The organism is Frigoribacterium sp. CFBP 13729, from assembly GCF_014841875.1.
Classification (GTDB): domain Bacteria; phylum Actinomycetota; class Actinomycetes; order Actinomycetales; family Microbacteriaceae; genus Frigoribacterium.
The window spans coordinates 1,346,610-1,399,681 of record NZ_JACYUR010000001.1 but is presented as its reverse complement, the minus strand read 5'-3'; the positions used below and the strand labels follow the sequence as shown (position 1 = coordinate 1,399,681).

At 72.1% G+C, this 53,072-nt stretch carries 60 protein-coding genes and 1 pseudogene (2 of these 61 cut by a window edge); 32 read left to right on the top strand and 29 right to left on the bottom strand.

Annotation, left to right across the window (positions count from 1 at the left end; translation table 11 throughout):
* On the bottom strand, positions 1 to 811 hold the 5' portion of the coding sequence (locus tag IFT77_RS06435) for a helix-turn-helix transcriptional regulator (protein WP_192042609.1). 47 nt of this gene lie to the left of the window's left edge; the window shows 811 of its 858 coding nt (coding positions 1–811); the start codon lies at positions 809 to 811; the stop codon falls past the left edge of the window.
* 85 nt (positions 812 to 896) lie between these two features.
* Here IFT77_RS06435 and IFT77_RS06430 point away from each other — a divergent pair, with 85 nt between their 5' ends.
* Positions 897 to 1,682, top strand: a complete 786-nt coding sequence (locus tag IFT77_RS06430) for an SDR family NAD(P)-dependent oxidoreductase (protein WP_192042610.1) — start codon at positions 897 to 899, stop codon at positions 1,680 to 1,682.
* 83 nt (positions 1,683 to 1,765) lie between these two features.
* Here the strand turns inward: IFT77_RS06430 and IFT77_RS06425 are convergent, their stop codons facing one another.
* A complete protein-coding gene (locus IFT77_RS06425; protein WP_192042611.1) occupies positions 1,766 to 2,500 on the bottom strand; it encodes an SDR family NAD(P)-dependent oxidoreductase in 735 nt (244 codons plus the stop codon).
* A gap of 59 nt (positions 2,501 to 2,559) precedes the next feature.
* On the opposite strand from IFT77_RS06425, the gene IFT77_RS06420 reads away from it, so the two are divergent.
* On the top strand, positions 2,560 to 3,006 hold the full coding sequence (locus tag IFT77_RS06420) for a MarR family winged helix-turn-helix transcriptional regulator (RefSeq protein ID WP_192042612.1): 447 nt from the start codon (positions 2,560 to 2,562) through the stop codon (positions 3,004 to 3,006).
* A gap of 90 nt (positions 3,007 to 3,096) precedes the next feature.
* Here the strand turns inward: IFT77_RS06420 and IFT77_RS06415 are convergent, their stop codons facing one another.
* Complete coding sequence (locus tag IFT77_RS06415; RefSeq protein ID WP_192042613.1) at positions 3,097 to 3,462, bottom strand: hypothetical protein; 366 nt, start codon at positions 3,460 to 3,462, stop codon at positions 3,097 to 3,099.
* 184 nt (positions 3,463 to 3,646) lie between these two features.
* Between IFT77_RS06415 and IFT77_RS06410 the strand changes: the two genes are divergently transcribed.
* Both IFT77_RS06410 and IFT77_RS06405 read left to right on the top strand, forming a co-directional pair.
* The gene (locus IFT77_RS06410) at positions 3,647 to 4,066 is read left to right on the top strand and encodes an ATP-dependent DNA ligase (protein WP_192042614.1); all 420 of its coding nucleotides are present in this window, start codon (positions 3,647 to 3,649) and stop codon (positions 4,064 to 4,066) included.
* 260 nt (positions 4,067 to 4,326) lie between these two features.
* Positions 4,327 to 4,668: an ASCH domain-containing protein gene (locus IFT77_RS06405; RefSeq protein ID WP_192169452.1), complete on the top strand. Its 342-nt coding sequence runs from the start codon at positions 4,327 to 4,329 to the stop codon at positions 4,666 to 4,668.
* A gap of 57 nt (positions 4,669 to 4,725) precedes the next feature.
* Here the strand turns inward: IFT77_RS06405 and IFT77_RS06400 are convergent, their stop codons facing one another.
* Complete coding sequence (locus IFT77_RS06400) at positions 4,726 to 5,223, bottom strand: DUF2231 domain-containing protein (protein ID WP_192042616.1); 498 nt, start codon at positions 5,221 to 5,223, stop codon at positions 4,726 to 4,728.
* Positions 5,224 to 5,271: 48 nt separating this feature from the next.
* Positions 5,272 to 6,069, bottom strand: a complete 798-nt coding sequence (locus IFT77_RS06395; RefSeq protein WP_192042617.1) for a hypothetical protein — start codon at positions 6,067 to 6,069, stop codon at positions 5,272 to 5,274.
* A 140-nt stretch (positions 6,070 to 6,209) separates the two neighbouring features.
* Between IFT77_RS06395 and IFT77_RS06390 the strand changes: the two genes are divergently transcribed.
* The 4 genes from IFT77_RS06390 to IFT77_RS06375 are packed head-to-tail and all read left to right on the top strand — an operon-like array spanning position 6,210 to position 9,451.
* Positions 6,210 to 7,010, top strand: coding sequence for a phosphatase PAP2 family protein (locus IFT77_RS06390; RefSeq protein WP_192042618.1), 801 nt, complete (start codon positions 6,210 to 6,212; stop codon positions 7,008 to 7,010).
* Complete coding sequence (locus IFT77_RS06385; RefSeq protein ID WP_371740958.1) at positions 7,007 to 7,666, top strand: DedA family protein; 660 nt, start codon at positions 7,007 to 7,009, stop codon at positions 7,664 to 7,666. The genes IFT77_RS06390 and IFT77_RS06385 overlap by 4 nt, the downstream gene beginning before the upstream one ends.
* Positions 7,653 to 8,324, top strand: a complete 672-nt coding sequence (locus tag IFT77_RS06380; RefSeq protein ID WP_192169451.1) for a response regulator — start codon at positions 7,653 to 7,655, stop codon at positions 8,322 to 8,324. Before IFT77_RS06385 ends, IFT77_RS06380 begins: the two co-directional genes overlap by 14 nt.
* A complete protein-coding gene (locus IFT77_RS06375) occupies positions 8,321 to 9,451 on the top strand; it encodes a HAMP domain-containing sensor histidine kinase (RefSeq protein WP_192042620.1) in 1,131 nt (376 codons plus the stop codon). The genes IFT77_RS06380 and IFT77_RS06375 overlap by 4 nt, the downstream gene beginning before the upstream one ends.
* Positions 9,452 to 9,496: 45 nt before the next feature.
* Here IFT77_RS06375 and IFT77_RS06370 read toward each other — a convergent pair whose 3' ends face one another.
* Positions 9,497 to 10,354 (bottom strand): NAD(P)H-binding protein, encoded by an 858-nt coding sequence (locus tag IFT77_RS06370; protein ID WP_192042621.1) that lies wholly within the window; start codon positions 10,352 to 10,354, stop codon positions 9,497 to 9,499.
* 102 nt (positions 10,355 to 10,456) lie between these two features.
* On the opposite strand from IFT77_RS06370, the gene IFT77_RS06365 reads away from it, so the two are divergent.
* Complete coding sequence (locus IFT77_RS06365; protein ID WP_192042622.1) at positions 10,457 to 11,164, top strand: TetR family transcriptional regulator; 708 nt, start codon at positions 10,457 to 10,459, stop codon at positions 11,162 to 11,164.
* A gap of 30 nt (positions 11,165 to 11,194) precedes the next feature.
* Here IFT77_RS06365 and IFT77_RS06360 read toward each other — a convergent pair whose 3' ends face one another.
* Positions 11,195 to 12,076 carry an SDR family oxidoreductase gene (locus IFT77_RS06360; RefSeq protein WP_192042623.1) on the bottom strand — a complete coding sequence of 294 codons (882 nt, stop codon included), beginning with the start codon at positions 12,074 to 12,076 and terminating at the stop codon, positions 11,195 to 11,197.
* A gap of 97 nt (positions 12,077 to 12,173) precedes the next feature.
* On the opposite strand from IFT77_RS06360, the gene IFT77_RS06355 reads away from it, so the two are divergent.
* A complete protein-coding gene (locus IFT77_RS06355) occupies positions 12,174 to 12,752 on the top strand; it encodes a TetR/AcrR family transcriptional regulator (protein WP_192042624.1) in 579 nt (192 codons plus the stop codon).
* Between the two features lie 30 nt (positions 12,753 to 12,782).
* On the opposite strand, the pseudogene IFT77_RS06350 reads toward IFT77_RS06355, so the two are convergent.
* The 6 genes and pseudogenes from IFT77_RS06350 to IFT77_RS06325 all read right to left on the bottom strand — a co-directional run.
* Positions 12,783 to 13,025, bottom strand: a pseudogene (locus IFT77_RS06350) (VOC family protein); the annotation flags it as partial.
* Between the two features lie 59 nt (positions 13,026 to 13,084).
* Positions 13,085 to 14,812: a CBM35 domain-containing protein gene (locus IFT77_RS06345; protein WP_244638394.1), complete on the bottom strand. Its 1,728-nt coding sequence runs from the start codon at positions 14,810 to 14,812 to the stop codon at positions 13,085 to 13,087.
* 151 nt (positions 14,813 to 14,963) lie between these two features.
* On the bottom strand, positions 14,964 to 16,931 hold the full coding sequence (locus IFT77_RS06340) for a beta-L-arabinofuranosidase domain-containing protein (protein ID WP_192042625.1): 1,968 nt from the start codon (positions 16,929 to 16,931) through the stop codon (positions 14,964 to 14,966).
* A 59-nt stretch (positions 16,932 to 16,990) separates the two neighbouring features.
* Entirely contained in the window at positions 16,991 to 17,752 is a 762-nt protein-coding gene (locus IFT77_RS06335; RefSeq protein ID WP_192042741.1) for a carbohydrate ABC transporter permease, read from the bottom strand.
* A gap of 116 nt (positions 17,753 to 17,868) precedes the next feature.
* The gene (locus IFT77_RS06330; RefSeq protein ID WP_192169450.1) at positions 17,869 to 18,852 is read right to left on the bottom strand and encodes a carbohydrate ABC transporter permease; all 984 of its coding nucleotides are present in this window, start codon (positions 18,850 to 18,852) and stop codon (positions 17,869 to 17,871) included.
* 87 nt (positions 18,853 to 18,939) lie between these two features.
* Entirely contained in the window at positions 18,940 to 20,196 is a 1,257-nt protein-coding gene (locus IFT77_RS06325; RefSeq protein WP_192169449.1) for an extracellular solute-binding protein, read from the bottom strand.
* A gap of 163 nt (positions 20,197 to 20,359) precedes the next feature.
* Between IFT77_RS06325 and IFT77_RS06320 the strand changes: the two genes are divergently transcribed.
* The 3 genes from IFT77_RS06320 to IFT77_RS06310 all read left to right on the top strand — a co-directional run bounded on the left by IFT77_RS06320 (position 20,360) and on the right by IFT77_RS06310 (position 23,749).
* Positions 20,360 to 21,382 (top strand): LacI family DNA-binding transcriptional regulator, encoded by a 1,023-nt coding sequence (locus tag IFT77_RS06320; protein WP_192042627.1) that lies wholly within the window; start codon positions 20,360 to 20,362, stop codon positions 21,380 to 21,382.
* Positions 21,383 to 21,459: 77 nt separating this feature from the next.
* Positions 21,460 to 22,461 (top strand): NAD-dependent epimerase/dehydratase family protein, encoded by a 1,002-nt coding sequence (locus tag IFT77_RS06315; protein ID WP_192169448.1) that lies wholly within the window; start codon positions 21,460 to 21,462, stop codon positions 22,459 to 22,461.
* Positions 22,462 to 22,648: 187 nt separating this feature from the next.
* Positions 22,649 to 23,749, top strand: coding sequence for a VanZ family protein (locus IFT77_RS06310; RefSeq protein WP_192169447.1), 1,101 nt, complete (start codon positions 22,649 to 22,651; stop codon positions 23,747 to 23,749).
* A gap of 57 nt (positions 23,750 to 23,806) precedes the next feature.
* Here IFT77_RS06310 and IFT77_RS06305 read toward each other — a convergent pair whose 3' ends face one another.
* The 3 genes from IFT77_RS06305 to IFT77_RS06295 form a co-directional block, all read right to left on the bottom strand.
* Positions 23,807 to 24,487 (bottom strand): cation transporter, encoded by a 681-nt coding sequence (locus IFT77_RS06305; RefSeq protein ID WP_192169446.1) that lies wholly within the window; start codon positions 24,485 to 24,487, stop codon positions 23,807 to 23,809.
* Entirely contained in the window at positions 24,484 to 24,837 is a 354-nt protein-coding gene (locus IFT77_RS06300; RefSeq protein WP_192042631.1) for a helix-turn-helix transcriptional regulator, read from the bottom strand. Before IFT77_RS06300 ends, IFT77_RS06305 begins: the two co-directional genes overlap by 4 nt.
* Before the next feature lie 62 nt (positions 24,838 to 24,899).
* Positions 24,900 to 25,844 (bottom strand): chlorophyllase, encoded by a 945-nt coding sequence (locus tag IFT77_RS06295; RefSeq protein WP_192169445.1) that lies wholly within the window; start codon positions 25,842 to 25,844, stop codon positions 24,900 to 24,902.
* 117 nt (positions 25,845 to 25,961) lie between these two features.
* On the opposite strand from IFT77_RS06295, the gene IFT77_RS06290 reads away from it, so the two are divergent.
* Positions 25,962 to 26,576 (top strand): TetR/AcrR family transcriptional regulator, encoded by a 615-nt coding sequence (locus IFT77_RS06290; RefSeq protein ID WP_192169444.1) that lies wholly within the window; start codon positions 25,962 to 25,964, stop codon positions 26,574 to 26,576.
* A gap of 16 nt (positions 26,577 to 26,592) precedes the next feature.
* Here the strand turns inward: IFT77_RS06290 and IFT77_RS06285 are convergent, their stop codons facing one another.
* The gene (locus IFT77_RS06285) at positions 26,593 to 27,240 is read right to left on the bottom strand and encodes an NAD(P)-dependent oxidoreductase (RefSeq protein WP_192169443.1); all 648 of its coding nucleotides are present in this window, start codon (positions 27,238 to 27,240) and stop codon (positions 26,593 to 26,595) included.
* 62 nt (positions 27,241 to 27,302) lie between these two features.
* Here IFT77_RS06285 and IFT77_RS06280 point away from each other — a divergent pair, with 62 nt between their 5' ends.
* The gene (locus IFT77_RS06280) at positions 27,303 to 27,905 is read left to right on the top strand and encodes a TetR/AcrR family transcriptional regulator (RefSeq protein WP_192042635.1); all 603 of its coding nucleotides are present in this window, start codon (positions 27,303 to 27,305) and stop codon (positions 27,903 to 27,905) included.
* A gap of 30 nt (positions 27,906 to 27,935) precedes the next feature.
* Here IFT77_RS06280 and IFT77_RS06275 read toward each other — a convergent pair whose 3' ends face one another.
* Positions 27,936 to 29,168 carry an FAD-dependent monooxygenase gene (locus tag IFT77_RS06275; protein WP_244638393.1) on the bottom strand — a complete coding sequence of 411 codons (1,233 nt, stop codon included), beginning with the start codon at positions 29,166 to 29,168 and terminating at the stop codon, positions 27,936 to 27,938.
* A 45-nt stretch (positions 29,169 to 29,213) separates the two neighbouring features.
* On the opposite strand from IFT77_RS06275, the gene IFT77_RS06270 reads away from it, so the two are divergent.
* The 10 genes from IFT77_RS06270 (at position 29,214) to IFT77_RS06225 (ending at position 38,988) form a co-directional block, all read left to right on the top strand.
* Entirely contained in the window at positions 29,214 to 29,753 is a 540-nt protein-coding gene (locus IFT77_RS06270) for a MarR family winged helix-turn-helix transcriptional regulator (RefSeq protein WP_192042636.1), read from the top strand.
* Positions 29,754 to 30,036: 283 nt separating this feature from the next.
* On the top strand, positions 30,037 to 31,002 hold the full coding sequence (locus IFT77_RS06265) for a tripartite tricarboxylate transporter substrate binding protein (RefSeq protein ID WP_192169442.1): 966 nt from the start codon (positions 30,037 to 30,039) through the stop codon (positions 31,000 to 31,002).
* Positions 30,999 to 31,616, top strand: coding sequence for a tripartite tricarboxylate transporter TctB family protein (locus IFT77_RS06260; RefSeq protein WP_192042638.1), 618 nt, complete (start codon positions 30,999 to 31,001; stop codon positions 31,614 to 31,616). Before IFT77_RS06265 ends, IFT77_RS06260 begins: the two co-directional genes overlap by 4 nt.
* A gap of 12 nt (positions 31,617 to 31,628) precedes the next feature.
* The gene (locus tag IFT77_RS06255; protein ID WP_192042639.1) at positions 31,629 to 33,179 is read left to right on the top strand and encodes a tripartite tricarboxylate transporter permease; all 1,551 of its coding nucleotides are present in this window, start codon (positions 31,629 to 31,631) and stop codon (positions 33,177 to 33,179) included.
* Positions 33,176 to 34,180, top strand: coding sequence for a sugar phosphate isomerase/epimerase (locus IFT77_RS06250; RefSeq protein ID WP_192042640.1), 1,005 nt, complete (start codon positions 33,176 to 33,178; stop codon positions 34,178 to 34,180). The genes IFT77_RS06255 and IFT77_RS06250 overlap by 4 nt, the downstream gene beginning before the upstream one ends.
* Complete coding sequence (locus tag IFT77_RS06245) at positions 34,177 to 35,970, top strand: dihydroxyacetone kinase family protein (protein ID WP_192042641.1); 1,794 nt, start codon at positions 34,177 to 34,179, stop codon at positions 35,968 to 35,970. Before IFT77_RS06250 ends, IFT77_RS06245 begins: the two co-directional genes overlap by 4 nt.
* Positions 35,971 to 35,973: 3 nt before the next feature.
* Positions 35,974 to 36,453 carry a ribose-5-phosphate isomerase gene (locus IFT77_RS06240; RefSeq protein WP_192042642.1) on the top strand — a complete coding sequence of 160 codons (480 nt, stop codon included), beginning with the start codon at positions 35,974 to 35,976 and terminating at the stop codon, positions 36,451 to 36,453.
* The gene (locus IFT77_RS06235) at positions 36,450 to 37,496 is read left to right on the top strand and encodes a 4-hydroxythreonine-4-phosphate dehydrogenase PdxA (RefSeq protein WP_192042643.1); all 1,047 of its coding nucleotides are present in this window, start codon (positions 36,450 to 36,452) and stop codon (positions 37,494 to 37,496) included. The genes IFT77_RS06240 and IFT77_RS06235 overlap by 4 nt, the downstream gene beginning before the upstream one ends.
* Before the next feature lie 2 nt (positions 37,497 to 37,498).
* Complete coding sequence (locus IFT77_RS06230) at positions 37,499 to 38,263, top strand: triose-phosphate isomerase (protein ID WP_371740957.1); 765 nt, start codon at positions 37,499 to 37,501, stop codon at positions 38,261 to 38,263.
* 50 nt (positions 38,264 to 38,313) lie between these two features.
* Positions 38,314 to 38,988: a GntR family transcriptional regulator gene (locus tag IFT77_RS06225; protein WP_192042644.1), complete on the top strand. Its 675-nt coding sequence runs from the start codon at positions 38,314 to 38,316 to the stop codon at positions 38,986 to 38,988.
* A 19-nt stretch (positions 38,989 to 39,007) separates the two neighbouring features.
* On the opposite strand, the gene IFT77_RS06220 is transcribed toward IFT77_RS06225, so the two are convergent.
* Genes IFT77_RS06220 through IFT77_RS06195 form a run of 6 tightly spaced genes read right to left on the bottom strand, consistent with a single transcriptional unit; the run spans position 39,008 to position 45,226 of the window.
* Positions 39,008 to 39,922 (bottom strand): phosphogluconate dehydrogenase C-terminal domain-containing protein, encoded by a 915-nt coding sequence (locus IFT77_RS06220; protein ID WP_192042645.1) that lies wholly within the window; start codon positions 39,920 to 39,922, stop codon positions 39,008 to 39,010.
* Complete coding sequence (locus IFT77_RS06215) at positions 39,915 to 40,724, bottom strand: sugar phosphate isomerase/epimerase family protein (protein WP_371740956.1); 810 nt, start codon at positions 40,722 to 40,724, stop codon at positions 39,915 to 39,917. The genes IFT77_RS06220 and IFT77_RS06215 overlap by 8 nt, the downstream gene beginning before the upstream one ends.
* Entirely contained in the window at positions 40,721 to 41,566 is an 846-nt protein-coding gene (locus tag IFT77_RS06210; RefSeq protein WP_371740955.1) for a triose-phosphate isomerase, read from the bottom strand. The genes IFT77_RS06215 and IFT77_RS06210 overlap by 4 nt, the downstream gene beginning before the upstream one ends.
* Positions 41,563 to 42,054, bottom strand: coding sequence for a ribose-5-phosphate isomerase (locus IFT77_RS06205; protein ID WP_192042646.1), 492 nt, complete (start codon positions 42,052 to 42,054; stop codon positions 41,563 to 41,565). Before IFT77_RS06205 ends, IFT77_RS06210 begins: the two co-directional genes overlap by 4 nt.
* A gap of 38 nt (positions 42,055 to 42,092) precedes the next feature.
* Positions 42,093 to 43,829, bottom strand: a complete 1,737-nt coding sequence (locus tag IFT77_RS06200; protein WP_192042647.1) for a dihydroxyacetone kinase family protein — start codon at positions 43,827 to 43,829, stop codon at positions 42,093 to 42,095.
* Positions 43,830 to 43,831: 2 nt separating this feature from the next.
* On the bottom strand, positions 43,832 to 45,226 hold the full coding sequence (locus IFT77_RS06195) for an MFS transporter (protein WP_371740954.1): 1,395 nt from the start codon (positions 45,224 to 45,226) through the stop codon (positions 43,832 to 43,834).
* 173 nt (positions 45,227 to 45,399) lie between these two features.
* Between IFT77_RS06195 and IFT77_RS06190 the strand changes: the two genes are divergently transcribed.
* Complete coding sequence (locus IFT77_RS06190; RefSeq protein ID WP_371740953.1) at positions 45,400 to 46,137, top strand: FadR/GntR family transcriptional regulator; 738 nt, start codon at positions 45,400 to 45,402, stop codon at positions 46,135 to 46,137.
* A 9-nt stretch (positions 46,138 to 46,146) separates the two neighbouring features.
* On the opposite strand, the gene IFT77_RS16800 is transcribed toward IFT77_RS06190, so the two are convergent.
* The 4 genes from IFT77_RS16800 to IFT77_RS06170 are packed head-to-tail and all read right to left on the bottom strand — an operon-like array spanning position 46,147 to position 48,106.
* Complete coding sequence (locus tag IFT77_RS16800; RefSeq protein ID WP_192042649.1) at positions 46,147 to 46,446, bottom strand: transcriptional regulator; 300 nt, start codon at positions 46,444 to 46,446, stop codon at positions 46,147 to 46,149.
* Complete coding sequence (locus IFT77_RS16795) at positions 46,443 to 46,931, bottom strand: hypothetical protein (protein WP_192042650.1); 489 nt, start codon at positions 46,929 to 46,931, stop codon at positions 46,443 to 46,445. The genes IFT77_RS16800 and IFT77_RS16795 overlap by 4 nt, the downstream gene beginning before the upstream one ends.
* A 33-nt stretch (positions 46,932 to 46,964) precedes the next feature.
* Complete coding sequence (locus tag IFT77_RS06175; RefSeq protein WP_192042651.1) at positions 46,965 to 47,522, bottom strand: TetR/AcrR family transcriptional regulator; 558 nt, start codon at positions 47,520 to 47,522, stop codon at positions 46,965 to 46,967.
* Positions 47,519 to 48,106, bottom strand: coding sequence for a sugar O-acetyltransferase (locus IFT77_RS06170; protein WP_192042652.1), 588 nt, complete (start codon positions 48,104 to 48,106; stop codon positions 47,519 to 47,521). Before IFT77_RS06170 ends, IFT77_RS06175 begins: the two co-directional genes overlap by 4 nt.
* A 24-nt stretch (positions 48,107 to 48,130) precedes the next feature.
* Here IFT77_RS06170 and IFT77_RS06165 point away from each other — a divergent pair, with 24 nt between their 5' ends.
* From IFT77_RS06165 to IFT77_RS06155, 3 genes are all read left to right on the top strand, one after another.
* The gene (locus tag IFT77_RS06165) at positions 48,131 to 48,718 is read left to right on the top strand and encodes a DUF1349 domain-containing protein (protein WP_192042653.1); all 588 of its coding nucleotides are present in this window, start codon (positions 48,131 to 48,133) and stop codon (positions 48,716 to 48,718) included.
* A gap of 73 nt (positions 48,719 to 48,791) precedes the next feature.
* Positions 48,792 to 49,154 carry a hypothetical protein gene (locus IFT77_RS06160; RefSeq protein WP_192042654.1) on the top strand — a complete coding sequence of 121 codons (363 nt, stop codon included), beginning with the start codon at positions 48,792 to 48,794 and terminating at the stop codon, positions 49,152 to 49,154.
* Positions 49,155 to 49,241: 87 nt separating this feature from the next.
* On the top strand, positions 49,242 to 50,246 hold the full coding sequence (locus IFT77_RS06155) for a MerR family DNA-binding transcriptional regulator (protein ID WP_192042655.1): 1,005 nt from the start codon (positions 49,242 to 49,244) through the stop codon (positions 50,244 to 50,246).
* Positions 50,247 to 50,301: 55 nt separating this feature from the next.
* Here the strand turns inward: IFT77_RS06155 and IFT77_RS06150 are convergent, their stop codons facing one another.
* The gene (locus IFT77_RS06150; RefSeq protein WP_192042656.1) at positions 50,302 to 51,093 is read right to left on the bottom strand and encodes an SDR family NAD(P)-dependent oxidoreductase; all 792 of its coding nucleotides are present in this window, start codon (positions 51,091 to 51,093) and stop codon (positions 50,302 to 50,304) included.
* Positions 51,094 to 51,201: 108 nt separating this feature from the next.
* Here IFT77_RS06150 and IFT77_RS06145 point away from each other — a divergent pair, with 108 nt between their 5' ends.
* From IFT77_RS06145 to IFT77_RS06135, 3 genes are all read left to right on the top strand, one after another.
* Positions 51,202 to 51,687, top strand: a complete 486-nt coding sequence (locus IFT77_RS06145; RefSeq protein ID WP_192042657.1) for a MarR family winged helix-turn-helix transcriptional regulator — start codon at positions 51,202 to 51,204, stop codon at positions 51,685 to 51,687.
* Positions 51,688 to 51,959: 272 nt separating this feature from the next.
* On the top strand, positions 51,960 to 52,898 hold the full coding sequence (locus IFT77_RS06140) for a helix-turn-helix transcriptional regulator (RefSeq protein ID WP_192042658.1): 939 nt from the start codon (positions 51,960 to 51,962) through the stop codon (positions 52,896 to 52,898).
* On the top strand, positions 52,895 to 53,072 hold the 5' portion of the coding sequence (locus IFT77_RS06135; protein ID WP_192042659.1) for an aldo/keto reductase. 791 nt of this gene lie beyond the right edge of the window; the window shows 178 of its 969 coding nt (coding positions 1–178); its start codon is at positions 52,895 to 52,897; its stop codon lies beyond the right edge, outside the window. Before IFT77_RS06140 ends, IFT77_RS06135 begins: the two co-directional genes overlap by 4 nt.

Sequence of the window (53,072 nt, the reverse complement as noted above, 5' to 3'; positions counted from 1 at the left end):
ATAGGGCGAGGTTCTCAGCGTCTCGGGAGCCCGCTGGTGCGGTGTAGAGCACGAGGTGTTGGTCCCGCTCGGTGATGGCTAGGGAGTCGCAGTTGACCGTGATCGGCCCGGCCGCTGTGTGGTGGAAGGTCTTCTGCAGGGGCGGTGGTGTCTGGACGTCGTGCCGCTCCCAGAGCTGTGCGAACACAGCGCTGCCGGAATGGAGGTCGTCGATGAGATCGCGGACGCTCGGGTCAGATGGGTAGACAGCCTGGGCGCTACGGAGTCGGGTCACGACACCTTCCCGGAATGCGGCCTCGTCGGAGATCCCGTAGATCGCCTCCGGCGGCTGCCCACCCTCGAGGAAGGTCTTCCTCGCGAGGTTGCGATCGCGGGGAACGAGCAGGGAGAAGTCCTCCATGAGAGCTGCCGCCAGGTCGTTCCAGGCGAGCACCTCGAACGTGGCCGAGAGGACGATCCCGGCGGTGTGGGGGAGCCGTTCGAGCAGGGTCAGGATGCTCGGCCGTACGTCGCGACTGTGCAGTCCCGTCGGAGTGGGGGCGGTGCCAGCCAGCCGGTGCAGGTGGTCGGACTCTTCGGGGGTGAGACGCAGTGCGCCCGCGATGCCTGCGAGGACGACGGCTGAGGGCCGAGGCGCGCGGCCCTGTTCGAGTCGGGCGTAGTACTCGGTCGAGACGTGAGCGAGGACGGCGACCTCCTCGCGCCGAAGACCTGGAGTCCTTCGCCGAGACCCGGACGAGAGGCCGACGTCTTCGGGGCGGAGACGCTCGCGGCGACTCCGGAGAAAAGCTGCGAGCTCACCCTTGTCCATGTCACGAGTCTCCGCCCTGAGAGGCGGTGGACCCGCGTACCGTTTGTGCCTGGATGCAGATTCCCAGGGCGCAGACGCTCTTTACATGACGAACAACACTGAGTCCACGCCGGTCGGCCTTCTGACCGGGAAGGTCATCTTCATCACCGGAGCCAGCCGCGGCATCGGCGCCGCGGCCAGCCGTCTCTTCGCTCGAGAGGGCGCATCCGTCGTGCTCGCTGCCCGCGGCACGGGGGCGCTCGACGCCCTCGTCGACGAGATCCGCACCCAAGGCGGCACGGCTGACGCCGTCGCGATGGACCTCGCCGACCGGGCCAGCATCCGTGCGGCCGTCGAGCGAGTCGAGGAACGCCACGGGCGCCTCGACGGGGCATTCAACAACGGAGGAATCAACCAGCAAGGAATCGGCCCACTCGACACCACGTCCGATGACGACATCGACGAGCAGTTCGCCGTGAACTTCCGTGCACACTGGGTCGCGATGGTCGCCGAAGCAGCCCTCATGCGGAAGACCGGCGGCGGCGCGATCGTCAACACGTCCAGCATCGGCAGTCGCCGTGGCGTGCCGCCGCTGCCGGCGTACGGGGCCATGAAGAGGGCGTTGAACAGCATCACGGAGACGGCGGCGGTCACCTGGGCTGCCGAGGGCATCCGTGTGAACGGGCTCATGCCCGGCGGAACGGCGACGGAGATGATGGACGAGTGGGAGAAGAAGGCCCCGGGGATCATCGACGCCAACAACGCGGCCAGCCCGATGGGCCGCATGGCGACCGCCCTCGAAGTCGCCGAGGTAGCCGCATTCTTCCTGAGCGATCGTGCATCGGCCGTGACGGGTGCCATCGTGCCCGTCGACGGCGGCGCCGGCGCCTGAGGCCGGGGCCGCTCACGTGTCAGACGCGCCTTCGGTCGTCACCGACAGGAGACACGTCGGCCAGGCGATCGGTCATCGGCCGTTCACCACGCGAGCTGCTGATCGTCCTCGAAGACCGCGCCGGTCGGGCCGGCCGTGGGGAGGGTGGCCAGGCGGATGGCGGCGGCGGCGCCTTCGTCGGGCGTCCGGGTGCCACGGAAGTCGTTGAAGTCGGTGGCGACGTGTCCTGGGGCGGCGCCGTTGATCTTCAACGACGTGTCGGCGAACTGCCGGGCGTAGTGCACCGTCAGGGCGTTGAGGGCTGTCTTCGAACTCGAGTACGCCATCGACGGCTGCCCCGCCCAAGCGCCCTCCTCGCCGATGGACCCGCGCTTGCTCGTGACGTTGACCACCCGCGGTGCGTCCGCCTTCGTGAGGAGCGGCAGGAACGCGGTCATCATCCGGACGACGCCGAACACGTTGACCTCGTACACGTTCCTGATGTCGTCGACCGTCTCCTCGGTCGGCCTGGGCAGGTGGTCCATGGGGTGGAAGGTGAGGGTGCTGACGCCGGCGTTGTTCACCAGCACGTCGAGGTGCCCGAACTCGTCCGAGACATCCGCGGCGAGAGCGTCGACCTGATCCTGCTGGGTGACGTCGAGGACGACGGGGCGAACGTCACCGTCCAGTGATGCCGCTGCTTCCTCGCCGGCGCCGATGCTCCTCGCGCCTAGCAGGACGATGAAGCCTTTCGAGGCGAGGCCCCGCACGATCGCGATGCCGATGCCTCTGTTTCCGCCGGAGACGAGAGCGACCTTCTTCATGCTGTGTGTTGTCATGTCAACAGCATGGACCTACCGCGTTGACGCGTCAACACCACGGCCGGTAGGTTCGACGCATGACCGCACCCCTCACGGAACAGGAACAGGATCTGTGGCATGCGTGGAAGGTCGCCGCCGACATGGTGCGGCAGCGTGTGGCCGAGGACATCAAGGCGGGCTCGGGGTTGTCCGATCAAGACTTCGGCATCCTGACCCGACTGGTCGAGATGGGTGGCGGGGAGCTTCGCCAGAACGATCTCGGCGGTCTGTTGCAGTGGGATCGCAGTCGCCTCTCTCACCAGCTCACGCGCATGGAGAGCCGTGGACTCGTCAGTCGCAGCGCGGTCGACGGTGGCGTTCTCGTCAGAGTCCTGGACGAGGGAGCGAACCTGGTCCGGATCGCGCGACCGATCCACGCCGCCGCGGTCCGAGAACACCTGCTGCAACGCACCGAGGGCCTCGAGCACGCGACGCTGATGCACGCTCTGGAACGACTTTCAGTCGACCGACCATCGTCTCAGTAGGCGGTCTCGCGAGGGCAAGCAGGCAGGGACCGTGGCGCGCTTGCCGTCGATGGACATCGCGGGATGCCCGGAGGACGAACTCGGGCGGCTTCACGCGGACGCGGCATGGGTCACCAGAGCAGCAGAGGCCACGATGAGAGCGCCCAGCGCGAGCAGTGCACCGAAGGCGAGGCCGACGAGGCGGGAGGGGCGGACGCGGTCACGGAGCACCCAGATGCCCACGGCGCAGACCAGGACGATGAGCCCGGCGAGGAACGGGTAGCCCTGCAGGGTCCCGCTGCCGAGGGCATAGTTGCAGCTGCCCGGTCGTGAGCTGCAACCGGCGAACGCCATGGACCCGATCGCCACGACGTACCAGCCGACGAACGCGAGGGGAACGCCGAGGAGGACGACCCCGGTCATGGCCGCGACGACGATGCTCGTGGGCGACCCCTCGTGCACGACTTCGCGTCTCATGATGCGATCGTGTCACGTCACGCTGGCAGGGCTGCGGGGGCAGCCTCTTGTGGCAGGGCCCGCAGCGGATAGAGTCGCGCGTACCGAGCGTTGATCGAATGTTCATGAGGCATCCCCAGGCCCCGGATGCGTCGGGAAACGGTGCACGATCTCATCCACATCGGTGGTCTGGACGGACCACCCCATGGGTTCCATCAGCTACGACGGGCTCGTGGTCGTCGTGGACGACCGCACCCTGACGCACCTCCAGATCGTCATCGTCAACAAGCTCCGCCGCGGCGAGGCGTTCCTCATGTCCTGGAAGGACAGCGTCGAGGCCGGCTCGGGACGGAGCGCGATCTGGATGCACCCGCAGGTGCTCATCTACTTCAAGTTCGACGGCAGCCGTGTCCCGGTCATCAACGAGACGTGGCTGCGCGAACTGGCGGACTCGGCGGAGAGCTCCCGGGGGCTCGTCGTGACCACCGAGGCCGGGGACGTCCCGAGCCTGGCACCGAGGAAGTACTCCCAGCCCCGAGGCACGGTCATCGCTCCGACGGACGGCGGGGGACGTGACCGGACCACCGCCACTCGGGTGCGGGCTTCCGCCGAGCTGTCGTCATGACGTCAGGCAGCGTCGACGTCGAGTTCGCGACCTTCAAGCAGCAGTTCCTGAACCGGACTCAGCGTCGCAGGCTCGGCATCGAGCTCGGACAGGACGACGCCTGGCAGATCTACGGCGACGATGCCGCCCTACGTCGTGAGTTCGACACGTGGCAGACGCGGACGCGCCAGCCTCTGCGTCCCCGTCTCATCCGGATCGGACGAGCGCCACGCGGTCCGTGGCACAGGTGGATGACGGGCCGGAAGGGGCAGGCTGGTCGGATGACCGACGGAGCGCGCCAGATCGTCCACTTCCACCGGCAGCACTACGACGCGATCGTCAGCGGCGAGAAGGTGACGACGGTCCGGTGGGGCGAGTCAGTCCGGGTCGGAGCGTCGACGTTCGTCTTCGACGAGCACCTCACCGCCCCGCCCCTCGCTGGGCACGTCACCGCGGTGCGGCGCCATCGTCTCGACGAGCTCACCGCCGAGCAGGCGCGACAGCCCGCAGGGACGGACATGGCGCTCTTCGCCGAGCAGCTCCGGGAGAACTGGTACCCGGACATGCCCGACGACGCGGTCGTCGAGGTCGCCGAGCTCACCGTGGCGACGCCGACGCGATAGGCGTCCACCGCCGGGGCGTCGTGATCGCGCCACCCGGCGAACATCGGCACAGCCCTGTCAGCTCTGCGAGGAGTCGGACCACACGGCCTTCGCGCCGGAGTCCCCGATCCGGACCGTCGTGACGATCCCCCCGATGCTCGTCCCGACGGCCAGGACCGTCAGCAGGGCGCCGACGATCAGTCGGGCGCTGCCCCGGACTGCCGGACGGGGACGCTGCCTCTCCGGCGTCAGCACCCAGTGCTGCCACGCCCACTGCGCCACGGCCACGACGACCACTGCGATCGCCCAGGGCAGCAGGGTGTCGCCCAGCTGCGTGTGGGTCTCGAGCAGTGCGCTCCCGCCGACCCGCTCCTCCAGCGACTCGCCCGACGACGTCGCGAGGGGCACCGCGATCAACGAGACCAGGGCGATCAGCGGGGTGATGATGCCCAGCCGCCGTCGCAGCGCGGGCCAGAACGCCCCGACCAGGATCAGCAGCGACGCCGTCGGGAACGCGACGGTCACGAGGTGGACGATGAGCGGGTGCAGGGGGAGGCCGTTGAGCTGCCAGTCCATGGGGTCTTCTTTCTCGAGTGGGTGGTGAGGGAGGAGGGGCGGGGGCGGCTAGACGCGCAGGGCCGGGCGCGCCGGTCGCCGCACCGTGAGGACGACGACGAGGGCCGCGATCGCCGCGAGGAACACCACGCTCGTGACGGTCGACCCGAGGCCGAGCCCGCCGTCCGCGACCGGCTGCGACAGGAAGTCCCCGACGGAGGCGCCGAGCGGCCGGGTGAGGACGTACGCCGCCCAGAAGGCGAGCACCGACCCGGCGCCGGCGAACCGGTGGGCCAGGGCGACGACCCCGATGGCTGCGGCGAACAGCAGCGCCGACGGCAGGTAGCCGAGCGCGAGCTGCTCGCCGAGCAGGTCGCCGACGGCCGTGCCGAGCGCGAAGGTCATCAGGACGGCGGCCCAGTAGAAGGACTCGCGGCGCGGGGTCGTGACCTCGTGGATCGACAGGGTGCCCTCGACGCGGTGCCAGACGACGAACACGGCGGCCAGCGCCACCGCGAAGACGGCCGTCGACAGCCACAGGCTGACCCCGAGCGAGTCGGTCAGCGTGTCGGTGAGGAGGGTGCCGACGACGCTGATCAGCACGACCGCGAGCCAGTAGACGACGGGCACGTAGGCCCGCGTCCGGAACTGCACGACGAGGGCCACGACGAGCAGGGCCGCCATCACGATGCTCGTCACGGTCAGTCCGAGTCCGAGGCCGTCGGCGAGGAAGTCGGCGAAGGTCTCGCCGACGGTGGTGCACAGCACCTTGATCACCCAGAACGCGAGGGTGATCTCGGGGACCTTGCTCAGCAGGGCCCGGCGGTCGAGGGTCGGGGCCCCGGTCGGAACAGCGCGTGTCGTCATGCGACGACGGTCGGGGGTCGCCTCCCAGAAAGCCCCCAGAGGCCGAGACGAGGAGGCGCACCGCCCGAGACGAGGAGGCGCGGGTCGGCCCGCCAGGGCGTCTGAGCGGTTTCTGGGACGGCCGGGCGGAGCCTGCGTGCATGACCGTCCTGCACCGTCCGCCCTCGCCGGCGCTCCCTCGCGGCCGCACCGCGCCTCCTCTGTTCCCGGCTGTCCGCTCCGTCGTCCACGACCGGGCGTGGGCGGCCTGGGGCGCGACCGGCGTCGCCGGCGTCGTCGTCGCGGGGCTGCTGATCACCTCGGGCGCAGGCAGCGTGGGCGAGGTCGACCTCGACCTCGTCCAGCACGCGAGCCGCGCGCACGTCCCCGTGCTCGACGGGGCCGCACTGCTCGTCGACCGACTGCTCGGGCCGCAGCTGGGCGCGGCCCTCGTGCTGCTGCTGGTCGTCGCGGTGTGGGTCGTGAGCCGCCGAGCGGCCGCCGCCCTCACTGCCCTCGGCGTCGCGACCGGGCCGTGGGCCGCCGCCGAGCTGGTCAAGCTCGTCGTCCAGCGTGACCGGCCCGACCCGGGGCTGCTCGTCGACCCGCTGATCGTCGAGCCGCACTCGTTCTCGTTCCCCAGCGGGCACACGGCCCTCGCGACCGGGCTCGCGCTCGCCCTGGTCCTGCTCGCCTGGGGGAGGCGCGGCGCACCGGTCGTGATCGGGACGGCGGCGCTCGCCGTGGCCGGCGTCGGGCTGTCGCGCGTCTGGGTGGGCGTGCACTACCCGAGCGACACGCTCGCCTCGGTCGTGCTCGGCTGCTCGGTGGTGGCGCTGGCCCTGCCGCCGTGGCTGCACCTCCTCGACCGGATCGAGCAGCGCTCGGTGTCGGCCCACCCCGTCCAGCCGTCGGCGCCGAACCCCTCCCCGACCACCGACCCAGGACGGACCCGCTCGTGAGCATCCTCGACCCCCAGACCCTCCTCGCCGGCATGGGCCCGTGGGCCCTCGGCGGCCTGTCGCTCATGATCTTCGTCGAGTCGGGCCTGCTGTTCCCGTTCCTGCCCGGCGACTCGCTGCTGGTCACCGCCGGCCTGCTGCACCAGAGCCTCGGGCTCAGCGTCGCGGTGATCGCGCTCTGCGCGTTCCTCGCGGCGGCGGCCGGCGACCAGGTCGGGTTCTTCCTCGGCCATCGGTTCGGTCGCCGCTGGTTCCGTCCCGACGCCCGCGTGCTGAAGACGGCGCACCTCGAGCAGGCCGAGGCGTTCTTCGAGCGGCACGGCGGCAAGGCGCTCGTCCTCGGCCGGTTCGTGCCCGTCGTCCGCACCTTCGTTCCCCTGGCCGCCGGCACGAGCGGCTACCCGTACCGCAGGTTCGTCGTCTGGAACCTCACCGGCGCTCTCCTCTGGGCCGTCGGCATGACCGTGCTCGGATCGCTGCTCGGTGGCCTACCGTTCGTGGCAGACCACATCGACCTGCTCGCCGTCGGGCTCGTCGTCGTGTCGGTGCTACCGATCGTGGTCACGGCCCTGCGGCGCTCGCGCGCCGCTCGGGCCGGGAGGACGGCCGCAGCGACGACGACGAGGGACGAGGAGGCGGTGGGTGACCGGTCCTGACGCGCGCCCGCGCCTCCTGCTGGTCGAGGACGACCCCGGGCTCGGGCCCATCGTGGCCGACGTGCTCGGCGAGGCCTGGCAGGTCGACCTCGAGACCGACGGCCGACGCGGGCTCGACGCCGCCCGGGCAGGAGGCCACGCGGTGCTCGTCGTCGACCGCCGCCTCCCGGGGCTCGAGGGCACCGAGCTCGTCGCGACCCTCCGTCGCGAGCACGTGACGACCCCCGTGCTGATGCTGACCGCGCTCGGCACGACCGCCGACCTGGTCGCGGGGCTCGACGGCGGGGCGGACGACTACCTCGTCAAGCCGTTCGAGTTCGACGAGCTCTTCGCCCGGCTGCGCGCCCTGACGCGGTCGTTCGCCGCCCAGGAGCGCTGGCTCGACGTGGGGGAGGCCCGCCTGTATCCCGAGAGCCGCATCGTCGTCACGCCGTGGTCGAGCCGCGTCGTGCTGAGCGAGCGAGAGAGCGCCCTCCTCGCCGAGCTCGCCCGACGCCCCGACCACACCTTCGACAGGGCCGACCTGCTCGCCCGGGTGTTCCCGCACGGCGAGCAGCTCGGCACCGTCGACACCTACGTCAGCTACCTGCGCCGCAAGATCGACCGCGACGTCGTGCTGACCGTCCGAGGGCGCGGGTACCGGGTGGGTGCCCTGTGAGCTGGTGGCGCGGGCGCGGGCGCGGGCACGGTGGTGCCGGTGCCGGTGCCGGTGCCCAGGCAACGCCCGCTGCCGATCCCGAGGCCGCGGCCCTGCAGGCCGCCGCCCGGTCGATCGGCCGACAGATCGTGCTCGTCTCGGGACTCGTCGTGGTCGGCGCCCTCGCGCTGACCATCGCGTGGGTGCTGCACCAGACCGTCCCGCAGGAGCGCCTCGAGCAGGTCGCCGCCGCGGGCCAGGGCGAGGTCTTCGTCTCGGCCACGGACGTCGTGGCCGGCCTCGTCGTCCTCGGCGTCGCCGGCGTCGTCTTCGCCGGCGTCGTGACGGTGGTCATCGCCCGACGCGCCGTCCGGCCGCTCGGTGAGGCCCTGCGCTTGCAGCGCCAGTTCGTCGCCGACGCGAGTCACGAGCTGCGCACGCCCCTGGCCGTGCTCGACGCCCGTCTCCAGGCGCTGCAGCGCCGGATCGCAGGAGGCGCGGCGACCGCCGACGACAACGTCACCGCCGACCTGGCGAGGCTCCGCGACGACTCGCGGGCCCTGATCGACATCGTCGGCGACCTGCTCGAGGCGGCCGGCGGCGACCCTGCCGAGGGAGCGACGTCGGCGGGGTCAGCCGTGCTCGACGACGTGGTCGCCGAGGTCCTGCGGTCGATGTCGGTGCTGGCCGAGGAGCGTGCGGTGGCGCTCGACCAGCAGGGCGACGGGTCGGTCCGCGTCGCCGTGCCGCCCGCGAGCCTCCGACGGGCCGTCTTGGCCCTTGTCGACAACGCCCTCGGCCACGCGCCGGGCGGGTCCACGATCACCGTGTCGACCCAGGTCAGGGGAGGCTCGGTCGTGCTGGCCGTCACCGACCGTGGGCCCGGCATCATCGGGATCGACCCGACGCGCGTCTTCGACCGGTTCGCCCGGTCGGAGTCGCCCGCGGTGAGCTCGGTGGCCCCGGCGCCGGCGCCGGCTCCGGCTCCGACGAGCGGAGGGCAGGGCACTCGCCCGAGCTTCGGCATCGGCCTCGCGCTCCTCCGCGAGGTCGCCCTGCGTCACGGGGGCAGCGTCCGCGTGGCCTCGACCTCGGCCGCCGGGACGACGATCGAGCTCACCCTTCCCCTCGCCGACCTCGCGAACTGACGGGCTCGGCGGCCACGTCTCGTGACTGGTGACCAGCTGTGCTGGTCAGCCGCGGTGCTCCGCCACGAGCAGGTCGCGGACCGTCCGGGGCTCGCGTCCGAGCTGCTCGCCGAGCCGGGGATCGGTGCCCGCGAAGAACCCGCGGGCCGCGGCCTGGTACATGCCGAGCATGAAGCGGGCCACGAACTCCGGCTGGCCGGACGTCACCTGCCGGTCGATCCACGCGTCCTCGCCGACGACCTCGGTCCTGACCGGTCGTCCTGAGACCTCGGTCGCGATCGAGGCGATCTCGGTGAAGGTGGGCGCGGCGGCCGCGGTGAGGGTCGTCGGGCCGTCGAAGGCCTGCTCGGCCAGCAGGATGCGCGCAGCCGCCTCGGCGGCGTCCTCCCGAGCCGTCCACGACATCGGCCCGTCGACCGGCACGGTGATGACGCCCGTCTCGCGCCAATCTCCGAGCGACCACGTCAGGCTGTGGGCGTAGAACCCGTTGCGCAGCGAGGTCCAGGCGAGGCCCGAGTCGGCCAGCAGGGCCTCCGTCGCCGCGTGGTCGCGACCCGGCCCGAACGGCGTCTCGAGCGACGCGCCCTGATGGCTCGTGTACAGGACCCGACCGACGCCTGCGTCGACGGCGGCCTCGACGGCGTTCCGGTGCAGGGCGACGGCATCGGCCCGCTGGTCGTTGGACGAGACGAGGAGGAGCTGGTCGGCTCCTGCGAAGGCGGCGGGGAGGGACGTGGGGTCGGCGTAGTCGCCCGTCCGCACCTCGACTCCTCGATCGGCGAAGCGGGCCGCCTTCGCGGCGTCGCGCACGACGACGACGACGTCGGACGCCGGCACCGTCTCGAGGAGGTGGTCGACGGTGGCTCCGTTGAGAGAGCCCGTGGCGCCGGTGACGATGATCATGAGGTGAGCCTCTCGGTGGTCCTCGGATGCGGTATCCGTGGTACGGCATTGATGCTAACGCTGGAATCTCAACGATAGCAAGGAGCCGCTATCGTTGATCACGTGATCGACGCCACGACTCTTCCCGACACCCGCACCCGCATCGTCGAGGTCGCCGCCCGGCTCCTGCGGGACGAGGGTCCCGGCGCTGTCACGACGAGGGGCGTCGCGCAGGCGGCCGGCGTCCAGGCGCCAGCGATCTACCGGCTCTTCGGCGACAAGGACGGCCTGCTCGAGGCCGTGGCCGAGAGCGTGATGTCGTCGTTCGTGGCGGCCAAGGCGTCGGTCGTCGAGGCGGCGGCCGAGGCGGACGTCGACCCGGTCGACGACCTCCGCGACGGATGGCGCAGCCAGGTCGCGTTCGGCCTCGCGAACCCGGCTCTCTTCGCGCTGCTCAGCGACCCCGGTCGAGTGGCGGGCTCACCTGCCGCCCGCCGAGGCAAGGAGGTGCTCGAGGCGCGGATCCACCGGGTCGCGGTCGCGGGGCGGCTGCGGCTCTCCGAGGTCCGGGCCGTGGGGCTGGTCCAGTCCTCCGGGGTGGGCGTCATCACCACGCTGCTCGCGACGCCGGTCGACGAGCGCGACCCGGGGCTCTCCGAGGCCGTGCTGGCGGGCCTGCTCGCGCAGATCCTGACCGAGGCGCCCGCCTCCGAAGGACCGGGCGACCTGTCGACGACCGTCGCGTTCCGCGCGCTCGCCCCCCAGCTCGAGCAGCTCAGCAGCTCCGAGCGCCGCTTGCTCCTGGAGTGGCTCGACCGGGTCATCTCCTGACGGACGCGGACAGGGTGGTGCGCACCGCTCCTAGGGCTGCAGGTTCTCCAAGTCCGAGAGCAGGCTCGCGTGCGTGGGCTCCCACCCCAGCGCCTCCCTCGTGACGGTGCTCGACGACGGCTGGTCCATGGCGAAGATCGGTCCGAACGGACCGAACACCTCGTCGGCGACCGGAGCCGTGGGGATCCCGAGGCGACGTCCGACGACCGCGGCGATGTCCACGACCCTGTCGCCCTCGTCCGCGACCGCGTGCCACGCGGTCCCGGCGGGAGCCTTCTCGAGTGCCAGCCGGAACAGCACGGCGGCGTCGCGTGCATGGACGGCGGGCCAGCGCTGGGTGCCGTCGCCCGGGTAGCCAGCGACTCCTGCGGAGCGGGCCGCCTCCGTCAGGAGGCCGGCGAACCCGCCCTCGCCGTTCTCGTGGACGGTGCGGGGCATCCGCACGGCCGACGCGCGGACACCTCGGGCGGACAGTGCCAGCGCAGCCTCGACCGAGACCGCTCGGCCGGCCACGGGGCCCTCCTTCGGCAACGGGTCGGACTCGGTCGACGGTCGTCCGGGGGTCCACGGCGTGCCCGAGACGACGACGAACGGCTTCTCCGTCCCGACGAGGGCCTCCCCGAGAGTGCGCATGGCCGCGCCCTCGTCGTCGATGCTGGTCGCGAGCGCCTCGGCCGAGCCGTAGTCGCTGCCGAACGCCAGGCTGATCACTCCGTCGGCCTGCCGGGCGCCCTCGCGCAGCACGCCGAGGTCGGCGAGACCACCTCGGATGGTGTCCGCGCCCGCGTCGCGCAGGGCGGCCTCCGAGCTGGCCGAGCGGGCCAAGCCCAGGACGGTGTGGCCGTGAGCCAGGAGCTCTGCGACGACGGGCGAGCCGATGGTGCCGGTGCCTCCGGTGACGAAGACGTGCATGGGTGCTCCTCAGCCAGGACGGCCCCCTGATGGGACCGTTGTCCCGTCACCGTAGCACTGCGATGGGACAATTGTCCCATCCAGTTACCATTGCTCCATGGCCAGATGGGAACCGGGAGCACGCGAGCGTCTCGTCATCGCTGCCGTCGACCTCTTCGTCGACCAGGGCTACGACGACACCACCGTCACCCAGATCAGCGAGCGGGCCGGCGTCACCAAGAGCACCTTCTTCCGGCACTTCCCCGACAAGCGCGAGCTCCTCGTCGCGGGGCAGGAGACCCTCAGCGCGCTCCTGGCCGAGGGGATCGCCTCTGCCCCGGCCGGGTCGTCGCCCCTCGAGGCGGTCGCGGCAGGGCTCGAGCGCGCCTCGTCCGAGATGGGTCCGCGCAACCGTGACCTCGGACCTCGCATCCGGGCGGCGATCAGCGCCAGCAACGAGCTCCAGGAGCGCGACGCCCTGAAGAGCGTCGGGATGGCGGCGGCGATGACGTCCGCCCTCCAGTCGCGCGGAGTCCCGGAGATGACCGCCCAGCTGGCCAGCGAGATGGGCGTGCTCGCCTTCAAGCAGGGCTACGCGAGCTGGTCCGACGGGGACAGGTCGGACGAGGCCGGTCTCGCTCCCCACTCGCTCGCCGCGCTGCACGCACTGCGTCTCGCAGCGACGTCGCTCGGCTGACGTGCCGCCGAGGCCGCGGGGTCACCGGCGTCACTTCGTGAGGTCCTGGGCGAGCATCACGAGGATCCCGCTCGGGCCGCGCAGGTAGGTGAGCGCGTAGGCGTCCTCGTAGGTCGCGACGCCCCGGAGCGGGTGGCAGCCGTGGCGCGCGGCGGTCTCGAGCGCCTCCTCGATGTCGTCCACGGAGAACGCGACACGGTGCGTGCCGATCTCGTGAGGGAGCGTCGGCTTCGTCTCGATCGCCTCCGGGTGGAGGTACTCGAAGAGCTCGAGGTGCCGCGCCCGCGACTGACGGGCCGGGCCCCGTCAGGAGCCCGGCCGCGTCCCGCCGCCTATCGGGGCGTCACCGTGATCGAGTCGAGCTCGGCGAAGCCGGTGCCCCCTGCGAAGTTCGGGGATCCCTTCGCGAGTCGGATCACGTTGAAGCCTGCCTTCAGCGTGATCGGCGTGGCCGCTGACGTCGCGAACTGGCCCCAGCCCCCGGTCGGGGCGTACGACACGGTCGAGAAGCCGCTCCCGTTGTAGGCGAGGCCCTGGGTCGACGTCGTCGTGCCGCCGTTCGCGTAGCGGGTCGTCAGTGAGTAGCTGCCGGCCGTCGGGACCTCGACCACGAAGTCGACGAACGAGTTCGACCGACCGTCTCCGAGGCCGTCGACGCGTCCGACGTAGCTGCCGTTCGACGCCGATGCCGACGGCAGGATCGACGCGTTGACGACGGTGGCGTTCTCGGCCTCGTACGTCTGCTGGTAGCTCGTGACCGGGCCCGAGGCGGGAGTGACGACGACCTGGTAGGCGCCGAGGTGGTCCTGGTTCGTGATCGGCACGGTGACGGCCCCGTTCACGACCGTCGCGGTCGTGCTGGACACCTGCGTCGGAGCCGCCACGTTCGTCATGCGTCCCGAGCGCGGCGTGTAGTTCACCGTCACCCTGACCTGGGAGCCGAAGCTCGCCAGGCCCTTGACCTGGACGGCGTTGTCGCCGAAAGTCCCGCCGAGGGCGACGTTCACGATCTTCCGGGTCGAGTCGTACGACGCGAAGCCGTCGAGGTCGCCCGAGGGCGTGACGCCGACCATGTTCCCGGCCATCTCGCCGTACCACTTGTACAGCCAGTACGACCCGGTCGGGCGGTCGTTCCAGACGAGCCCGCCGACGGTGCCGGACTCGTACCAGTAGGCGCGCTCGGCGTCCTTGATGCCGGTGCGCTCGAACTGGGCGATGAAGTGGGCGGAGACGCTGGGCGTGTCGACCTGATTCGGGGAGCCGTACTCGTTGATCGAGATAGGTCTCGGGCTGATGCCGAGGCTGCGCTCGATCGAGCGGTAGTCGGCGACGTGCTCGTCGACGTCGTTCCAGCCACCGTCGTCGAGCTCGTGCCAGACGACGACGTCGGGGAGGGTGCCGTCGGCCTTGGCCCTTGCCATGAAGTCGCGCATCAGGTCGGGGTAGTAGCGGCTGTAGCTCGGGCCGACGATCGGGGTGGTCGTGTCCTGCGACTTCACTTGACGGTAGGTGCGGGTCCAGCCGTCGAGGAACGGGCCGGCCTTGGCGGTGTCCCAGGTGCCGTCGGGTTCGTTCCACAGCTCCCAGCCGTTGATGTTCGTGGTCGACCGGGCGTCGACGCGAGCCTTCACCATCGTGTCGATCTTCTGGGTCCAGTCGGCCCAGCTGATCCAGCGGTAGGGGAAGTTCGGGTACACGTCGGGCATCCGCGCGTAGGCCTGGGCACCGTCGCGGGTGAACGCCGGAGCCGTCTTGAGGATGTCGCCCGAGGGCACCGTCGCGCCGTTGCCCAGCTGCTGGACTCCGGGTGCGGGCTGGGTGTGCTGCTTCAGCCTGAGCGGCGTCAGGAGGCCCGGGGCAGGGTCGGTGTCGCTCGCGACGGCGTACAGGCCGCCCGCCCCGACGTGGGTGACGGGCCGGATGCTGTTCGCCGCGTCGACGACGAGGGTGTTCCCGGCGGCGTTCGCCGCGGCCCCCGGGGTGAGGAGCGCGGCGACGACCGCCGCGCTCAGGCCGAGGCCGAGGACGGCCCCCGTCGACTTCTTCATCGTTCTTCTCATCCTGTGCTCCTTTGCGTGGACGAGCGGCGCCGTGGGGGACGGCAGTATCCGAAACCGCTTTCAGCAACCCTGACACTCAGCTGCATTTTAAGCAAGTACCCGGCCTGAAGAGGTTTCGGTAGGGTAGCCCCGACCGATACGCGTGAGGTCGTCATGCCTCGAGGTCGTCCGTGGGGAGCCACACGCGCATCGTCGACGGGCCGCGGTTGCCCCACGAGGCGTACGGCACGAGCGGGACGCTGCCGAGGCACAGGGCGGTGGCCTCGACACGGCCGTAGGGCCAGCCGCTGTCGGGCGTCTGGCTGCGGGACAGCTCGACCCGTGCGCCGGTCGACGTCGTGACCGGGTCGACGGAGGTGTCCACGAGCACGTCGTTGACGCTGCCGGAGGGCAGGTCGACCGACTCGAGCGCCAGCACGAGCGGTCCGCGCTGGACGGCGACCTGACCACGGACGGCGTCGATGCGCGGGTCCGGGGCGACCCACTCGGCCGTGGTGGGCAGCTCGAGCACGACGACGTCGCCCGCCGAGAAGGGGCGGCGGACGACGACCGTCGAGCCCTGCGCCTGCCGGACCTCCCCGTCCGGCAGGGCCACCGTGACCGGCGAGCCGTCGGCCCACGAGGGGACACGGAGCGTGAGCTCCACCTCGCGGTCGACGTCGCCGCGCCACGTCACCTCGACGCGCCCGTCGAGGGGGTATCCGCTCGCGACCGACAGCGCCAGCGGCGTGCCGTCGTCGAGCACGGTGTCGACGTCGTAGCTGCCGTACTGGTGCAGCTGCACCCCGTCGGAGGTGCGGGTCGCGAAGTACTGCTCGACGCTGGCCAGGGTGCGGGCCACGTTCGTGGGGCAGCACGACACCTCGAACCACGGCGCGCGCAGGCTGGACAGGGCGCGGGCGTTCAGCTCGTCCTCGTCGGGCTCGGTGCCGAGCGTCCTCTGGTGGAGCGTGTTCGTGTAGAAGAACGCGCGACCGTCCTCGCGAGGCGAGGCGAGCACGACGTTGAGCAGGGTGCGCTCGATCAGGTCGGCGTACCGGGGATCGCCCTCCACGAGCAGCAGCCGCCACGAGAGCATCGTCGAGGCGATGCCCGCGCAGGTCTCGGAGTACGCGCGGTCCGGCGGCAGCTCGTCGTCGGCGCCGAAGGCCTCGTCCTGGTGGTGGGAGCCCATGCCGCCCGTGACGTACGTGCGATGGGCGACCGTCGCCTCCCACTGTCGTCGGACGGCAGCGGCGAGCTCGTCGTCGCGCGTCTCGACGGCGACGTCGAGGGCTCCCGCAGCGAGGTAGAGGGCACGGACGGCGTGTCCGCGCAGCACGTCGGCGTCGCGCACCGGCAGGTCGTCCTGGAAGTACTCGGAGCCGTACTCGATCTGGCCGAGCAGCCCGTGCCCTCGCCGGTCGACGAAGAGGCGGGCGAGCTCGATCCAACGGGGCTCGTCCACGGCGCGGCCGAGCTCGGCGAGCGCGACCTCGATCTCGGGGTGCCCGCAGATCGCGACGCGCCCCCCGGGGCCGAAGACCGTCCAGAGGTGCTCGGCGAGACGGCGACCGACCTCGACCAGACGGGGCGAGGAGGCGGTGCGCTCGGCAGCGACGACGGCCTGCAGCAGGTGGCCCATCGAGTACAGCTCGTGGCCCCACTCGAGGTCGCTCCACCTCGGTCGCTGCCAGGCACGGCCGAAGCTCGTGTGCAGGTAGCCGTCGGCCTCCTGGGCCGCGGCGACGCGGTCGACGAGGGAGTCGTAGCGGGCCTGCAGGGCGGGGTCGTGCTCGCGGCCGAGCTCCCAGGCCATGCCCTCGAGGAGCTTGTAGACCTCGGAGTCGACGAACTCGATGCCGGAGTGCTCCCAGGGGGTGCCCGGGTCGTCGAGGCCGGCGGCAGCGCGGTCGAAGTTGGCCGTCCAGCCGATGCGCTCCATCCAGTCCTCGCAGTGCCTCAGCACGACGTCGGCGTTCAGGGCCTGCTTCTCGGCCCAGAAGCCGTCGGTGAACCGGATCTCGGTCGCGTCGAGCGGCGTGAGGACGGAACGGGACGGATCGACCGGGCCGGAGAAGGGGCGGCTGTCGCCGAGGTCGGTGCGGGAGGCGCTGGTGCGCGGAGAGGTGGTGGTCACGATGTGCTCCAAGAAGAGAGGGGAAGCAGGAGGAGGTGGTGCCGAGGTCGACGCGCGGGTCAGTCCTTGACGGCGCCGGCCGTGACGCCGGCGGCGACGTAGCGCTGGGCGACGACGAGCAGCACCGTGGCGGGGATCGACGCGACGACGGCGGTCGCCATGATCGAGTTCCACTCCTGGTTGTTGTTGCCGATGTACCGGTAGATGCCGAGGGTGATGGTCTGGGCGTCGCCGCCGCTGTTGAGGGTCGACGAGAACACGAAGTCGGACCACGCCCAGAGGAACGCGAACAGCCCTACGGTCACGGCGGAGTTGCGGCTCACCGGCAGCACCACCGACCGGAAGGTGCGCCAGGCGCCGGCACCGTCGAGCTTCGCGGCGCTCATCAGCTCGTCGGGGATGCCCCGCATGAACGCGGTGAAGATCAGCACGCCGAAGGGCACAGCCAGGGTCGAGTCGGCGATGACGAGGCCCCACCAGTGGTTCAGGATGCCGAGGTTGAGGTAGATCGCGTAGAAGCCCATGGCCATGATCACCTGGGGGATCATCTGCGCGACGATCATCACGAAGCTCAGCGCGCCTCCTCCGACGGGTCGCAGCTTGGCCAGCGAGTACGCGGCCGGCGCGGCCAGGGCGATAGTGACGACGACCGTGCCGAGGCCGACCAGCAGGCTCGTGCCGAGGAAGGGCAGCTGCTCGCTCACGACGGCCCGGTAGCCGTCGAGCGTGGGTGACGAGGGGAACCACGACGGCGGGCTCTGCCGCATCTGGGCGGTCGGGGTCAGGGAGACGTTGATCATCCAGTAGATCGGGAACAGCATGATCGCGGTGAGCGCGACCCCGAACACCGTGGTGGCGAGGCTGCGGCGGCCGGCACGACTCGAGGAGGCGCGGCGGGCGGCCGACGTCGGGGCGGCGGCGGGCCTGATGGTGGCGCTCACGACTGGTCTTGCTTCCTCTGCACGCGCAGGTAGACGAACCCGCAGACGAGCGCCATGACGATCAGCAGGTTGCCGACCGCGGCAGCGGGTCCGAAGGAGGGGAGGGTCGAGCCGAAGCCGAGCTGGTACGACCAGATGGCGAACGTGGTCGAGGCGTCGCCGGGCCCGCCCCGCGTCATGATCCAGATGATGTCGAAGACCTTCAGCGTGTAGACGAGGCCGAGCAGGATCGTGATCGCCGAGACCGGGCGCAGCAGCGGGAACGTGATGCGCCAGAAGACCTGCCAGGCGTTCGCGCCGTCGAGCGCCGCTGCCTCGTAGAGGTCTTCGGAGATGTTCTGCAGCCCGCTGTAGAGGATCACCAAGTTGAACGGGATGCCGATCCAGATGTTGGCGATGATCACGCTGGTCAGCGCCCACTGCGGGGACGTGAGCCAGTTGATCTGCTCGCCGCCGAGGGTGCGGATGACGGAGTTGACGACGCCGCTCTCGCTGTTGAGCATCCACGACCAGGTCGAGGCGCTGACGATCAGCGGGAGCAGCCACGGCACGAGGAACAGGGCCCGGAGCGTCGACGACAGCGGGAACTTCTGGAAGAAGAACACCGCGAGGGCCATGCCGATCGTGAACTGGAACGCGATGGAGATGCCCGTGAACAGCAGGGTGTTCACCAGCGCCGGCCCGAAGGTCGGGCTGGAGAAGACGTCCGCGAAGTTCTCGAGCCCGATGAAGGGCGCGGTGCCGTCGATGAACGACCGGACCGTGTAGTCGTGCGTCGAGAGGTCGACGTTGCGGACGAGCGGCCAGACGTAGAAGACGGCGAGGTAGACGACGACCGGGGCGAGGAACGCCCAGGCGGTGAGCTGGGAGGCACCGGGCCCACGGCGTCCCCGCCGCGCTCCGTCGCCGGGGAGGCCGGGGTCCGGGGCCGGCCTCCCCCCTGGCGGTGCCTGGCGACGTTCCATCGTGTCGGTGCTCATGGTGCTGCTCCTCGTCGTCAGGCGGTGCCCGGTGCGGTGGGTGGTGTCGCGGTGGGTGGTGCTGGTGGTGCTGGTGGTGCTGTCGGGCTACTTCGTGGCGGACGCGGCGGCCTGCTGCGCCTCCTGCAGGGCAGCCTCGGGGTCGGACGACCCGCTGAGGCTGTTCTGGACGGCCTTCCAGAGCTGCTCCGAGATCTTCGGGTAGTCGGTGCCGAGGTCGTCGCTGGTGCGGCCCTTGGCATCGGCCACCGCGGTGACCCACGGCTCGAGGTCGGGGTCGGTGGCGACCTGCTCTGCCTGGGCGTCCTTCGTCGGGGCGACGTAGGACAGCGTCGTGTCGGTCGCGACGAGGTTCTCGGTGCTCGTCAGGCACGACTGGATCTTCTCGCTCACCTCGTAGCGGGCGTCGTCGCTCTGCACCGGGACGGTGAGGAACTCGCCGCCGGTGGGCGCAGGGGCCGCGCCGCCGTCCTTGGCGGGGATCGAGATGATGCCGTAGTCGATTCCCGACTCCTTGACGCCGGCGAGCTGCCACGTGCCGTTCTCGCCGAAGGCGTACTCGCCGGTCAGGAACTCCTGCCAGCTCGTCGTCTGCGTGTTGTTGATCACCGAGTTGGGGGCGTAGCCCTTCTCGACCCAGTCGGTCCACAGGGCCAGGGCGGAGACGGCGTCGTCGGAGTCGAGCTCGGTGAGGTCGGCACCTGAGCCCCAGTACCAGGGCAGGAACTGGAAGCTGCCCTCCTCGGTGCCGATGCCGGAGAAGGTGATGCCCTTGCCGCCGGAGGCAGAGACCGCCTCGAGGGCGGAGGTGAGGCTGTCCCAGTCGGTGACCGACGCGGGGTCGACGCCTGCCGAGTCCAGGACGGCCTTGTTGTAGTAGAGCGCGAGGGTGTTCGCGCCGATGGGGACGCCGTAGGTCTTCCCGTCGAGCTGGCCCGCGGCCAGGATGTTCGCCTCGATGTCGGAGGTGTCGGCCCCGGTCTCGTTGGTGTCCGTGAGCAGGCCCGCCTCGGCCAGGGTCGAGACGACCGGGTTGTCGACGAGCAGCAGGTCGGGGGAGTTGCCCTGCTGGCCGGCGAGCAGCGCCTTGCTGGTCAGGTCGGAGGTGTCGTACCCGGTGCGCTCGACGGTGACGCCGGCGTCGGTGCCGCACTTCTCGACGAGCTTCGCCCAGTCGCTCGAGTCGTCGAACTGGGGGTACGGGTCCCAGAACGTGTAGGTGCCCGAGGCGGCGTCGGACGAGCCGCCGCCCGCGCCGCCGGCGCAGCCGGTGAGCGCCAGGGACGCGGCGGCGAGGCCGACGACGGCCACGGCGGTGCGCTTGCTGCGGATGAAGGAGATCACAGGAGGTTCCTCTCTGAACTGCTGCGGATGCTCCGTCGGAGGGCCCGGCAGGTGCAGCACAGGGCGCTCATCGTCGAGAGCAAAGAGACCGAAACTGGTTTCGGGAGTGAAGTTACACGGGCAATGGTTGCCCGTCAATGAGTTTGTGAACTATTTTCGGTACATGACCAATGCAGGAGGCGGCAAGGCGGCGACGACGCCCGTCACGCTGGCCGACGTGGCCAGGGCCGCCGGGGTCTCGGTCGCCACGGCCTCCAAGGCCCTGAACGGCCGGGCCCAGGTGCGGGAGTCGACCCGCGTCAAGGTGCAGGAGGCTGCCGCGGCGCTCTCCTTCACGCCCAACTTCTTCGCGCAGGCGCTGAACTCGGCCAGGACCGGCACGATCGGGATGGTCACGAGCGACCTCGACAACCGTTTCGTGCTGCCCGTCCTGCTCGGCGCCGAGGACGCCTTCGGCTCGGGCTCGTTGTCGGTGCTCCTGGCCGACGCCCGGGACGACGCGCTCCGCGAGCAGCTGCACCTGCAGACGCTGCTGACGCGTCGGGTCGACGGGCTGCTCATCGTGGGGCGCACGACGAACCCGCGCCCGCCGGTCCCGTTGCTCGCGGACGTCCCCGTCGTCTACGTCTACGCCCCCTCCAGCGACCCGGCCGACGCCTCCTTCACCCCCGACAACGTCCAGGCCGGACGCCTGGCCGCCGAGCACCTGATCGAGAAGGGGCGGACGCGCATCGCCCTGGTCAACGGAGAGGCGTCCTACGCCGCGGCGCGCGATCGTGCGACCGGCGTCCAGCAGGCCCTGACGGCGGCAGGGCTCGAACTGGTCGGCGGGACCTCCCTCTTCGGGCAGTGGGGCGAGGGATGGGGGCGTGACTGCGCCCGCCTCCTGGTCCGGGGCAGCGAGTCGGTGGACGCCATCATCGGCGGCAGCGACCACATCGCCCGTGGCGTCATCGACACGCTCCGGGACGAGGGGGTCGGCGTCCCCGACGACATCTCCGTGGTCGGCTTCGACAACTGGGACCTGCTCGTCCGCGACTCGCGACCACCGCTCACGAGCGTGGACATGTCGCTCGAGCAGCTCGGACGCGCCGCCGCACAGCACCTCGTCGACGCCATCGGCGGAGCGCCCTCCCCGGGCATCGTGGCCGGCGCCGTGAAGCTCGTCGTCCGGGGTTCCGCCTAGGCGCCTGGCCCGTCGTCCGCGCCAGGGGCGCAACGAGCAGACTGGGGCGGTCCTCCTCGAAGAAAGAAGACCCCCTCATGTCAGCGTTGACAGTCCTGTTCATCGGCGGCACCGGCATCATCAGCTCGGCGGCCGCGGCCCGAGCCGTCGAGCTCGGCCACGACCTCACCGTCCTCAACCGCGGGTCGTCCTCGGCCCGGCCGACGCCTCCCGGCGTCGAGGTGCTGACCGGGGACGTGTCCGATCCGTCGTCGGTCCGCCGGGCCCTCGGCGACCGGTCGTTCGACGTCGTCGTCGACTTCGTCGCGTTCACCCCCGACCAGGTCCAGGCCGACATCGACCTCTTCACCGGCCGGGCCGGCCAGTACGTGTTCATCAGCTCGGCGTCGGCCTACCAGAAGCCGGTCGCCGCGCTGCCGATCCGCGAGTCGTCCCCGCTCCGCAACCCGTTCTGGCAGTACTCCCGGGACAAGATCGCCTGCGAGGACCTCCTCGTCGGCGCCTACCGGGAGCGCGGCCTCCCGGTCACGATCGTCCGCCCCTCGCACACCTACGACCGCACCACGATCCCGGTCACCGGCGGCTGGACCGTCGTCGACCGGATGCGGCGCGGCCTCGAGGTCGTCGTCCCCGGCGACGGCACGTCGCTGTGGACGCTCACCCACCACGTCGACTTCGCCCGTGCGTTCGTCGGGCTGCTGGGCCTGCCGGCCGCCGTCGGGGACGTCGTCCACATCACCTCGGACGAGGCCCTGCCGTGGGACCAGATATACACGACCCTCGCGGCCGCAGCGGGCGTCGACGAGCCGGCGCTGGTGCACGTGGCGAGCGAGAGCGTCGCGGTCGTCGAGCCCGAGTGGGGCCCGGGGCTCCTGGGCGACAAGGCGCACTCCGTCGTGTTCGACAACACCAAGGTCAAGGCGTTCGTGCCCGGCTGGCAGGCGACGACGTCCTGGGCCACGGGTGCTCGGGAGATCGTCGAGTGGTACGACGCCGACGCCTCACGTCGCGAGGTCGACCCGGCGACGGAGGCGGCCTTCGAGCGCCTCCTCGCCGGCGCCCGCGCCTTCGGGGCCTGACCGAGACGGCGATGTCCCCTCGTGTTCCGAGCGTCACGTCGAGTCATGGTCGGACGTGACGCTCGGAACGTGATGTGACACGGCCCCGGGTCGTCCTCCCGGGGGACCGCGTCCCGGTACCGGGGGACGACTCGGACCCTCCCCTGGGGCCATGTGCCGACGGTCTCGAGCCCGGTACTTTCTGGGCATGGGAAACGTGCTGCCGGGAGTGTTCGCGTTCGGGATCGGCTCCGTGCTGGCGATCGGAGCCCTGGTGCCGTGGACGGCGGCCGAGTACCGCCGACACGGCCAGCTCGGTGTCCGACGCACCCTCGTCGCCTTCGGCACCCTCGTCTACGCCCTCGCGCTCGTCACCTACACGCTGCTTCCCCTGCCTGCCGACGTCGCGACCATGTGCGCCGCCCCCGCCCCGGCGCAGCTGACCCCGTTCGCGTTCGTCGGCGACATCGTCAAGGAGGGCGGCATCTCCGGGCCGCGCTCGCTGCTGACGAACCCGGCCGTCGCGCAGGTCCTCTTCAACGTGCTGCTGTTCGTCCCGCTCGGCGCCCTCGCGCGGCATGCCGTCGCCCGGAGGCGGCTCCTCGGCGGCCTCCTGGTCGGCCTCGGCACCGGGTTCGTCGTCTCGCTGCTCATCGAGCTGACGCAGCTCACGGGCGACTGGTTCCTCTACCCCTGCGCGTACCGGCTGTTCGACGTCGACGACCTGATGGCGAACACCGCCGGCGCCGTCGTCGGCACCCTGCTGGCACCGATGGTCGGGCTGCTGGCCGGCTCGGGCGTCCCCGTCGACGCCGACCGGCCCCGGCCCGTGACCGCCGCCCGCCGGTTCTCCGGCATGCTCTCCGACGTCCTGGCCATCTGGCTCCTCTCCGGCGTGCTCAGCGTCGGCACGACGCTCGCCTGGGCCCTCGCCGACCGCGACGACGACGACCCGCTGCTGGCGACGCTCGTCACGACCGGCGCACTCGTCGCGCCGGCGGTGCAGCTGGTCATCGTCCTGGCCTCCGGGCGCACCCTCGGGGAGCACGTCGTCCGCCTGCGGCCGACACCTCGTCCCGGGGCGGGCAGGCGCCTGCTGCGCTGGGCGCTCGGCTCCGGCGGGTGGGCGACGCTGCTCGCCCTCGACGTCCCGCTGTTCGCGTTCGTCGCCTCCGTGCTGGCGATCGCGTCCGTCATCGCGGTGTGGTCGACCCGAGGGAGGCGTGGCCTGGCTCTCGCAGTCCTGCGGGTGGACGTCGAGGACGACCGGACTGCACGGGAAGGGTCTGCGGCACAGCGCGGTGCATGAGCCGTCGTCGCGACACGGACGTCGTGCCGTCGTGACGACGAGGGTGGACGGCGCGGGTCAGCAGCAGTCGCAGGCCTCGACCTGGCGCTCGCCCGTGAGGGCTGACACGGGCGTCTTGCAGGAGTCGCCGCGCCAGGCCTCGAGCCCCTCGCGCACGGCGAACACGACGATGACGAGGCCGGCCACGGGGTCGGCCCAGGTCCAGCCGAACGCGAGGTTGAGCACGAGGCCGACGAGGACGGCCGCCGACAGGTACGAGCAGATCAGCGTCTGCTTCGAGTCCGCCACGGCCGACGCCGAGCCCAGCTCGGTGCCGGTGCGGCGCTCGACGAGGCTGAGGAACGGCATGATCGCCAGGCTCACCGCGGCGAGCACGATGCCCAAGGGGGAGTGGTCGGGCTCGCGGATCCCGGTGAGGGCGAGCACCGCGTCGACGGACACGTAGGCGGCCAGGCCGAAGAACGACACGGCGACGACGCGCAGCGCGACCCGTTCCCGCTTCTCGGGGTCGGGGGCCGCGAACTGCCACGCGATCGCGGCGGCCGACAGCACCTCCACGATCGAGTCCAGGCCGAACCCGATCAGCGCCGTCGAGGAGGCGACGGTGCCGGCGGCGATCGCGACGATCGCCTCGATCACGTTGTACGTGATCGTGACGGCGACGATGATCCGGATCCGGCGCTGCAGCACGAGCCGACGGGCCGACCCGAGGAGGCGCGGCGCGGCCGTCGCGGTCACGCGCCGGTCCCGCAGCAGAACGGGACGTCGCAGGCGTCGTCGGTGCAGGGCTCGCCGTCGTCGACGGCGAGGACGACGTCGACCAGGGCGGTCAGCGCTCGCGTGAGGTGGGCGTCGGCGATCTCGTACCTCGTCGAGCGCCCCTCGGGCACGGCGACGACGATGCCGCAGCCCCGCAGGCAGGAGAGGTGGTTCGACACGTTCGAGCGCGTGAGGCCGAGCTGCTCGGCCAGGGCGCCGGGATAGCCGGGCTGCTCGAGCAGGTGCAGCAGGATGCGGGACCGGGAGGGATCGGCCATGGCGCGCCCCAGGCGGTTCATGACGTCGACGCGCGACGGGATGGTCAGCATGTGCTGACCATACAGCAGCAGCTGACCAATGAGGCGGTCCGGGGTGTGGACCGGGAACCGCCTCACTTGCTCTCGAGGTGGCCGATCGGGTCGGCGGCGTCGTGGAAGGCGGAGCGGGCAGATGCCCAGCTGCCGTCGTCGACGTGCAGCGCGGTGCGGAGCCATGCGGTGGTCAGCCGCTGGACGACGGCGACCCGCTGGGGGCTCTCGTCGGTCGTCTCGGCGACCTCGTAGCCGACGATCCCGCCCAGGGAGTGCTCGGCGCCGTGCAGGGTGAGCAGGTCGGTGGCCCCGGGGCTGTGCGTGTAGGCGTCGATGAACCAGTCGGGGCCGCGGCGGGACATCCTCGACTGGTCGTGGTCGCCGGCGACCACGAGCGTCGGCGTCGCCAGCTCGGCGAAGGAGGGGCGCATGAACGGGAAGTTCGCCTGGGCGAACGGAGCCAGGTCGTCACCGGCGAGACCGGTCGCGGCGAGCAGGACGCCCGCCGTGACGCGAGCGTCGGACCTGTCTCGGCCGACGCCTCCTTCGTCGTCCAGGATCCGTGCGCCCAGCAGCGACTGCGCCGTCTGGCCGCCCCAGGAGTGACCGGCCACAGCGATGTGGCTGCGGTCGACGCGGCCGGCGAGGCCCGGGGCGGCGGCCTCGACGGTGTCGAGCTGGTCGAGCACGCGCGTCAGGTCCGAGATCCGCTCGGTCCAGATGTCGGGGAAGACGGGGTGGTCGGGGCCGAACCCGTTCCGGCGGGAGTCCAGGTGCGTGGGCTGGACGACGACGAAGCCGTGCGACGCCCAGAACGCCGTCAGCGGTGCGTAGCCGTCGAGGTCCCAGCCGTTGCCGTGCGAGAACACGACGACGGGCAGGTCCGTCCCGGTGGCGGGCGCCGACACGCGCACCTCGAGCGGGACGGGGCGGCCCGGGGCGGCCAGCCTCACGGGGGCGACGGACACGACGGGGCTCGGAGTCCCGATGACACTGTCTAGCGGAGTGGTGGCGGTTGAGGGCATGGTGCTTCCTTCCTGGGGGTGTGCTCTGCGAGACTGACTATCGGAGCAACGCTCCGCAACGTTACGGAACGTTGTTCCGTTAAGCAAGCACCAGATCGAGACCTCGAAGGAGGCGACATGACCGATCCGCAGGACGACGACCGATCCGCTGCGCGGACCAGGCCCCCAGGCCGTCCGCGACAGGACCCGCAGGCCTTGCTCGCCGCCGCCGCCGCGGTGTTCGTGGAGTCGGGCGTCGACGCGCCTGTACGGGAGATCGCCGCCCGCGCCGGCGTCGGGGTGGGCACCGTCTACCGCCACTTCCCGACCCGTCCGACGCTGGTCGTCGCCGTCTACCGGCACCAGGTCGAGGCGTGTGCGGAGGCCGGCCCGCGCCTCCTCGCCGAGCGCTCGTCCCCTGAGGAGGCGCTGCGGGAGTGGATCGCGCTGTTCGTGGACTTCCTCGTCACGAAGCACGGCCTGCCCGGTGCGCTCCGGGGCGACGACGCGGGGTCGGACGCGCTGCACGCCTACTTCGTCGGCCGCCTCGTCCCGGTGTGCGCCTCCTTGCTGGAGGCGGCCCGCCTGGATCGCGGGCTCGCCGGCGGCGACGCGCCCCTGGACGGGTACAGCCTCCTCAGGGGCGTCGGCAACCTCTGCATCGGGGCTGCGACCGACCCCGACTACGACGCCGACCGGCTCGTGCAGGCCCTCGTGACCGGCGCGCTCGGCGGGATGCCCGCGGGCCCCTAGGGGAGCCCGGCCTGAGCTATCGCCGGTAGGCGCTGCCGTCGCAGGTGTGCACGGTCGTGTCGTCCGAGAGGGCTGTGAGGTTGTACTTCGCGCAGTCGACGAAGGTGCCGATGCTGATCCTGCGGGCCGAGCGCTGCAGCTCGCCCCGGGACGGGCCGTCGGAGCCGATCCCGGCACGGTGGACCGTCCAGGCGATGTCCCGCGCCTCCTCGTCCAGGTGCCGCATCACCGCCTCGTTGTCCTCGTGCTGTCCGATGTAGCCGCGCGCGATCGTGCTCCGCACCAGCCGGAGGGCAGGGGCGAGCGGCTTGCCGGGCGCGGCGCTCAGCCCGCCGGCCTGGTAGAGGAGGCGCTCCGTGCCCGTGCGACGCATGGCCGGCACGAGCGCCTGGACGAGGGGCGTGTTCACCGGGCGCTCGCGCTGGGCTGCCGCGTCGCCGAGCATCATCACGACCGCGTCGGTGCCGTCGAGCAGCGCGTCGAGGTCGAGGTCGTCGGTGACGGAGCCCTGGACGACCTCGAGGCGGTCGTCGTCGAGGGTGAGCTTCGAGGGCGTCCGCGCCAGGACGCGGACGCGGTGTCCGTCGCCGAGGGCGAGGCGGGTGAAGTGCTGGCCGGTCTGGCCCGTGCCGCCGAACACGAGGAGGGATCGCTGAGTCGTCATGCGGCCAATCTAGTCACTGACTAGAAAATAGGCAATGACTAGTGCGGGTCTATGCTGGGCCGATGACGCAGCGGCCCTTCCACCACGGGAACCTGCGGGCCGTGCTGCTCGACGAGGCGACCACGGTCCTCCGGGAGTCGGGCGTCGACGGGCTGTCGCTCCGTGACCTGGCGCGCCGGGCCGGCGTCAGCCACGGTGCCCCCCGGAGCCACTTCGTCGATCGTCAGGCGCTGCTCGACGCCCTCGCGGAGTTCGGCTTCGAGCGGCTGACGGCCGAGGTGCGCCGGGTGCTGGAGGCCGGCGGCGACCTGCCCGTCCGGTTCCGGCGCGTGGCGCGGGCCTACGTGGACTTCGCCATCGACGACGCCGCGCTGATGGAGCTCATGTTCCAGGCCAAGGTGACCCAGCGGGCCGGTCGGCTGCACGAGGCGGCGGGCGTCCTCTTCTCCGTGCTCGACGGTGCGCTGGGGCCCGCCGCGGACGAGTCCTCCGACGCCGACGCTCGCGACGTCTTCAAGATGCTCTTCGCGGCGACCATGCAGGGGATCGCGGCGCTCGTCTCGTCCGGCCGCATCGCCCGGGCGCAGGCCGACCGTCTCGTCGACGCGGCCGTCGACACGATGCTCGAGTCGTCCCTCCGGGAGCGGGCCACCGAGGCGCCCTGAGCGGATCGGCGCCGGGCTGGTCGGGCCGCCTCAGCGAACGAGGTGCGAGTAGTCGGGCAGGTCGATCGCATCGGCCGGGGGAGAGAAGAGCGTGCCGCCGACCGCGCTGAACGCCCGGCTGGCGCCGATCCTCGCGGCGGTGTTCAGCACGGCGATCCCGGCACGGGTCCTCGGGTTCGCGAGGCGGGGGGCCCCGGGCGGGAGCTGCTGGGCCTGCGCGACGTAGGGGCGCATGATCCGCTCGTAGCCGCGGAACGCGTCGCGGTGGTCGACATGGGCGGCGATCTCCCCGGCGAGGACGTAGGCGCCGACGAGGGCGAGGCTCGTGCCCATGCCGCTGATCGGTGACGCACACCAGGCCGCGTCGCCGAGCAGGGCCACGCGTCCCGTGGTCCAGGCGGGCGCGTGCACCTGACCGATGTGCTCGAAGTAGAGGTCGCCCTCCTGCTCGAGCCCGTCGAGGATGCGCCGCGCCTCCCAGCCGGCGTCGGCGAACTTCTCGCGGAGCAGGTCCTTCTGTTCGTCCGGGCTGAGGCCAGCGTGAGCGCCCGGCGTCGACAGGAACGACATCGTGGCCCGGATCGTGCCCTTGGTGTCGGGTCGCAGGGTCATCGTGCGCCCGCCGGGCGCGTTGTGCCAGCGCGCCCAGTCGCTGTCGCGCTCCGTCCGCGGAATCGTCAGGTACGAGGTGTCCAGGCCCAGCGGTCGGATGGTCGGGGCGCTGCCGAACACGAGTCGACGGGTGCGCGAGCCCATCCCGTCCGCGATCACGACGAGGTCGACGTCGCGGTCGCCTCCGTGCTCGAACGACACCCGGACGTGGTCGGGCTGGTCGTCGATCGCGGCGATGCTGTCGCCGAAGACGTACTCGACCGCACCCGCAGTCCCAGAGCCGACCGAGGCGTCGACGAGCAGGCGGGCGAGGTCGCCTCGCAGGATCTCCAGCTCGGCCGTCGCGCCGCCCGTGTCGGAGGTGCTGGCCGGGAACTGCGCGACGGTGCTGCCGTCCGACCGGACGAACTCCGTGCCGAGCTCGCCGGTCGTGGCGTCACGGATGCCGTCCTCGACTCCCATGCGACGGGCCACCGTGCGGCCTGCGCCGCGGACGTCGATGTTCTGCCCTCCGTCGCGGAGCTCGGGCGCACGCTCGACGACGGTGACCTGCCACCCGTAGGCGGCGAGCCAGTACGCGAGAGCCGGCCCGGCGATGCTGGCGCCGGAGACGAGGGCGGTCTTGGCAGGGATCATGGTCGTTCCGCTCATTGGTAATCAATAAGATTGGCAAGATAGAGTATTACCATGGTGGGCATGGACGTCAAGCCGGACCTGCCCTCGACCCCGCCGAGCCGGAACGAGCGCACCGACCGCGCCGAGCGCACCGCCGCCCGCCGTGACGGGAGCGACGGCGCAGGCGGCGACCTCCGCGCGCAGGTGCAGCAGATCGCGATCAGGCAGCAGCGCTTCGAGCAGCACCTCGCCGCCGAGCTCGACGTGGACCGTGCGGGCCTGGAGGCGATGGACCACCTGATGACGACGGGGCCGACGACCCCGACCGAGCTCGCGCGCCGCCTCGGCATCTCCACCGCCGCGACGACCCTGGTGCTCAACCGGCTCGAGGCCGCCGGGCACCTGCGGCGCGACCCGCACCCGACCGACCGGCGCAAGCTGGTCGTCACGGCCTCCGAGGAGTCGTCCGACCGCGCCTGGGGCCACGTCGCGCCCCTGATCGACAGCGTGGAGGCGCTGATCGAGTCCCTGGGGGAGTCCCAGCGCGCAGTCGTCGAGGACTTCGTCCGGGGCCTGCTCGCCGCCTACGACGACGCGACGCCGGCACGCTCCTCGGGCTGAGGCTCGCGGGAGGCGGTGGCGCCGGCGCCCCGCCCGCGGGGTGTCCCGAGCGACGAGCGCGCCGAGCAGCTCGGCGACGTCGGCGAGCCCGAGCCCGGCCGCCGTCGCCGCGTCCGGGAACCCCTCGAGGCGCGCGATCGTCAGATGCCCGTGGCGATGCTCCCGGGGCGCAGTCGGGGCCTGCATCTCGAGATCCGACTGGCGTAGATCCGATAGGATATGCGATAGTTGCCGAAGCGGGTGGTCTGCACCCGGGTGGAACCGATCACTGGAGATCAAGACGATGAAGTCACGTACCCCCCTCGTCGCCGGCCTGGCCGCGGCGTCCCTGCTCTGCCTGACTGCCTGCGGCTCCGCCGCCGGCGCAGGATCCTCCGACGGCGCCCCCACGGGCAACGTCACCATGCTCGTGCCGATGGGCGCCGGCGGCGGCAGCGACCTGTCCGGGCGGGCCATCGCCTCCGGCCTCGAGGGCGGCACCGGCCTGAACGTGAGCGTCGAGAACCGCGAGGGCGGCTCCGGCGCCATCGGCTACTCGTACTTCCTCGGCCAGGAGGGCAGGAACGACCTGCTCCTCGCCGCGGAGACCGCGATGCTCGCCTTGCCGGTCACCCAGGACGTGCAGTTCACGTACGAGGACTTCACGCCGATCATGAAGGTCGGCGACGACTTCACGCTCATCGTCGTGCCTGCCGACAGCGACTACGACACCTGCACCGACGTCGTCGACGCCGCCGGCGACGAGCGCGTCGTCGCCGCCGTCTCCGGCTCGACCTCGCTCGACGAGATCGTCTTCACGCTCATCGAGCAGGAGGAGGGCGTCGAGTTCGACCGCGTCCCGTTCGAGTCGGGCAGCGAGGTGCTCACGGGCCTCCTCGGCGGCCAGGTCGACGTCGCGTCGCTCAACCCGGCCGAGGTCATCGCCCAGCTCGAGGCCGGCGACCTCAAGGCGCTCTGCGCCGTCGCGGAAGAGCGCTACGAGTACGACGAGCTGGCCGACATCCCCACGGCCGGCGAGCAGGGCATCGACGTCTCGTTCGCGCAGTTCCGCGGCTTCATCGCCCCGGGCGGGATCAGCGAGGAGGCCGAGCAGTTCTGGATCGACGCCGGCCAGGCCTACGCCGACAGCGACGCCTACACGGAGTACGTCGAGAGCAACTACCTCCAGCCCAACGCCCAGTACGGCGACGAGTTCACCACGTACCTCGGCGAGAACACCGCCGACCTCGAGAAGGTGTTCGGCGAGTGACCGCGGCGCAGCGCGGCGGGATCGCCGCCAGCGCCGTCCTCGCGGCCGTGGGCGTCGCGGCCCTCCTCGGGGGCCTCGGCTACGGCGTGACCGTCGAGGGCGGCGAGATCGGCCCGGGGTTCCTGCCCGCGATGGCGGGCGGCCTGGTCGCGGTCTTCGCGGTCCTCGACCTGGTGGGGCGCCTCCGTCGCCGGTCCGACCGGCCGACGCAGGCCGAGCTCATCCTCGACACGGCGTCCCGTCCTGAGGACGGGGTCGTCCTCGGGGACCCGCGCGACCCGGGCGCCCCCTCGACGAGCACCCAGTCGATCCACTCCCCGCTCGTGGCCGACGACGACGCCGACGGCGTCGACATCCTCGGCCGCACGCAACGTCAGCGGAACCGGATGCTCGCCGTCGTGCTCGGGCTCGTGGTCGTGACGCTCGTCATGGTGCAGGTCGTCGGGTTCCTGCTCGCCTTCGTGCTGCTGCTCTTCGTGGTCGCCGTCTTCGTGGAGCGCCGCCGCGTGCTCCCCTCCGCCCTCGTGGCGCTCGCCGCCGGCGCGGTCACCTACGCCGTCTTCGTCGCCCTCCTCAGCGTGCCCCTGCCCCAGGGCCTGCTGGGCCTCATCTAGGGACTGGCCCTCATGATCGACAACCTCGTCCTCGGCTTCTCGACGGCGTTCACGCCCGAGAACCTGCTGTGGTGCTTCATCGGCGTCCTGCTCGGCACCGTGATCGGGCTCATGCCCGGCCTCGGCTCGACCACCGGCGTCGCCATCCTCATCCCCCTGACCCTCACCCTCGAGCCGGTCACCGCGCTGATCATGCTCGCCGGGATCTACTACGGCGCGCAGTACGGCGGCACGATCACCAGCGTCCTCATCTCGACGCCGGGAGAAGCCGCCAGCGTGGTCACCACGCTCGACGGCTACCAGATGGCCAAGAACGGCAAGGCCGGCTCGGCCCTCGCCATCAGCGCCATCGGCTCGTTCGTCGCCGCCATCATCTCGCTGGCCCTGCTGATGTGGCTCGCGCCGCCGCTCGCGGACCTGGCCCTGAACTTCGGCCCGGTCCAGAACCTGGCGATCATGATCCTGGGCCTCGTCATCGTCGTGAGCTTCGCGGGCGGCTCGCTGTCCCGCGGCCTCATGATGGCGGCCGCCGGCCTGCTCATCTCGACGGTCGGCGTCGCGACCGGGTTCAGCGACGCCCGCTTCACCTTCGGCAGCATCAACCTGCTGAGCGGCATCCCCTTCATCGAGGTGATGATCGGCCTCTTCGCCGTCGGCGAGGTGCTGCACCAGATCCGTCGTGGGGCCGACGCCCCCATCCGCACCCGCTTCCGCGACATGGTCATCAGCCGGGGCGAGCTGAAGCGCAGCGCCGGTCCGATCCTCCGCGGCAGCGGCATCGGCTTCGTGCTCGGCATCCTGCCCGGTGCGGGCTCGACCCTGGCCTCCTTCATGGCCTACGGCATCGAGAAGCGCGTCTCGCCCCGCAAGGCCATGTTCGGCAAGGGCGCCATCGAAGGCGTCGCGGCGCCCGAGAGCGCGAACAACGCCGCCGCGAACGCCAACTTCGTGCCGACGCTCGCCCTGGGCATCCCGGGCGGCGGCACGACCGCGGTCCTGCTCGGTGCGTTCACGGTCTACGGCCTGCAGCCCGGCCCGCGCCTGTTCGAGACGCAGCCCACTCTCATCTGGGGCCTGCTCGTCTCGTTCTTCATCGGCAACGTCATGCTGCTCGTGCTGAACCTGCCGCTCGCGCCGGTCTTCGCGCAGATGCTCCGCATCCCCTACGGCTACCTCTACCCGATCATCCTGCTGACGAGCTTCGTCGGCGCGTACTCCGTCAGCAACAACATGTTCAGCGTCGTGCTCGTGCTGATCTTCGGAGTCGTCGGATGGGTCATGAAGGAGCTGGACCTGCCGATGGCGCCGCTCGTGCTGGGCCTCGTGCTCGGCCCGCTGTTCGAGAAGGCCCTCGTGCAGACGTCGGCGATCGGCCAGGGAAGCTTCCTGGTGCTGCTGCAGAGCCCCATCAGCGTCGGCATCCTGCTCTTCGCCGTGCTGCTCATGGTCGGCCCGAAGCTGGCCGCCCGGTTCGCGGTGCGTCGAGGCCCCCGCGGAGCTGCCGCGGTCGACCCCGACGCGGCCGAGGCTCGCGAGCACGCGCGGGACGAGGCGGGACGATGAGCCCCTCCCGTGCGGACTGGCCCATCGCCGCCGCGATGCTCCAGTTCCCCGCCGTCGGCCGCGACGGCACGAGCACCCTCGACGCCGAGCCAGAGGTGTGGCAGGCCTCGTTCGAGGAGATCGCGGAGGCCGGGTTCGACCTCGTCGAGATCAACGACAACTGGCTGCGAGTCGGCGACCTCCCGGGCCGTCGGCTCGACGAGCTCGCCGCCGCCGGCCGGGCCGCGGGGGTCGACCTCACCAGCGTGTGCGTCGTCCGGTCGAGCGTCATCGACCCGGCGACCGGCTCCGAGAACCTCGCGTACAGCCACCGCACCCTCGAGGCCGCGGCCCGGCTGGGAGCAGGCGTCGTGTCGGTCGGCTTCCACCGACCGCTCACGCCGGAGCAGCGCGAACGCCTCTGGTTCTGGACGGCCCAGGGCGAGGTCGACGCGCCCGACGACCCCGAGAACTGGCGGCTCGCCGTCGAGCGCGTCTCGGAGCTCGGCCGGCACGCCGCCCAGCTCGGACTCGACCTGACCCTCGAGATGTACGAGGACACCTACCTCGGGACCGCCGAGAGCTCCGTGCGCCTCGTGACCGAGGTGGGTCTCGACAACGTCGGCCTCAACCCCGACGTCGGCAACCTGGTGCGGCTGCACCGCCCGATCGACGACTGGCGCGAGACGCTGGCCGCGACCCTGCCCCATGCCAACTACTGGCACGTGAAGAACTACCACCGCGACGAGGACCCGGCCACCGGCACGTACACGGCCCTGCCGGCCCCGCTCGAGCTCGGCCTCATCAACTACCGGCACGCCGTGCGCGACGCCGTCGAGGCGGGCTTCCGCGGCACCTTCGTCTGTGAGCACTACGGCGGGGACGGGCTCTCCGTCGCCGCCCTGAACAGGGACTACCTCCGCCGGGTGCTGCCCAGCGCCGAGCGGATGGCCGTCCTCGACGAGCAGGAGGCGCTGGTCGCCTCCGTCGTCACCGACCCGAGAGAGGAGATGGTGTCATGACCATCCTCGAGTACGACGCGACCACCTTCGCCGACGAGGCCCTCGACGGCTTCACGGCCGCACACGGGTCGCTGCGCCGCGTCGACGGCGGAGTCGTGAGGCGCGACCGCCTGGCCGACGGCCAGGTCGCGGTCGTCGTCGGCGGCGGCTCCGGCCACTACCCGGCGTTCGCCGGACTCGTCGGCCCCGGCCTGGCCGCCGGAGTCGCCTACGGCAACATCTTCGCCTCGCCGTCGGCTGGCCAGGTCTGCCGCGTCTCGCGGGCCGTCCAGCGCGGCGGCGGCGTGGTGCTGTCGTTCGGGAACTACGCCGGGGACGTGCTGAACTTCGGCCAGGCCGCCGAGCGCCTCCGGGCCGAGGGCGTCGACGTGCGCGTCGTCGCCGTGACCGACGACATCGCCAGCGGCGGCCGGGACGAGATCGCGAAGCGCCGGGGCATCGCCGGAGACCTGACGGTGTTCAAGGTGCTCGGCGCCGCGGCCGAGGCAGGCCACGACCTCGACCGCGTCGAGCAGCTCGGGCGTCGCGCGAACGACCGCACCCGCTCCTTCGGCGTCGCGTTCTCCGGCTGCACCCTGCCGGGTGCGAGAGAGCCGCTCTTCACCGTGCCGGAGGGGCGCATGTCCATCGGCCTCGGCATCCACGGCGAGCCCGGCGTCGGCGAGGCCGACCTGCCGTCGGCTCGCGAGCTGGCCGAGCTGCTGGTGGGCTCGTTGCTCGCGGAGGCGCCCGAGGACGCTGGAGACCGGGTCGTCGTCCTGCTGAACGGCCTCGGCACCTACAAGTACGAGGAGCTCTTCGTGCTCTACGGCCACGTCGCGCGCCTGCTCGACGAGGCGGGCGTGACCATCGTGCAGCCCGAGGTCGGCGAGCTCGTCACGAGCCTCGACATGTCCGGCGTGTCAGCCACCTTCTTCTGGGTCGACGCCGAGCTCGAGCAGCTCTGGGGGAGCCCCGCCTCGAGCCCCGCCTTCCGCAAGGGCGCCGTCGAGACGCACGACGACCGCACCGGGGACGACCGCGAGCCCGACGAGGTGCCTGCCGTGCTCCCGGTCGACGACCTGCGTCACGCCCGCGTCGGCGGCCCCCTGCTGGCGGGGCTCGAACGCGTCGCGGAGATGGTGGTGGCGTCCGAGGACGAGTTCGGGCGCCTCGACGCGGTGGCCGGCGACGGAGACCACGGGATCGGCATGGCGCGCGGCATCACCGCGGCTCTGGCCTCGGCTCGTGCGGCCGTCGAGCGCGGGGCCGGTGTCTCCACGGTGCTGGCCGAGGCCGGCGAGGGCTGGGCGGAACACGCCGGAGGCACTTCGGGCGCGCTCTGGGGCGTCTGCCTCACCAGCGCCGGGGCCGCCCTGGCCGCCGAGCCCGATCTCCGTGATCCGCGGGCCTCGGCACGGGCCGCCGCGGCGGGACTCGCGGCGATCCAGCGCCTCGGCGGCGCCGAGGTCGGCGACAAGACCCTGGTCGACGCGTTCGTCCCCCTGGTCGATGCCCTGCACCGGGCGGCGGCGGACGGCCTCGACCTGCCGGACGCGTGGGCGCGTGCCGCAGAGGCAGCCGACGAGGCGGCCGACGCGACCGCGCACCTCCGCCCCCGCCTCGGCCGTGCCCGGCCCCTCGCCGAGAAGAGCGTCGGCCACCCGGACGCGGGCGCCGTCTCGTTCTCGCGCATCGCCGGCGTCGTCGCTCGCGAGACGGTGATCCCGACCGCGGCGCCCGACGCCCCGGTACCGACCCCGACCCCGACCCCGATCCCGACCCCGATCCCGACCAGCCAGGAGGCCTGACCCGTGAGAGAACCACTGCGCATCGTCGTCGGCTGCGACGACGCCGGCTTCGAGTACAAGGAGAGGCTTCGCGCCGACCTCGAGGGTGACGACCGCGTCGCGAGCGTGGTCGACGTCGGCGTCGGCCCCGACGGGCACACCGCCTACCCGCACGTCGCGGTCGAGGCCGCCCGGATGGTCGCCGACGGCCGTGCCGACCGCGCCCTGCTGGTCTGCGGCACCGGGCTCGGGGTGGCGATCGCCGCGAACAAGGTGCCAGGAGTCCGTGCGGTCACCGCGCACGACGGCTTCTCGGTAGAACGAGCCGTGCTCTCGAACGACGCCCAGGTGCTCTGCTTCGGGCAGCGCGTCGTCGGCATCGAGCTCGCGCGTCGTCTCGCCTCGGAGTGGCTCGACCACCGCTTCGACCCCACCGGCGCGTCGGCCGCCAAGGTCGACGCCATCAGCTCGTACGAGGAATCCCCGGAAGGATCCGCAGCATGACCGTCAGCACACCTGCCTCCGCCAGCCACCACCGCGACGAGGCCGCCGACGGCGTCGCGCCACGTCCCCGCATCGCCCTGACCCTCGGGGACCCCGCCGGCGTCGGGCCCGAGCTCGCCGCCCGCCTCCTCGCCGATCCTGCCAACCTCGAGGCCGCCGACATCCTGGTGCTCGCCGACCGCGCCGAGCTCGACGCCGCGGCCGCCGTGATCGGCGTGACGATCCCGCTCAGCGACGAGCCCCGGCCCGGCTTCGCCACGCTGCTCGACGACGGGTCGGCGCCGGCGGATCCCATCCCCCCGCGCCAGGTCAGCAAGGAGGCGGGGGAGCGCGCCCTGCACCAGCTGCGGCGGGCCATCGACCTGGCCAACGCGGGCGAGGTCGGCGCCATCGTCTTCACGCCCCTGAACAAGACGAGCCTCCACCTCGGCGGCATGACCGAGGAGGACGAGCTGCGCTGGTTCGCGAAGGAGCTGCGCAGCGAGGGCGTCACGAGCGAGATCAACATCATCCCCGGCCTCTGGACGGCGCGGGTCACCTCGCACATCGGGATCCGCGACGTGGCCGACCGCATCACGACCCAGGGCGTCGTCGACGCGGTGCGGCTGCTCGACGAGCTGCTGCGCGACTCGGGCGTCGAGCGCCCCCGGCTCGGCGTCTGCGGCCTCAACCCGCACAACGGCGAGAACGGCATCTTCGGCCGGGAGGAGATCGACGTGATCGCCCCCGGCGTGGCCGAGGCTGCCGCAGACGGGATCGACGTGGTCGGCCCGTTCCCCTCGGACACGATCTTCGTCGGTGCCCGCGAGCGCTACGACGGCATCGTCACGATGTACCACGACCAGGGCCAGATCGCCATCAAGCTGCTCGGCTTCGACGGCGGGGTCACCGTGCAGGGCGGCCTGCCCGTCGTCATCGCGACGCCCGCGCACGGCACGGCGTTCGACATCGCCGGGACAGGAGTCGCCAGCGTCACGTCGAGCCAGCGTGCGCTCGACGTCGCCATCGCGGTGGCCGGCCGTCGCGCCGTCCGCCAGCCCTGACCGTGCTCGTCGGGATCAGCACCAAGGCGTACCTCTCGAGGGCGCGCACCCTCGGGTGGCTGGCGGAGCTGGCCGACCTGGCCAGGGACCACGTCGCGGTGCGCAGCGGTGCGGTCGAGCTCGTCGTGGCCCCCTCGACGCCGCTGCTCGAGGCGGCGGTCCGGCTGCTGGACGGGACGGGCGTCGAGGTCATGGCGCAGGACGTCAGCCGCTTCGCCGGAGGCGCGGTGACCGGCGAGGACGTCGCGTCGCTCCTCGCGGACCTGGGCGTCGCGTACGTCGAGGTCGGCCACGCCGAGCGTCGCAGGCTGCTCGGCGAGACGGACGCGGTGGTCGCGGAGAAGGTCCTGCGCAGCCGGGAGGCGGGGCTCGTGCCGTGGCTCTGCGTGGGGGAGGAGACGCGGGTCGGCCCCGTGGAGGCCGCGGCGTCGTGCCTGGCCCAGGTCGCCGCCGCCGCGGGCGACGGGCCGCTCGTCGTGGCCCACGAGCCCGTCTGGGCCATCGGGGCGGCGGAGCCGGCACCCGCCGGCCACGTCGTGGGAGTCGCGGAGGCGCTCAGGGCGGGACTGCCCGAGGGAGTCGCCGGTGCCCGGCTCGTCTACGGGGGCAGCGCCGGGCCGGGACTGCTGGCGGCGACGGCACCGGCTGTCGACGGGCTCTTCCTCGGGAGGCGTGCCCACGACGTCGCCGGGGTGGCGAGCGTCCTCGACGAGGCGCTCGCCGCCTCCCGTCGTTCCCCACGCATCTCGGGACAGCGGGCTCGATGAGCCTGCCTATAGGAAAGACGACCGTTCCCGGCGTGTGGAACACTGGGCGGATGCCAGCCACCGACGGACAGCGCCGACCGAAGCGGGTGTCCTTGTCGGACGGTGTCTACGACGAGCTGCTCCGCAGGCTCTTCGACGACACGCTGCCCCCGGGGACGCCGCTCAACATCGACGCCCTGGCTCGCGACCTCGACGTGTCGCAGACGCCGATCCGGGAGGCGCTGGCGCGACTCGAGTCGACCGGTCTCGTCACCCGAGCTGCCCTGCGGGGCTACCGGGCGGCTCCGCTGCTGACCGGCGCCGAGCTCGACGACCTCATGCACGCGCGCGGCGTCATCGAGCCCGCGGTCGCACGGCTCGCCGCTCCTCGGCGCACGGACGCCTTCATCTCGGCCCTCGACGAGACCGTGACCCGTCTCGCCGAGGCGCCGAAGGGGCCGACCTTCGCCGAGTACCACGCCTACTGGGAGGCCGACGAGACCTTCCACGAGCTGATCGCGCAGCAGGCCGCGAACCCGTTCCTGCACCGCGCGTTCGAGTCGCTCGGCGGGCAGGCGCAGCGGTTCCGGATGTTCGGCGGGCTGGGCGTCAGCGACGCCGACCACGCGATCCGCGAGCACCGGGCAGTGCGCGATGCGCTCGACTCGGGCGACCCGGACGCAGCAGGGACGGCCATGCAGGCCCACGTCGACGCGGTGCGCGGGCGAGCCGCCGCCGAGGCGTGACCGGCCCGCGCACGACGGCCTAGCGGCGGACGGCGTCGATCTTCAGCATGCGCGCGATGACGCTGTCGAGCTGGCTGTCGTCGAAGATCTTCTTCCAGTCCTCCTTGATGATCGACTCGCGGCCGTAGTCCATCGCGATGTGGCAGGCGTCGCTGAAGGGGTTCGAGCCGCGGAGGCCGTTGGTCAGCGCGATCCAGGTGTGGCCGTAGAGCATCGCGCGAGCCGCCTCGTAGGGGACGCCGACGCCGTCGACGGTCTCCTCGAGCGCCTCCTTGAGGAACGCGCCGATCATGCAGGCCATCGTCTCGACGAGGGTCGGCTCGAGGACGGCGAGCTGCTTGACCGTGACGTAGTGCACCGCGATGACGGGGGCGTAGATCGTCGAGATGACCTGGGTCGCGAGCTCGCGGACCGGCGAGTCCGCAGGCACGCCCTCGAGGGCCGCGACGACCTCCTGCGGGGCGGCGACGCCGCCGAACGTGTCGGCCCACTCCTCCTTCGTGGTGCGCTCGAGGAACACCGAGGGGTGGCACGGGTGCGCGACCGCGTAGTGGATGTCCTCGCGCACGGCGAGCAGGCCGGCGTAGGCGGCGGCCGGGTCGAGGGTGAGGATGACCGCGCCGCTCTTCATGGCGGGCACGACCTGCTCGGAGACCTTGCCGAGCACCACGTCGGGCACGGCGAGGATGACGACGTCGGCGTCGGCGACGGCGGCGTCCGTCGGCGTGACCGTGCGGCCGAGAGACTCGATCAGCTCGACGCCGGCGGGGGAGGCCTCGCTGTAGAGCGTCGTGTAGGCGCTCTTGGCGAGGTTGTTCGAGACGCGCTGGCCCATCTTGCCGCCGGCGCCGATGACGGCGACCGTCACGTCGGGCGAGCCCTGGCCGTCGGCGTACGTGACGCTCGGGCTGGTGGTGTCGAGGGTGTCAGTCATTGTTCTTGCTCCTTAGCTGAGAGATGGATCGTGTCGTCCACTCGGCTTCGAGCCGGGTGGTGGTCTCGGGGTCGCCCTGCCAGGGCAGCCAGTGCTCGACGACCTGGTTGACGCGGGTGGCGCCTCCGTCGCGCTCGTCGAGCGCCGCGCGGATCCCGTCGTAGTCGAGGCGGCCCTCGCCGAGCGGGGTGCTGGTGAGGGCGAAGCCCACCCAGCCGTCCTTCCGCGAGAAGGCGAAGTCCTTGACGTGCCAGTTGGCGACGTAGGGCAGGCAGCGCGCAGTCACGTCGGCCGGGTGCTCCAGGTTCGCCACGGTGTTCGCCGGGTCGAGCACGATGCCGAGCCGGGGGCTGCCGACGCGGCTCACCACGTCGACGAGCTCGGCCGAGCCGACCTGCTCGTAGGTCTCCAGGGCGAGGGTGACCCCCGCCTCCTCGTACTCGGGCAGGACCTCGCGCAGGCGGCGCTCGGTCTCGACCGCGTCGGGCCGGTCGTCGCCGGCGGTCCACATGCTGCGCACCAGGGGGGCGCGGAGCGCGACGGCGAGGCGCAGCCACGTCCGCAGCACGGCCGGCTGCGTGCCGCGGGTGCCGAGCTCGAGCGTCAGCCCGAGCTCGTCGGCGAGGGACCTGAGGGCCGCGAGCTGGTCGTCGTCGTACCCGGCGAGCGGGGCGTGGTCGCAGATCTGGAACAGCCGGACGCCCTGGGCGGCGGTGTCGCGCAGCATGTCGTCGAGCGTCGAGGGATCAGGAACGAGGTCGCTGCCGCGCCAGAAGTAGGCGTAGGTGCTGAGGCCGATCACGACGTCACCTGAGTCCTCGACGCCGCCGTCGAGGTCGGCGACGTCGCGGCCGCGTCGAGGGCGAGCGCCTCGTCCAGGATGCGCTCGACCGCGGCCGGGTCGTGGGCGAAGCGCCCGAGGAACAGCCCCCGCACGTCTCCGCCGAGATCCGTGAGCAGGCCGGGGCCGGCGCTGCCGCCGTAGATGACGCGGCTGCCAGAGCGCCCGGGGAGCTCGGCGAGACGCTCCTCGACGGCGGCGACCACGGCCGCGATGTGGCCGGGCGACGCCGGCACTGGCGCCCCGATGGCCCAGACCGGCTCGTAGGCGACCAGGAGGGGCCCGTCGAGTCCTGCGACGTCCGCCGCGGCCAGGGCGGCGTCGATCTGCGCAGCCACCTCGAGCGCGGCGACGGCGGGCGACGCCTCGGCCTCCTCGCCCACGCACAGCAGCGGGGTGATGCCGTTCCGCAGCGCGGCCGCCGTCTTGGCGGCGACGGCCGCGTCGTCCTCGTGGAACAGCGTGCGCCGCTCGGCGTGCCCGATCTCGGCGAGGGTGCAGCCGACCTCGGCCAGCTCGGCGCCGCTGACCTCCCCGGTGAAGGGGCCGGAGTCGTGGGTCGCGAGGTCCTGGGCGCCGAGGCGCACGCCCGTCCCGACCAGCGCCTCCCGGACGGGGACGAGGGCCGGGAACGACGGGACGACGAAGAGGTCGACCACGCCGTCACGGACGGCCGGGTGGCGACGGGCGACGTGCGCGACCTCGGTGGCCCACGCGACCGACCGAGCGTGCGAGAAGTACATCTTCAGGCTCACCCCGATCGTGAAGGGGGCCGTCGAGGGGGAGTCCACGACGTCGCTCACGCCCGCGCGTCGATGCCGACGGGCTCGCCGGAGCCGTCGTAGCCGCAGATGGCGGCGACCTTCTCGGCCGACGCGCTGGAGGTGTCGAAGCGGTAGGTCAGGAACTCCTTCGCCAGGCGCCGCATCAGCTCGACGCCGATGACGCGCTGGCCCATGCAGAGCACCTGCGCGTCGTTCGAGAGCACGGAGCGCTCGACCGAGAAGGTGTCGTGGGCCGTGACGGCACGGACGCCGGGGACCTTGTTGGCGGCGATGGCCACGCCGAGGCCGGTGCCGCAGAGCAGGATGGCCCGGTCGGCCTTCCCCTCGGCGACCATCCGGGCGGCGTCCACGGCGACGTGGGGGTAGGCCGTGTGCCCGTCGGCCCCGACGCCGACGTCGACGACGGACGCCACCCCGTCGTTCGCGGCGAGGTCCGCCTTGAGGATCTCCTTGTAGTCGAACCCGGCGTCGTCCGATCCGACGACGATGCGCAGCTGGTCAGTCATGGTGGTGCCTTTCGTGGAGTGGCGGGAGCGGCGGCCGGTCAGGCCGCGGGTGCCGGGGCGAGGACGCGTCCGACGGCTCGAGCGATGAGGCCGAGGGAGGTGGCGCCCGCGTCGGGCGTGCCGAGGCTCTTCTCGGCATGGGGGCGGGCGCGGCCCATCTTCGGCAGGAGGTCCGCGGTGGCGGCCGCCTGGACGACGGCGGTCTCCGCCGCCTCGGCCCACGCCGTGGCGAGGTCGGCTCCGCCGTCGACGGACCGGGCGAGCGCGTCCCGGAAGGGGACGAGCGCATCGACCATCGTCTTGTCGCCCACGACGGCACCGAACTCGAGGATCGCCTCCGTGGCGTCCTCGACGCCGCGTGTGACGCTCGCCCGGTGCGGGGCGTCGTCGTCGCCGACTGCCGCGCCGAGGGCGGCGAGGGCGGCGCCCCAGAGGGCGCCGGACGTCCCGCCGGCCCGGTCCGACCACGCGTCGCCGGCGATGTCGAGCACGGTGCCGGCGCCTGCCCCGGCGAGGACGGCGTCGCGCGCCGCCGCGACGGCCGCGTGGACGCCGCGCTGCATGCCGATGCCGTGGTCGCCGTCGCCCGCGACGGCGTCGATGCGCCCGAGCTCGTCGGCGTGCTCCTCGACGGTCTCCTGCGCGGCGACCAGGGCGGCCAGCACGAGCTGCGCGGCGTGCTGCGACTCGGGGCTGGCCGGCGGGACGGCCGCGGCGACCAGCGCCTCCTGCTCGCCGTCGTCCGCACGGTCGGCCGTGACGACCGAGCCCTTCTTGTAGGCGGGAGCGTCCACCGGTGCGGCCCAGAGGCGCTCGAGCTCGTCGTCGAGCCAGAAGAGCGTCAGCGAGACCCCGGCCATGTCGAAGCTCGTGACGAGCTCGCCGACCTCGGGCTCGACGACCTCGATCCCGGCGTCGCGCAACAGAGCGTCGACCTTGGCGTAGACGACGAAGAGCTCTTCGTACTTGACCGAGCCGAGGCCGTTGAGCAGCACGGCGACCCGGCCTCCGCGCGCCTGCTCGACACCGTCGGGCAGCTCGGCGTCGGTGAGCAGCGACCCGACCAGCAGCTCGGCGAGGCCGTTCGCGGTGGGGACGTCCGCCTCGCCGATGCCCGGCTCGCCGTGGATGCCCATGCCGACGGCCATTCGGCCGTCCGGGACGGTGAAGAGCGGCTGGTCGGCACCGGGGAGCGAGCAGCCCGAGAAGGCGACGCCGAAGCTGCGGGTCCGCTCGTTCGCCTTGGCGGCGACGCGGACGACCTCGTCGAGGGACGCCCCCTCCTCGGCGGCGGCGGCCGCGGACTTGAAGACGGTGAGGTCGCCGGCGATGCCGCGGCGCTTGTGCTTCTCGGCGACGGAGGCGCTGGAGATGTCGTCGGTGACGACGACGGTCCGCGTCTCGATCCCCTCGTCACGCAGCTTCTGTTGGGCCTTGTCGAAGTTCAGGACGTCGCCGGCGTAGTTGCCGTAGCTCAGCAGCACGCCCCCGCCGTTCTGCGCCGACTTGGCCACCGACCGCACCTGCTGCCAGGAGGGCGACGCGAACAGGTTGCCGAGCGCGGCACCGTGGGCGAGTCCCTGGCCGACGAGGCCGCCGAAGGCCGGGTAGTGGCCCGAGCCGCCGCCGACCACGAGGGCCACGGAGCCGGGCGCCGACCGGGTGGCACGGACCACACCCCCGTGGACGCGGCGCACCCAGCGCTGGTTCGCGGCCACGAAGCCGTCGATCATCTCGTCGGCGAAGTCGCTCGGCTCGTTGAAGAGACGCGTCATGGTCAGTCGAGCCCGGCGGTCGCGGCGAGGTCGGCCTGCTCGCGCGGGCTGAGGGCGTCCTCCGGCTTCTTCATGCGGCTGAGGACGACCATCAGAGCGGCCGAGAGCAGCATGAAGAAACCGACGATGAACATCGGCGCGCGGTAGTCGCCCGTCACGTCCGTCACGAGGCCCGTGATGTACGGCGCGCTGAACCCGGCGAGGTTGCCGACGGTGTTGATCAGCGCGATGCCGGCGGCCGCGGCCACGCCCGTGAGGAACTGGGTGGGCAGGGTCCAGAAGTTCGGCAGCGCGGCGAAGATGGCCATGGCCGTGATCGCGATGACGGCGATGGTGAGCGCGGGGGACTGGGCGTAGAGCGCCAGGGGGATGCTGAGGCCGCCGACGACGGCCGGGATCACGATGTGCCACGTCTTGAGGCCGCGACGCGAGGCGTCCCGCGACCAGAAGTACAGCGCGAGGGCGGCCGGCACGTAGGGGATCGCGGTGATGAAGCCGCGCTGCGTGACGGTGAACTCCGTGCCGAACTGCTCCTGGAAGCCGCCGATGATCGTGGGCAGGAAGAACGCCAGGGCGTAGAGGCCGTAGATGAAGCCGAAGTAGATGAACGACAGCATCCAGACGCGGCCGTTCTTGAAGACCACACCGAGTCCGGGGTGCTTGCCCGAGGTCGAGACCGCACCGGTCTTCGTCGAGGCCTCCTTGACGAGCGCCTGGGTGAGCCAGACCTGCTCCTCCTTCGTCAGCCACTTGGCGTCGGCGGGCTTGTCCTTGAGGTAGAACCAGGCGATGATGCCGACGACGATCGCGGGGATCGCGACGCCCATGAACATGAAGCGCCAGCCCTCGAGCCCGAAGAAGACGCCGTCGTGGCTGATGAGCCAGCCGGCGAGCGGGGCGCCGATCACGGTGGTCAAGGGCTGCGCCAGGTAGAACAGCGCGAGGATCTTGCTGCGGTGCGCCGCGGGGACCCAGAGGCTCAGGAAGAGGATCGCTCCGGGGAAGAAGCCGGCCTCCATCACGCCGAGCAGGAACCGCAGGGCGACAAGCTGCTCGAAGTTCTGCACCCAGGTGAAGAGCAAGGCGACGATGCCCCAGGTCACCATGATCCTGGCGAGCCACTTGCGGGCGCCGAACTTGTGCAGGGCGAGGTTCGACGGCACCTCCAACAGGATGTAGCCGATGAAGAAGACGCCGGAGGCGAAGCCGAACTGGGCGGCCGACAGTGCGAGATCGGACTCCATGCCGTTCGGAGCCGCGAAGCCGATCGCGGTGCGGTCGAGGTAGTTGATGAAGAACATCAACGCGACGAACGGCACCAGGCGGATGGCGACCTTGCGGATCGCGGACTTCTCGACGGCGCTCTGAGGCGCGGTCGTCTGGGCGGGGGTGTCCACAGTGACTCCTAGGGATCTAACGACGTTGTCGGATGACGTCCGCGACCGATGTCGACGACGTGCGGAGATCATCGTGCCCTCGGTCGGCCCAACTTGTCAACCGGTTGACCAATTGGCGCGAGGCGAGAAGGAGGTGAGCGCGCCGTCGGGGCGTCGCTGGGTAAGCTCGCCCCGTGCCGGCCTACCCAGAGAGCGACCCCACGAGCCTCGATCTCGAGCTCGAGATGGTGCCGCGAGGAACGGCGGTCAGCGAGGTCGTGAAGCAGCTCGTCGGGCTCCTGACGGCGGGGGAGCTGGCCCCCGGCTCTCGCCTGCCGCCCGAGCGGCAGCTCGCCGAGCGGATCGGCGTGGGGCGGTCTGCCGTGCGCGAGGCCCTGGCTGCCCTCGAGATCCTCGGGGTGGTCATGGTCCGTCCCGGGTCCGGCACCTATCTGCGCGACCAGGCGTCGGAGCTGCTGCCGACGACCCTCAGCTGGGGTCTGATGCTCAACGCCGCACGGACCCGCGAGCTCATCGAGGTGCGCGGCGGCCTGGAGATCCAGGCGGCCGCCTACGCCGCAGAGCGGGCCAGCGACGCGGACATCGACGCGATGCGGGCCTACATCGCGGTCATGGCCGACTCCCTCGACGACCTGGACGGGTTCCTGCAGGCGGACATCCGCTTCCACCTCCAGATCGCCCTCAGCGCCGACAACATGGTGCTGAAGGACCTGTTGCAGAGCACCCGGTCGCTCCTGCGGCTCTGGGTGGAGCGCGGGCTGAGCGAGCGGAGCCAGGCGGAGGCTGCCTACCGGGAGCACCGGGCGGTCTTCCTGGCCATCGAGGCACACGACCCGGACGCCGCGCTCGCGGCGATGCGGGAGCACATGGCCACGGCGGCCGATCGTGTCAGGAGCGCACCGGTCGCCTGACACCCGCGGCTACGGCGCGAGGCCCTGCAGGAACGCGAAGTGGCCGCGCAGCGCCTGCGACCCGGCCGGGGTGAGCGTCACCCAGGTCCGGGCCTGGCCCTTGGCGCGCTGCACGCGTCGGAGCTCGACGTAGCCGGCCTCGGTGAGGGTCTTGAGGTGCTTGCTGAGGGTCGCGTCGGAGACGTCGAGCCCCTCTCGGAGCACCCCGAACTCGACCTCGCCGCCGCGTGCGAGCATCGCGCAGATCTGCAGCCTCTGGGGAGCGTGCACGACGGCGTCGAACACCGGCTCGGGTGCGGCTCCGCTCACCGGGCGTCCCCGGTTCCGAGCTCGCCGCCCAGGCGGCGACGGGCGGCCGCGTCGGCAGGGGGTCCGAGGGCGAGGGTGACGACTCCGGCGACGCCGGCGGCGACGCCGACCTGCCACAGCGGCTCGTCCTGGGCGATGACGACGAAGGCCAGGGCCGCGACCATCACGACGAGGGCGATGATCGCCCAGGGGGCCCCGAGCGCGAGGAACCGCCACCGCTCGGGGTTCGCGCGGGCGATGCCGACGTCACGGACGCGGCGGCGGGAGAGGGCGATGAGACCGACGACGCCGAGCAGCATCCACCCGGTGCTGTCGGGGGCGCCGAGACCGTAGACCGTCGCCGCGACGAGGAGCCCTCGGAGGACGTGCACCCACCAGGGCGAGCGGACCCTGGCGGCCATGCGGGCCTGGGCGTCGTTCGCGACCCGGAAGGCGGCGACCGGGTCGACGGGCTGGGACGAGTCGTCGTTCGAATGGCTTTCCATGTCGGCGCCACTAAGTGTTTCCGAGATGGAAAGTCAACCAGGACGAACGATGCGTCCCACGGCCGTCGCCACGACGTCCTCGTCGGCCGGCTCCGGGTCGAGGGCACGGTGGATCGTGAGGCCCTCGATCAGGGCGTCGAGCAGGCGGGCCGTCTCGGGGTCGAAGTGCTGCTCGAGCGCGGCGCGGCTCAGGGCCATCCACCTCTGCGTGATCGACCGGTACTCGGGGCGTCGCGCCGCGAGGGTGTAGAGCTCGTGGGTGAGGACCAGGTCGCGCTGGCTGCCGACGACGTCCCGGGTGACGATCTCGACCACCGCGCGCTGCGCCTCCTGCGGGGTGAGGTCGCCGGCCAGGCGGCGTCGGAACCGCTCGGCCACGCGGTCTGCGAAGAGCGCGAACGCCTCGAGGAGGAGCTCGTCCATCCCGTCGAAGTGGTACGTCATGGAGCCGAGGGGCACGTCGGCGGCGACCGCCACGCGCCGGTGGGTGGTGCCGTCCACCCCGACCTCGGCGACGACGTCGAGGCACGACTCGAGGATGCGGTCCCGTCGGCCGGGGTCCGTCCGGCGGGGCGAGCGGGCAGCGGTCATCCCGTGACGCTCCGGACGACCCTCGCGGGGTTCCCGACCGCGACGACGCCGGCGGGGACGTCGCGGGTCACGACCGCGCCGGCGCCGATGACGCTGTCGTCGCCGATGCTGACGCCCGGGCAGACGACGACCCCGCCGCCCAGCCAGACGTTGTCGCCGATCGTGATCGGCAGGGCCGCCTCGAGCCGGTCGCGACGCGGCCCAGGCTCGACGGGGTGCGTCGGCGTCAGGAGCTGGACGTTCGGCCCGATCTGGCAGTCCTCGCCGATCGTCACGGCGGCGACGTCGAGGGCCGTGAGGTTGTAGTTGACGAAGGTCCGGGCGCCGATGCGGATGTTCTCGCCGTAGTCGACGAACAGCGGCGGCTTCACGAACGCGTCTTCCCCCAGCGATCCCAGCAGCTCCTCCAGCAGGGGGCGGGCTGCGGCCTCGTCCTCGACCGCGGCGCGGTGGTACGCGTCGGCGAGCCGGACGGCGCGCTGGGCGAGTCGGGCGCTCTCGGGGTCGTCGGCGACGTAGAGGTCGCCCGCGAGCATCCGCTCGCGGTTGCTGCGTCCGTCGCCGGCGAAGTGGTCCTGTGTCATGTGTACAAGCGTACACTCGGCGTCATGACCGACATCGACTGGAACTCCGGCACGTGGACGACGGCCCCCGCACAGGTGGACGTCGCGTCCGACGGCCTGCGCGTGACGGCCGTCGAGGGGAGCGACGCCTGGCGCACCACCTCCTACGGCTTCGTGCACGACACCGAGCACGCGCTGCTCGTGCCGTTCGAGCAGGAGACGGCCCAGGAGGTGTCGTTCCGGCTGGACTTCACCGCCCAGTTCGACCAGGCGGGCATCTTCGTCAAGGTCGACGACGAGACCTGGACCAAGGCCGGCGTCGAGCGCAGCGACGGCGAGGAGAGCCTGGGCGCGGTCGTCACCCGCGGCGTGTCCGACTGGTCGCTCTCGCCGGTGCCCGGCTGGCACGGCCGCGAGGTCACGATCCGCGCGAGCCGCTCCGGCGACGCGCTGACCGTCCGGGCCCGCGTGGACGACGAGCCGTGGCGGCTCGTCCGGGTGGCGCCGCTCGACCCCGGTGCCCGTGTCTCGGCGGGGCCGATGTGCTGCGCCCCGTCGCGCGGCGACCTCACCGTGCACTTCACCTCGTGGACGACCGGCGAGGCCGACGCGAGCTTGCACCCCGAGAGCTGAGGCGGCGGCGAGCCGGGTGCCGGTCGGCCGCGGAGACGGTAGACAGGAGTCCCCGCACACCGACAGGAGCACCATGACCGACCCCGACGAGCTCGGTGGCTCCGCCGCGGATCGCCGCTTCCGCGAAGCACTCCGTGAGGGCCTCGCGGCCGCCGAGCGCGAGAGCCAGGCCGAGGCCGAGGCCGAGGCCGAGGCCGAGAGCGGGGGCGGGGGCGAGAGCCTGGGTGAAGGTGACGGGCACGGCAGTCACGAGGCCGAGACGCGCGGCCCGACGGCTCGCCGACGTGGTCGTGGCCCCGGTGCGGCTGTGCCTTCCCGGTCCCGCTCGGACGTGTTCATGGACTGGGCGCCCCTCGCCGTGGCCGTGCTCGCGATCGCGGCGATCGTCGGCATCGCCCTCTACGGGATCAACGGCGGCGACCTCGGCCCCTGGTGAGCGCCGGGACTTGCACCTGACGCGACGTCATCTGGTCTGGTGGGGACCGTTGCACCACCTCCCGCGCACCCTCAGGAAGGCCCCGCCGTGTCCTCGTCCTTCATCCCGCCTCGCCAGGTCGCCATCGGCGACGCCGCCTCGTTCGTCGGCACGACGCCGAGGGCGATCCGCCACTACCACGCGCTGGGGCTGCTGCCCGAGCCCGAGCGCGACGGCGGCGGGCGCCGTCGCTACGACTACGACACCATGATCCGGCTGCTCTGGATCCGCAAGATGACCGACGCGGGCATCGCCCTGGGTGACATCCGCGACGCCTTCGCGGGCGCCTCCGCCGACGGTCCTGCCGCCCTCGACTCGGTCGACGCCGGAGCTCCGGACCGTGCCGCTGCCGGCCAGGGCGACGTCGCGGACGTGCTCGAGCAGCTGGAGGCGACGCTCGAGGCGAAGGAGGCGGAGCTGCAGCGCCAGCGAGCCGCGGTCCGCCGCATGCGCGCCCTGGGCAGCCGGACCGGCCTGCTCGACGAGTTCGTCTCTCAGCGGCTCACGGGCCTGCCCGAGGGCTCGCTCCGCCAGGACGACCTCGACGCCCTGCTCGTCACCGAGCGGATCTTCGGCCCGCTCGGCGCCGCCGTGCAGGCCGGCCGTTTCGTCGCGCTCGCGACCCGACCCGAGCTCCGCACGGAGTCCGATCGCGTCGACGCGGCCGAGGCGGCGCTCGACGACACGGTCGCCGTCGACGACCCCCGCGTGGCCGAGGTGGCCGCCGAGCGGCACGCCTTCGAGGAGGTGCTGCTCGCGGCCATCGAGGAGTCCGGCCAGGACGCGGAGGACGACGCGCTCGTCGCGGCCTGGGACGAGCTGCACCCGGAGGGGGCCGACCTTGAGCCCGACACCGACACCGGCGCCGACGGTGGGTCCGGGTCCGGTCGTCGGCGGAGGTCGCGGAGCCTTGCCGACGCCGTCGGCATGATGCCCTACGACTTCTCCCCGGCCCGGGCTCGCTGCCTGGAGCTCGCCCTCGAGCTGTCCCTGGCCGGCGCCGTGGACGAGTCGAGCACGAGGGCGAAGGCGCGCGCGGGCGCGTCCTCCTGACCCGTCCGTCCGTGCCGGCACCCGCTGGCAGGCGAGGGGCGCCTCCCGGATCAGCTCACAGCGTCGTCGTCAGCACCCCGCCGTCCGCCCGGAGCGCAGCCCCGTTGGTCGCCGACGCGACGGGGCTCGCGAGGTAGGTGACGAGCGAGGCGACCTCCGTCGGCTGCAGGAACCGCTCGAGCAGGGTGGTCGCGTTCTGGCCGATGACGGCGTCCCGGACGGCGGCGACGGGGATGCCCTGCGCCCCGGCGATCCCCGTGACGGTCGCCTCGACCCCGTCCGACCAGGTCGGTCCGCCGAGCACGGTGTTCACCGTGACCGCCGTGCCCCGCGTCGTCTTGGCCAGGCCGTTGGCCAGGGCTATCGTCGCCGCCTTCGTGACGCCGTAGTGCACCATGTCGGCCGGCACCGAGACGCCCGACTCGCTGCCGACGAACAGCACGCGACCCCAGCCGCGCTCGAGCATGCCCGGCAGGAGCGCCCGCGACAGCCTGACCCCGCTCATCACGTTCACGTCGAAGTACCGCTGCCACTCGGCGTCGTCGATCGTCGCGAACGGCGCCAGGCCGAACAGCCCGACGTTGGCCACGAGCACGTCGACGTCGCCGAGCTGGTCGATCAGGGCCGCGACCTGGGCGGCGTCGGAGAAGTCCGCGGCGATGCCCGCGACCGGCACTCCGGGACGTTCCGCTCGCAGGCGGGTGACCGCCGCCTCCACCCGGGCCGGGCTCCGGCCGTTGAGCGTGACGTGCACGCCCTCGGCGGCGAGGGCGGAGGCGACGGCCCAGCCGATGCCGCCCGTCGAGCCGCTCACGAACGCGGTCCTGCCGTCGAGCTGCATGTCCATGTCTCTCCGATCCCTGGTCCGGCGTCCGGGACGCCGATGACTTGCCTGAGCAAGTCACGATACGCGCGATGACTTTCCCGAGCAAGTCATCGCGGCTAGGCTGGCCGCATGTCGCTCAGCACCGACGAGCTCGCCACGTGGGCCTCGCTCGCCACCCTCCTCGAGCGCCTGCCGACGGCGCTCGACGCGCAGCTGCAGCGCGACAGCGGCCTCACGCACTTCGAGTACGGCGTCCTCGTCGCCCTCGACACGGCGCCGGACCGGACCCTGCGGCTCAGCGTCCTCGCCGGCTACGCCGCCTGCACCCTCTCTCGGCTCTCCCGCGCGATGACCAGGCTCGAGAAGAGCGGTCTCGTGCAGCGCGCCGTCGACCCCACGGACGGCCGCTTCACGCTGGGGACGCTGACCGGGCACGGCCACGACGTGGTGCGGGCCGCGACGCCGGGGCACCGCGAGCTCGTCCGCCGACTCGTCTTCGACGTGCTGACCGACGAGGAGGCGCGGCGCCTGGGGCAGCTCACCGGTCACCTCGTCGAGGCCACCGGCCCCGGGTCGGCGTGGTCGCCGCCGTCGCCCCCGGCCCCGCCCGCCTAGAGGGACGCGCCCCGGCGGGTGAACCGACACGAAGTGCTGTCGGAGGGGCGGAACAGAGCGTTCTCCGCCGGTTCGCCCGGTCCGTCGGGGGTGAGAGGCCCCAGATCGAGCTCAGGAGGTGCGGGCAGGTCGATCCGAGGCCTCTCACCAGCATCGCGGCGTCGAGAGTTCACCCCCAGCGGCGCCCCTCACCGGGCTGCGCCCCCGTCTCTCGTCGGGGGTGCCCCACCGGAGCACCCATCCCGCCGCCCCGGCGTCGTACGGTCGATGCCATGGACAACAAGAGCGAGGTGCGGGACTTCCTCACCACGAGGCGAGCCCGTGTGACACCCGAGCAGGTCGAGCTGCCCGGCGGCCCTGGTCGGCGGGTGCCGGGCCTGCGACGGACCGAGGTGGCGATGCTCGCCGGCGTCAGCGTCGAGTACTACTCGCGGCTCGAACGCGGTGGCCTCGGGGGCGTCTCGGAGGCGGTGCTCGAGGCGATCGGCAGCGCGCTGCTGCTCGACGACGCCGAGCGGTCGCACCTGGGCGACCTCGCCCGGGCAGCCAACGAGTCGCCCGTCCGCAGCCGCTCGCGGGCCCGCTCGCGGCCGTCGGGCATCTCCCGTGCCCTGCAGCTCGCCCTCGACTCGGTGACGGCCGGCCCGGCCTTCGTCCGGAACGGCCGGATGGACGTGCTCGGCGAGAACGCGCTGTTCCGCGCCCTCTACTCCGATCTGTACGCGCTCCCCGACCGCCCCGTCAACCTGGCCCGCTACGTGTTCCTGCACCGCGAGCTGGCCGAGGCGTTCTACCCGTCGTGGTCGATCGCCGCCGACATCAACGTGGCCATCCTCCGCACCGAGGCGGGCCGCGACCCGCACGACAAGGCGCTGCACGACCTCGTCGGCGAGCTCTCCACGCGCAGCGACGAGTTCCGCGCCCGGTGGGGCGCGCACGAGGTCCGGCACCACGCGTCGGGGAACAAGTCGTTCCGACACCCGGTCGTCGGCGACCTCGAGCTCGTCTACGAGGCCATGGAGCCGATGGGGCAGCAGGGGCTCAACTTCTTGATCTACAGCGCCGAGCCGGGCTCGCCGACCGAGGAGCGCCTCCGCCTCCTCGCCAGCTGGGGCGCGACCCCCGCCAGCCAGGAGGTGCGGGAGACCAGGCAGGCCGCTGGCCGGCACCCGAGGAACGACGACGCGCGACGAGAGGACACCCCCCGATGAAGTACGGACGACTCGGCACCACGGGCCTGCGCGTCAGCAGGATCGGCCTCGGCTGCATGAGCTACGGCGACCCCACGCGGGGCCTGCACACCTGGACCCTCGACGAGGACGCGTCCGCGCCCTTCTTCCGCCAGGCGGTCGAGCTCGGCGTGACGCTCTGGGACACCGCGAACG

Coding starts and splice junctions, on each gene's coding strand:
- IFT77_RS06430 (WP_192042610.1), top strand. CDS start 897: ATGACGAACAACACTGAGTCCACGCCGGTCGGCCTTCTGACCGGGAAG.
- IFT77_RS06425 (WP_192042611.1), bottom strand. CDS start 2,500: ATGACAACACACAGCATGAAGAAGGTCGCTCTCGTCTCCGGCGGAAAC.
- IFT77_RS06420 (WP_192042612.1), top strand. CDS start 2,560: ATGACCGCACCCCTCACGGAACAGGAACAGGATCTGTGGCATGCGTGG.
- IFT77_RS06415 (WP_192042613.1), bottom strand. CDS start 3,462: ATGAGACGCGAAGTCGTGCACGAGGGGTCGCCCACGAGCATCGTCGTC.
- IFT77_RS06410 (WP_192042614.1), top strand. CDS start 3,647: ATGGGTTCCATCAGCTACGACGGGCTCGTGGTCGTCGTGGACGACCGC.
- IFT77_RS06405 (WP_192169452.1), top strand. CDS start 4,327: ATGACCGACGGAGCGCGCCAGATCGTCCACTTCCACCGGCAGCACTAC.
- IFT77_RS06400 (WP_192042616.1), bottom strand. CDS start 5,223: ATGGACTGGCAGCTCAACGGCCTCCCCCTGCACCCGCTCATCGTCCAC.
- IFT77_RS06395 (WP_192042617.1), bottom strand. CDS start 6,069: ATGACGACACGCGCTGTTCCGACCGGGGCCCCGACCCTCGACCGCCGG.
- IFT77_RS06390 (WP_192042618.1), top strand. CDS start 6,210: ATGACCGTCCTGCACCGTCCGCCCTCGCCGGCGCTCCCTCGCGGCCGC.
- IFT77_RS06370 (WP_192042621.1), bottom strand. CDS start 10,354: ATGATCATCGTCACCGGCGCCACGGGCTCTCTCAACGGAGCCACCGTC.
- IFT77_RS06360 (WP_192042623.1), bottom strand. CDS start 12,076: ATGCACGTCTTCGTCACCGGAGGCACCGGCACCATCGGCTCGCCCGTC.
- IFT77_RS06355 (WP_192042624.1), top strand. CDS start 12,174: ATGGCCAGATGGGAACCGGGAGCACGCGAGCGTCTCGTCATCGCTGCC.
- IFT77_RS06345 (WP_244638394.1), bottom strand. CDS start 14,812: ATGAGAAGAACGATGAAGAAGTCGACGGGGGCCGTCCTCGGCCTCGGC.
- IFT77_RS06335 (WP_192042741.1), bottom strand. CDS start 17,752: ATGCTGTTCCCGATCTACTGGATGATCAACGTCTCCCTGACCCCGACC.
- IFT77_RS06330 (WP_192169450.1), bottom strand. CDS start 18,852: ATGAGCACCGACACGATGGAACGTCGCCAGGCACCGCCAGGGGGGAGG.
- IFT77_RS06320 (WP_192042627.1), top strand. CDS start 20,360: ATGACCAATGCAGGAGGCGGCAAGGCGGCGACGACGCCCGTCACGCTG.
- IFT77_RS06315 (WP_192169448.1), top strand. CDS start 21,460: ATGTCAGCGTTGACAGTCCTGTTCATCGGCGGCACCGGCATCATCAGC.
- IFT77_RS06310 (WP_192169447.1), top strand. CDS start 22,649: ATGGGAAACGTGCTGCCGGGAGTGTTCGCGTTCGGGATCGGCTCCGTG.
- IFT77_RS06300 (WP_192042631.1), bottom strand. CDS start 24,837: ATGCTGACCATCCCGTCGCGCGTCGACGTCATGAACCGCCTGGGGCGC.
- IFT77_RS06295 (WP_192169445.1), bottom strand. CDS start 25,844: ATGCCCTCAACCGCCACCACTCCGCTAGACAGTGTCATCGGGACTCCG.
- IFT77_RS06290 (WP_192169444.1), top strand. CDS start 25,962: ATGACCGATCCGCAGGACGACGACCGATCCGCTGCGCGGACCAGGCCC.
- IFT77_RS06285 (WP_192169443.1), bottom strand. CDS start 27,240: ATGACGACTCAGCGATCCCTCCTCGTGTTCGGCGGCACGGGCCAGACC.
- IFT77_RS06280 (WP_192042635.1), top strand. CDS start 27,303: ATGACGCAGCGGCCCTTCCACCACGGGAACCTGCGGGCCGTGCTGCTC.
- IFT77_RS06275 (WP_244638393.1), bottom strand. CDS start 29,168: ATGAGCGGAACGACCATGATCCCTGCCAAGACCGCCCTCGTCTCCGGC.
- IFT77_RS06270 (WP_192042636.1), top strand. CDS start 29,214: ATGGACGTCAAGCCGGACCTGCCCTCGACCCCGCCGAGCCGGAACGAG.
- IFT77_RS06265 (WP_192169442.1), top strand. CDS start 30,037: ATGAAGTCACGTACCCCCCTCGTCGCCGGCCTGGCCGCGGCGTCCCTG.
- IFT77_RS06255 (WP_192042639.1), top strand. CDS start 31,629: ATGATCGACAACCTCGTCCTCGGCTTCTCGACGGCGTTCACGCCCGAG.
- IFT77_RS06250 (WP_192042640.1), top strand. CDS start 33,176: ATGAGCCCCTCCCGTGCGGACTGGCCCATCGCCGCCGCGATGCTCCAG.
- IFT77_RS06245 (WP_192042641.1), top strand. CDS start 34,177: ATGACCATCCTCGAGTACGACGCGACCACCTTCGCCGACGAGGCCCTC.
- IFT77_RS06235 (WP_192042643.1), top strand. CDS start 36,450: ATGACCGTCAGCACACCTGCCTCCGCCAGCCACCACCGCGACGAGGCC.
- IFT77_RS06225 (WP_192042644.1), top strand. CDS start 38,314: ATGCCAGCCACCGACGGACAGCGCCGACCGAAGCGGGTGTCCTTGTCG.
- IFT77_RS06220 (WP_192042645.1), bottom strand. CDS start 39,922: ATGACTGACACCCTCGACACCACCAGCCCGAGCGTCACGTACGCCGAC.
- IFT77_RS06205 (WP_192042646.1), bottom strand. CDS start 42,054: ATGACTGACCAGCTGCGCATCGTCGTCGGATCGGACGACGCCGGGTTC.
- IFT77_RS06200 (WP_192042647.1), bottom strand. CDS start 43,829: ATGACGCGTCTCTTCAACGAGCCGAGCGACTTCGCCGACGAGATGATC.
- IFT77_RS16795 (WP_192042650.1), bottom strand. CDS start 46,931: ATGGAAAGCCATTCGAACGACGACTCGTCCCAGCCCGTCGACCCGGTC.
- IFT77_RS06175 (WP_192042651.1), bottom strand. CDS start 47,522: ATGACCGCTGCCCGCTCGCCCCGCCGGACGGACCCCGGCCGACGGGAC.
- IFT77_RS06170 (WP_192042652.1), bottom strand. CDS start 48,106: ATGACACAGGACCACTTCGCCGGCGACGGACGCAGCAACCGCGAGCGG.
- IFT77_RS06165 (WP_192042653.1), top strand. CDS start 48,131: ATGACCGACATCGACTGGAACTCCGGCACGTGGACGACGGCCCCCGCA.
- IFT77_RS06160 (WP_192042654.1), top strand. CDS start 48,792: ATGACCGACCCCGACGAGCTCGGTGGCTCCGCCGCGGATCGCCGCTTC.
- IFT77_RS06150 (WP_192042656.1), bottom strand. CDS start 51,093: ATGGACATGCAGCTCGACGGCAGGACCGCGTTCGTGAGCGGCTCGACG.
- IFT77_RS06145 (WP_192042657.1), top strand. CDS start 51,202: ATGTCGCTCAGCACCGACGAGCTCGCCACGTGGGCCTCGCTCGCCACC.
- IFT77_RS06140 (WP_192042658.1), top strand. CDS start 51,960: ATGGACAACAAGAGCGAGGTGCGGGACTTCCTCACCACGAGGCGAGCC.